58 protein-coding genes and 2 pseudogenes (1 of these 60 cut by a window edge) are annotated in these 56,656 nt (G+C 63.8%); 17 read left to right on the top strand and 43 right to left on the bottom strand.

Annotated elements, in window-relative coordinates; translation table 11 throughout:
• A protein-coding gene (locus EPN51_RS17985; RefSeq protein ID WP_293044989.1) for a hypothetical protein crosses the window boundary here: on the top strand, positions 1–616 show its 3' portion. It extends 131 nt beyond the left edge of the window; only the last 616 of its 747 coding nucleotides appear in the window; its start codon lies off the left edge, out of view; its stop codon occupies positions 614–616.
• A gap of 135 nt (positions 617–751) precedes the next feature.
• Complete coding sequence (locus EPN51_RS17980) at positions 752–1,768, top strand: NAD(P)H-binding protein (RefSeq protein ID WP_293044987.1); 1,017 nt, start codon at positions 752–754, stop codon at positions 1,766–1,768.
• 349 nt (positions 1,769–2,117) lie between these two features.
• Here EPN51_RS17980 and EPN51_RS17975 read toward each other — a convergent pair whose 3' ends face one another.
• From EPN51_RS17975 to EPN51_RS17925, 11 genes are all read right to left on the bottom strand, one after another.
• Entirely contained in the window at positions 2,118–3,302 is a 1,185-nt protein-coding gene (locus EPN51_RS17975; protein ID WP_293044985.1) for a DUF1214 domain-containing protein, read from the bottom strand.
• Between the two features lie 12 nt (positions 3,303–3,314).
• A complete protein-coding gene (locus EPN51_RS17970) occupies positions 3,315–4,475 on the bottom strand; it encodes a sulfotransferase (protein WP_293044983.1) in 1,161 nt (386 codons plus the stop codon).
• Positions 4,472–4,858: a DUF4286 family protein gene (locus EPN51_RS17965; protein WP_293044981.1), complete on the bottom strand. Its 387-nt coding sequence runs from the start codon at positions 4,856–4,858 to the stop codon at positions 4,472–4,474. Before EPN51_RS17965 ends, EPN51_RS17970 begins: the two co-directional genes overlap by 4 nt.
• A gap of 1 nt (position 4,859) precedes the next feature.
• On the bottom strand, positions 4,860–6,017 hold the full coding sequence (locus tag EPN51_RS17960; protein ID WP_293044979.1) for an LLM class flavin-dependent oxidoreductase: 1,158 nt from the start codon (positions 6,015–6,017) through the stop codon (positions 4,860–4,862).
• A gap of 45 nt (positions 6,018–6,062) precedes the next feature.
• Complete coding sequence (locus EPN51_RS17955; protein ID WP_293044977.1) at positions 6,063–6,689, bottom strand: TetR family transcriptional regulator; 627 nt, start codon at positions 6,687–6,689, stop codon at positions 6,063–6,065.
• A gap of 66 nt (positions 6,690–6,755) precedes the next feature.
• Entirely contained in the window at positions 6,756–8,438 is a 1,683-nt protein-coding gene (locus tag EPN51_RS17950) for a class I adenylate-forming enzyme family protein (RefSeq protein ID WP_293044975.1), read from the bottom strand.
• Between the two features lie 30 nt (positions 8,439–8,468).
• Positions 8,469–9,332: an SDR family oxidoreductase gene (locus EPN51_RS17945; RefSeq protein ID WP_293044973.1), complete on the bottom strand. Its 864-nt coding sequence runs from the start codon at positions 9,330–9,332 to the stop codon at positions 8,469–8,471.
• Positions 9,333–9,455: 123 nt separating this feature from the next.
• Positions 9,456–10,205: a hypothetical protein gene (locus EPN51_RS17940; RefSeq protein ID WP_293044972.1), complete on the bottom strand. Its 750-nt coding sequence runs from the start codon at positions 10,203–10,205 to the stop codon at positions 9,456–9,458.
• Positions 10,202–11,080, bottom strand: coding sequence for a PaaI family thioesterase (locus EPN51_RS17935; protein WP_293044970.1), 879 nt, complete (start codon positions 11,078–11,080; stop codon positions 10,202–10,204). The genes EPN51_RS17940 and EPN51_RS17935 overlap by 4 nt, the downstream gene beginning before the upstream one ends.
• Positions 11,081–11,116: 36 nt before the next feature.
• The gene (locus EPN51_RS17930; RefSeq protein ID WP_293044968.1) at positions 11,117–11,761 is read right to left on the bottom strand and encodes a TetR/AcrR family transcriptional regulator; all 645 of its coding nucleotides are present in this window, start codon (positions 11,759–11,761) and stop codon (positions 11,117–11,119) included.
• Positions 11,748–12,422 carry a hypothetical protein gene (locus tag EPN51_RS17925; RefSeq protein ID WP_293044966.1) on the bottom strand — a complete coding sequence of 225 codons (675 nt, stop codon included), beginning with the start codon at positions 12,420–12,422 and terminating at the stop codon, positions 11,748–11,750. The genes EPN51_RS17930 and EPN51_RS17925 overlap by 14 nt, the downstream gene beginning before the upstream one ends.
• Positions 12,423–12,581: 159 nt before the next feature.
• Here EPN51_RS17925 and EPN51_RS17920 point away from each other — a divergent pair, with 159 nt between their 5' ends.
• Together EPN51_RS17920 and EPN51_RS17915 are read left to right on the top strand one after the other, a co-directional pair.
• On the top strand, positions 12,582–13,868 hold the full coding sequence (locus tag EPN51_RS17920; RefSeq protein WP_293044964.1) for a cytochrome P450: 1,287 nt from the start codon (positions 12,582–12,584) through the stop codon (positions 13,866–13,868).
• Positions 13,869–13,931: 63 nt separating this feature from the next.
• Positions 13,932–14,495 carry a TetR/AcrR family transcriptional regulator gene (locus EPN51_RS17915; RefSeq protein ID WP_293044962.1) on the top strand — a complete coding sequence of 188 codons (564 nt, stop codon included), beginning with the start codon at positions 13,932–13,934 and terminating at the stop codon, positions 14,493–14,495.
• Here the strand turns inward: EPN51_RS17915 and EPN51_RS17910 are convergent.
• The 3 genes from EPN51_RS17910 to EPN51_RS17900 are packed head-to-tail and all read right to left on the bottom strand — an operon-like array spanning position 14,492 to position 17,598.
• Positions 14,492–15,148 (bottom strand): TetR/AcrR family transcriptional regulator, encoded by a 657-nt coding sequence (locus EPN51_RS17910; protein WP_293044960.1) that lies wholly within the window; start codon positions 15,146–15,148, stop codon positions 14,492–14,494. The genes EPN51_RS17915 and EPN51_RS17910 overlap by 4 nt on opposite strands.
• Positions 15,149–15,208: 60 nt before the next feature.
• Positions 15,209–15,949, bottom strand: coding sequence for a hypothetical protein (locus tag EPN51_RS17905; protein WP_293044958.1), 741 nt, complete (start codon positions 15,947–15,949; stop codon positions 15,209–15,211).
• Positions 15,950–15,987: 38 nt separating this feature from the next.
• Positions 15,988–17,598 carry an NAD(P)/FAD-dependent oxidoreductase gene (locus EPN51_RS17900; protein ID WP_293044956.1) on the bottom strand — a complete coding sequence of 537 codons (1,611 nt, stop codon included), beginning with the start codon at positions 17,596–17,598 and terminating at the stop codon, positions 15,988–15,990.
• Positions 17,599–17,766: 168 nt separating this feature from the next.
• Here EPN51_RS17900 and EPN51_RS17895 point away from each other — a divergent pair, with 168 nt between their 5' ends.
• Both EPN51_RS17895 and EPN51_RS17890 read left to right on the top strand, forming a co-directional pair.
• Complete coding sequence (locus EPN51_RS17895) at positions 17,767–18,510, top strand: hypothetical protein (RefSeq protein ID WP_293044954.1); 744 nt, start codon at positions 17,767–17,769, stop codon at positions 18,508–18,510.
• A gap of 27 nt (positions 18,511–18,537) precedes the next feature.
• Entirely contained in the window at positions 18,538–19,410 is an 873-nt protein-coding gene (locus EPN51_RS17890; RefSeq protein ID WP_293044952.1) for a hypothetical protein, read from the top strand.
• An 18-nt stretch (positions 19,411–19,428) separates the two neighbouring features.
• Here EPN51_RS17890 and EPN51_RS17885 read toward each other — a convergent pair whose 3' ends face one another.
• The 12 genes from EPN51_RS17885 to fabG form a co-directional block, all read right to left on the bottom strand.
• Positions 19,429–20,076, bottom strand: coding sequence for a TetR/AcrR family transcriptional regulator (locus EPN51_RS17885; protein ID WP_293045231.1), 648 nt, complete (start codon positions 20,074–20,076; stop codon positions 19,429–19,431).
• A gap of 235 nt (positions 20,077–20,311) precedes the next feature.
• Complete coding sequence (locus EPN51_RS17880; RefSeq protein ID WP_293044950.1) at positions 20,312–21,508, bottom strand: acetyl-CoA acetyltransferase; 1,197 nt, start codon at positions 21,506–21,508, stop codon at positions 20,312–20,314.
• The gene (locus EPN51_RS17875; RefSeq protein ID WP_293044948.1) at positions 21,501–22,859 is read right to left on the bottom strand and encodes an OB-fold domain-containing protein; all 1,359 of its coding nucleotides are present in this window, start codon (positions 22,857–22,859) and stop codon (positions 21,501–21,503) included. Before EPN51_RS17875 ends, EPN51_RS17880 begins: the two co-directional genes overlap by 8 nt.
• Entirely contained in the window at positions 22,859–24,067 is a 1,209-nt protein-coding gene (locus EPN51_RS17870) for an acetyl-CoA C-acetyltransferase (protein ID WP_293044946.1), read from the bottom strand. The genes EPN51_RS17875 and EPN51_RS17870 overlap by 1 nt, the downstream gene beginning before the upstream one ends.
• A complete protein-coding gene (locus tag EPN51_RS17865; RefSeq protein ID WP_293044944.1) occupies positions 24,064–24,318 on the bottom strand; it encodes a hypothetical protein in 255 nt (84 codons plus the stop codon). The genes EPN51_RS17870 and EPN51_RS17865 overlap by 4 nt, the downstream gene beginning before the upstream one ends.
• A gap of 6 nt (positions 24,319–24,324) precedes the next feature.
• On the bottom strand, positions 24,325–24,855 hold the full coding sequence (locus tag EPN51_RS17860; RefSeq protein ID WP_293044943.1) for an aromatic-ring-hydroxylating dioxygenase subunit beta: 531 nt from the start codon (positions 24,853–24,855) through the stop codon (positions 24,325–24,327).
• A complete protein-coding gene (locus EPN51_RS17855; RefSeq protein ID WP_293044941.1) occupies positions 24,852–26,123 on the bottom strand; it encodes an aromatic ring-hydroxylating dioxygenase subunit alpha in 1,272 nt (423 codons plus the stop codon). Before EPN51_RS17855 ends, EPN51_RS17860 begins: the two co-directional genes overlap by 4 nt.
• Positions 26,120–27,769, bottom strand: coding sequence for a class I adenylate-forming enzyme family protein (locus EPN51_RS17850; protein WP_293044939.1), 1,650 nt, complete (start codon positions 27,767–27,769; stop codon positions 26,120–26,122). The genes EPN51_RS17855 and EPN51_RS17850 overlap by 4 nt, the downstream gene beginning before the upstream one ends.
• Positions 27,766–28,551 (bottom strand): enoyl-CoA hydratase-related protein, encoded by a 786-nt coding sequence (locus tag EPN51_RS17845; RefSeq protein WP_293044938.1) that lies wholly within the window; start codon positions 28,549–28,551, stop codon positions 27,766–27,768. Before EPN51_RS17845 ends, EPN51_RS17850 begins: the two co-directional genes overlap by 4 nt.
• Entirely contained in the window at positions 28,548–29,351 is an 804-nt protein-coding gene (locus EPN51_RS17840) for an enoyl-CoA hydratase-related protein (protein WP_293044936.1), read from the bottom strand. The genes EPN51_RS17845 and EPN51_RS17840 overlap by 4 nt, the downstream gene beginning before the upstream one ends.
• Positions 29,351–30,118, bottom strand: coding sequence for an enoyl-CoA hydratase/isomerase family protein (locus EPN51_RS17835; RefSeq protein ID WP_293044934.1), 768 nt, complete (start codon positions 30,116–30,118; stop codon positions 29,351–29,353). The genes EPN51_RS17840 and EPN51_RS17835 overlap by 1 nt, the downstream gene beginning before the upstream one ends.
• Before the next feature lie 73 nt (positions 30,119–30,191).
• Positions 30,192–30,926, bottom strand: coding sequence for a 3-oxoacyl-ACP reductase FabG (gene fabG / locus EPN51_RS17830; RefSeq protein WP_293044932.1), 735 nt, complete (start codon positions 30,924–30,926; stop codon positions 30,192–30,194).
• Between the two features lie 99 nt (positions 30,927–31,025).
• Here fabG and EPN51_RS17825 point away from each other — a divergent pair, with 99 nt between their 5' ends.
• The gene (locus EPN51_RS17825) at positions 31,026–31,823 is read left to right on the top strand and encodes an SDR family oxidoreductase (RefSeq protein WP_293044930.1); all 798 of its coding nucleotides are present in this window, start codon (positions 31,026–31,028) and stop codon (positions 31,821–31,823) included.
• Positions 31,824–31,842: 19 nt separating this feature from the next.
• Here the strand turns inward: EPN51_RS17825 and EPN51_RS17820 are convergent, their stop codons facing one another.
• Both EPN51_RS17820 and EPN51_RS17815 read right to left on the bottom strand, forming a co-directional pair.
• On the bottom strand, positions 31,843–32,241 hold the full coding sequence (locus EPN51_RS17820) for a DUF732 domain-containing protein (RefSeq protein ID WP_293044928.1): 399 nt from the start codon (positions 32,239–32,241) through the stop codon (positions 31,843–31,845).
• 589 nt (positions 32,242–32,830) lie between these two features.
• Positions 32,831–33,628 (bottom strand): enoyl-CoA hydratase/isomerase family protein, encoded by a 798-nt coding sequence (locus EPN51_RS17815; RefSeq protein WP_293044926.1) that lies wholly within the window; start codon positions 33,626–33,628, stop codon positions 32,831–32,833.
• A 78-nt stretch (positions 33,629–33,706) separates the two neighbouring features.
• Here EPN51_RS17815 and EPN51_RS17810 point away from each other — a divergent pair, with 78 nt between their 5' ends.
• Positions 33,707–34,510, top strand: a complete 804-nt coding sequence (locus EPN51_RS17810; RefSeq protein WP_293044924.1) for an alpha/beta hydrolase — start codon at positions 33,707–33,709, stop codon at positions 34,508–34,510.
• On the opposite strand, the gene EPN51_RS17805 is transcribed toward EPN51_RS17810, so the two are convergent.
• The 3 genes from EPN51_RS17805 to EPN51_RS17795 are packed head-to-tail and all read right to left on the bottom strand — an operon-like array spanning position 34,500 to position 37,715.
• Complete coding sequence (locus EPN51_RS17805; protein ID WP_293044922.1) at positions 34,500–35,069, bottom strand: TetR/AcrR family transcriptional regulator; 570 nt, start codon at positions 35,067–35,069, stop codon at positions 34,500–34,502. The two genes, EPN51_RS17810 and EPN51_RS17805, sit on opposite strands and share 11 nt — an antisense overlap.
• Positions 35,070–35,081: 12 nt before the next feature.
• Positions 35,082–36,218: an acyl-CoA dehydrogenase family protein gene (locus tag EPN51_RS17800; protein ID WP_293044920.1), complete on the bottom strand. Its 1,137-nt coding sequence runs from the start codon at positions 36,216–36,218 to the stop codon at positions 35,082–35,084.
• Positions 36,219–37,715 carry a carotenoid oxygenase family protein gene (locus tag EPN51_RS17795; RefSeq protein ID WP_293044918.1) on the bottom strand — a complete coding sequence of 499 codons (1,497 nt, stop codon included), beginning with the start codon at positions 37,713–37,715 and terminating at the stop codon, positions 36,219–36,221.
• Between the two features lie 290 nt (positions 37,716–38,005).
• Between EPN51_RS17795 and EPN51_RS17790 the strand changes: the two genes are divergently transcribed.
• From EPN51_RS17790 to EPN51_RS17770, 5 genes are all read left to right on the top strand, one after another.
• A complete protein-coding gene (locus EPN51_RS17790; RefSeq protein ID WP_293044916.1) occupies positions 38,006–39,169 on the top strand; it encodes an acyl-CoA dehydrogenase family protein in 1,164 nt (387 codons plus the stop codon).
• A 144-nt stretch (positions 39,170–39,313) separates the two neighbouring features.
• The gene (locus tag EPN51_RS17785; protein ID WP_293044914.1) at positions 39,314–40,552 is read left to right on the top strand and encodes a cytochrome P450; all 1,239 of its coding nucleotides are present in this window, start codon (positions 39,314–39,316) and stop codon (positions 40,550–40,552) included.
• 22 nt (positions 40,553–40,574) lie between these two features.
• On the top strand, positions 40,575–40,769 hold the full coding sequence (locus tag EPN51_RS17780; protein WP_293044912.1) for a ferredoxin: 195 nt from the start codon (positions 40,575–40,577) through the stop codon (positions 40,767–40,769).
• Positions 40,736–42,337, top strand: a complete 1,602-nt coding sequence (locus tag EPN51_RS17775) for an aldehyde dehydrogenase family protein (RefSeq protein WP_366509455.1) — start codon at positions 40,736–40,738, stop codon at positions 42,335–42,337. The genes EPN51_RS17780 and EPN51_RS17775 overlap by 34 nt, the downstream gene beginning before the upstream one ends.
• An 81-nt stretch (positions 42,338–42,418) precedes the next feature.
• Entirely contained in the window at positions 42,419–43,561 is a 1,143-nt protein-coding gene (locus tag EPN51_RS17770; protein ID WP_293044908.1) for a CaiB/BaiF CoA-transferase family protein, read from the top strand.
• A gap of 257 nt (positions 43,562–43,818) precedes the next feature.
• Here the strand turns inward: EPN51_RS17770 and EPN51_RS17765 are convergent, their stop codons facing one another.
• The 4 genes from EPN51_RS17765 to EPN51_RS17750 all read right to left on the bottom strand — a co-directional run bounded on the left by EPN51_RS17765 (position 43,819) and on the right by EPN51_RS17750 (position 47,754).
• On the bottom strand, positions 43,819–45,825 hold the full coding sequence (locus EPN51_RS17765) for an NAD(P)/FAD-dependent oxidoreductase (RefSeq protein WP_293044907.1): 2,007 nt from the start codon (positions 45,823–45,825) through the stop codon (positions 43,819–43,821).
• A gap of 267 nt (positions 45,826–46,092) precedes the next feature.
• Positions 46,093–46,770, bottom strand: a complete 678-nt coding sequence (locus tag EPN51_RS17760) for a TetR/AcrR family transcriptional regulator (RefSeq protein ID WP_293044905.1) — start codon at positions 46,768–46,770, stop codon at positions 46,093–46,095.
• A gap of 82 nt (positions 46,771–46,852) precedes the next feature.
• Positions 46,853–47,128 carry a cytochrome C oxidase subunit IV family protein gene (locus EPN51_RS17755; protein ID WP_293044903.1) on the bottom strand — a complete coding sequence of 92 codons (276 nt, stop codon included), beginning with the start codon at positions 47,126–47,128 and terminating at the stop codon, positions 46,853–46,855.
• A 2-nt stretch (positions 47,129–47,130) separates the two neighbouring features.
• Positions 47,131–47,754, bottom strand: coding sequence for a cytochrome c oxidase subunit 3 (locus EPN51_RS17750; RefSeq protein WP_293044901.1), 624 nt, complete (start codon positions 47,752–47,754; stop codon positions 47,131–47,133).
• A gap of 247 nt (positions 47,755–48,001) precedes the next feature.
• Between EPN51_RS17750 and EPN51_RS17745 the strand changes: the two genes are divergently transcribed.
• On the top strand, positions 48,002–48,775 hold the full coding sequence (locus tag EPN51_RS17745) for an enoyl-CoA hydratase (protein WP_293044899.1): 774 nt from the start codon (positions 48,002–48,004) through the stop codon (positions 48,773–48,775).
• A gap of 7 nt (positions 48,776–48,782) precedes the next feature.
• Here EPN51_RS17745 and EPN51_RS17740 read toward each other — a convergent pair whose 3' ends face one another.
• From EPN51_RS17740 to EPN51_RS17725, 4 genes and pseudogenes are all read right to left on the bottom strand, one after another.
• Positions 48,783–48,920 (bottom strand): hypothetical protein, encoded by a 138-nt coding sequence (locus EPN51_RS17740; RefSeq protein WP_293044897.1) that lies wholly within the window; start codon positions 48,918–48,920, stop codon positions 48,783–48,785.
• Between the two features lie 69 nt (positions 48,921–48,989).
• The gene (locus EPN51_RS17735; protein WP_293044895.1) at positions 48,990–49,952 is read right to left on the bottom strand and encodes an aminoglycoside phosphotransferase family protein; all 963 of its coding nucleotides are present in this window, start codon (positions 49,950–49,952) and stop codon (positions 48,990–48,992) included.
• A gap of 238 nt (positions 49,953–50,190) precedes the next feature.
• Positions 50,191–50,973, bottom strand: a complete 783-nt coding sequence (locus tag EPN51_RS17730; protein WP_293044893.1) for a hypothetical protein — start codon at positions 50,971–50,973, stop codon at positions 50,191–50,193.
• Positions 50,974–51,604: 631 nt separating this feature from the next.
• Positions 51,605–51,715, bottom strand: a pseudogene (locus EPN51_RS17725) (CAP domain-containing protein); the annotation flags it as partial.
• A 291-nt stretch (positions 51,716–52,006) separates the two neighbouring features.
• On the opposite strand from EPN51_RS17725, the gene EPN51_RS17720 reads away from it, so the two are divergent.
• On the top strand, positions 52,007–52,900 hold the full coding sequence (locus EPN51_RS17720; protein ID WP_293045229.1) for an alpha/beta hydrolase family protein: 894 nt from the start codon (positions 52,007–52,009) through the stop codon (positions 52,898–52,900).
• A 48-nt stretch (positions 52,901–52,948) separates the two neighbouring features.
• On the opposite strand, the gene EPN51_RS17715 is transcribed toward EPN51_RS17720, so the two are convergent.
• Positions 52,949–53,410: a lipoprotein LpqH gene (locus EPN51_RS17715; protein ID WP_293044891.1), complete on the bottom strand. Its 462-nt coding sequence runs from the start codon at positions 53,408–53,410 to the stop codon at positions 52,949–52,951.
• A gap of 181 nt (positions 53,411–53,591) precedes the next feature.
• Between EPN51_RS17715 and EPN51_RS17710 the strand changes: the two genes are divergently transcribed.
• The gene (locus tag EPN51_RS17710; protein WP_293044889.1) at positions 53,592–54,107 is read left to right on the top strand and encodes a CAP domain-containing protein; all 516 of its coding nucleotides are present in this window, start codon (positions 53,592–53,594) and stop codon (positions 54,105–54,107) included.
• A gap of 116 nt (positions 54,108–54,223) precedes the next feature.
• On the top strand, positions 54,224–54,649 hold the full coding sequence (locus EPN51_RS17705) for a hypothetical protein (protein ID WP_293044887.1): 426 nt from the start codon (positions 54,224–54,226) through the stop codon (positions 54,647–54,649).
• Positions 54,650–54,651: 2 nt separating this feature from the next.
• Here the strand turns inward: EPN51_RS17705 and EPN51_RS17700 are convergent, their stop codons facing one another.
• From EPN51_RS17700 to EPN51_RS17690, 3 genes and pseudogenes are all read right to left on the bottom strand, one after another.
• Complete coding sequence (locus EPN51_RS17700) at positions 54,652–55,401, bottom strand: hypothetical protein (RefSeq protein ID WP_293044885.1); 750 nt, start codon at positions 55,399–55,401, stop codon at positions 54,652–54,654.
• A 112-nt stretch (positions 55,402–55,513) separates the two neighbouring features.
• Positions 55,514–56,161 carry an Mce protein gene (locus EPN51_RS17695; protein WP_293044883.1) on the bottom strand — a complete coding sequence of 216 codons (648 nt, stop codon included), beginning with the start codon at positions 56,159–56,161 and terminating at the stop codon, positions 55,514–55,516.
• Positions 56,125–56,656, bottom strand: a pseudogene (locus EPN51_RS17690) (MCE family protein); the annotation flags it as partial. The pseudogene EPN51_RS17690 and the gene EPN51_RS17695, both read right to left, overlap by 37 nt.

Genomic DNA, 56,656 nt, shown 5'->3' with positions numbered 1-56,656 from the left:
GTGGATCTCGATCCCGCTGCCGTGCACCTTCCTGTGGTTCGCCCATGACTTCGGCGTCGTGGCCCGCTTCGACACCTGGTTCCACGTGTACGACCACTGGTTTCTCAAGTTGTTCTGGATCGGCTTGCTCACCGCGCTCATCCTCGAAGTCATCTTCTTCGCGCAGGCGATCCGCGTCGGGCGGGCTGAATACCTACCGAACGGCAGCCAGGCCCAGTGGACCGCGTTGGTCATCGCCGGTGCCGTAGCGTTCGTGATTGTCTGGGAGTACGAGAAAGTCGTTTGGGACGATCCGCTCTACCAAGCGGCCCCCGCGATCACACTGTTCCTGCTTCCGCTGGCGACCACGGCCCTGCTGTTGCGCAGGCGATCCGCGGTGGCTCAGTCTCCGCTCATCTACGGCTGTTTTGCCGCAATGGTCGTGCTCTGGTGGGCGGTGACGGCCACCTACTACGGCGGCGGGTTTGCGAGCTGGCAATATCTCGCCACCGGCGTGGTGGCATTCGTCATGTTGGCCGGCGTGACCCTGGCCGTGGCGCGCATGCGGGCGAACGCACTCGACCAGCGCCACCCGCCATCACTAAGGGACTTTCAGTCCCTTGACGGATTTCGATGATCGTTATAGCGTCGGCCGCGTGCGCATCCGGCGTGGTACGTCTCGATCCCGAGACCGCTTAGCCGTCTCAATCAAGCGACACCGTCGCAATCGTCATGCTCGCCCCCGGTCGAGCGGCGCACCGGGCGCCGCCCCGTGACGCTTGTCGTATACGGCGCGACCGGTGCAACCGGACGCCGGGTCATCCAATTGGCTTCGGCCGCAGACATTCCCGTGATCGCCGCTGGGCGCGATGCGCAAGCACTTGCCAGGCTCGGTGTCGAATACCGCGTGGCCTCGCTGGCCCCCGCGGAATTGGAAGCGGCTTTCTCGGGCGCATCGGTCGTCGTCTCGTGCGCCGGTCCCTACACCCACTTCGGGCCGCCCGTGCTGGACGCGGCCATCCGCGCCGGCGCCAATTATGTCGACTGCACCGGTGAACCACGTTGGGTGCAGCGCATTGTCGATGAGTTCGAGAGCCGCGCCATCCGGGCGGGCCTCGCCGTCGTGCCGTCGCTGGGCCTGGGTGTGGCGACCGATATCGCCGCTACCGCGGCGGCGGAGCTGGTTGGTGGTCCCGACAGCGTGCGGCAACTGCATTGTGCGGTGAAGATCGTCGGGATGCGGCCGTCGCCGGCGACCATGCGGTCGACGATTGAGCTGGTCGCCGGTGGTGCGCCGATTGTCGACAGTGGATGCGTCCGTTGGGAATTGGCGGGGCGTCGCATGCACCGATTCGCCTCGGGGTGCGGAGCGCTGTTCGCGACGCCCGACGCGCTGGTCCTGGCGAGGGCGTATCCGCACGCACGCATCGAATGTCATGTCCAACCCGCCGCGATGGGTCCCGCGCTGGCCGCCGGCGCAATGGTGTGGCGGATTCCGGGCTCCCTGAAGGCCACTCGCGGATTGTTGTCGCGCCTCGGGCACTCCGGCGGTGACGCCGGGGGCGGACGCTCGCAGGTGACGGCGGAGGCCAAGGGCGCAGCTGGATCATGCACCGTCACCGGAGCGGTCGACGATGTCTACGACATCACCGGTCGGGGCGCGTTCGCGGTGGCGCGCGCGCTGATGTCCGGCCCCGGCGAGCGCACGGGGCTCCGCAACGCCGGGCAATTCCTCTCCTCGCCGCGGCAAGCCGCCGAAGACCTCGGTGTCCGACTTGAGTTCTGCTGACTCGATTCAGCGGTCTCCGAGCCTGTTGCTGATCTCGAGGAGACCATAGGTGGCCTCGCCATCACAGGCGTATTTGACCGCGACTTGCTTTGTTACCCAGTGCTTTTCGGACAGCATCCGGTTCGGATCCATCCCCGCGCAGAGCTGTGATGACGCGACGCAGGTGCAGTCGTACTCCTCGTCCAGGGTCTCCGCCTCGATGACGTGGTCGACGCCGGTCCGTGTTGGGGTCCAGGCCGAAACGACTTCGATGACAAGACATCGAGGTTCTCCTCGGCGTTGGGCGTCGTCGAATATGCGTTCGGGCCACCGGACTGATGTAAGGGATCAGCGGCGGGCGGTCGGCTCCTCACACCCGCCTACGCCATACTGATCTGGCGCGTCGCCGCAACGCATCTTGCCGCTCTTCGGGCGTGACCTTGGCCGCCGTCGCCGGCAACTCTGCCGCCAAAGCCGACAGCGGCACAGTCCGGATCCTCGGCAACGGCGTTGTGTCCGCTTTGTAGTAGCGCGCCGTGATCAGCCCGACGCTATGGCCCCCCGCGTCAAGCCAATTCGCATAACCGGGATCCTCGTGAGCGATCACAGCGCGAAATACGCCATCATCGTCGAGTACCGCCTGATGACCGTTGAGCGACGTTTGCCGCAGGTTCCAGTCCAGCGCTTCCCAGAAGTGCGAGGTGAGCTGGTATTGCCAATACCTGGCATTCGGCGGCGAGACCTCGATGATCACCGCCTCGTCCCTCTCACAGCGATAGATTCCCTTGCCGTACAACAGGTCTGCCCACGCGAAGTCGATCTCGACGAACTTCAACGAGTCCGGCGGCGCCCGAAAGTACTCATCGACGGCGAGCTTGCATGCCGCCGGTACGATTCGGACCCAGTCGATCAGCAGCTGCAGCCGCTCGGCGATATCGGCGGGCTGCAGCGTCGGCGGCGGGTACGTGACACCGTCACGCTCGATGACGAGCTCCGCGGGTTGTTCGGTGTCCCAATCGTAGTAATACTGGCGCACGATGATCGAGCCGGGGCCTTCGCAGGTCCGTACCCAGTTGCCCGGCTGTTCCGTCGTTGACAGCACAACCTCAAGGGTGCCGTCGTCTTCAACGTGGAAGTCGCTCTTGCGATCCACGAGCTTCCAGTCCGCTAGATGCGAGGTGTGTCCGGTGCGCGTTTCGACATCGAAAAGTCTCGCGGTTCCCCTCTTGCCGCGAATCCGATAAATGCCGTCGCCGTGCACAGCCGCCCAGTGGTAGCAACAATCGGTCGCTGGAATGCCGTACTGCATGTAGGGGCTGATGAATTTGACCAGCCAGGGGTAGTGGGCATCCCACCCCTCCATCGTCATCATGATTCCGGACTGCAGCAGCCGGGACAGGTACCGGATTCCTTCGGCCCGCAGCAGCGGTGTGTCGACCCTGTCGTTGCCGTGGACGTAGGCGGTCATATCGGCGATCGCCTCGCCCAGTGCTCTCCACAGGTCCGCTTCGGATACACGGGGATCGTCGGCGACTTCTCGGTCCATGATTGTCATGGGGCGGCCCTTCTAGTTCGGGGCGAGTTCGGGAAATTCGGCGAGGTAGGCTTCGAAACACTCCCCCACCAGATCGGCGGTGACGCCCCAGCGCGTCGGTTTGTACTCGTGTGCACCGAAATGCCCTTCCGGCCGGCGCGCGTTGTAGGCGTCGAACGCGGCGCGCGCTTCGTCGGTGATGGCCCGGCCCGCACGACGATAGATTTCGGCGACCACACCGTTGATGTCGTCGCGGATCTCTTTGAAGTCGACATCGTAGATGTCCAGATCCGGGATCGATGCCCGGGCCTCGAGGTTGCGCGACGTGTAGCCGCCCCAGAACCGCGCGAAGTCCGGGCCCAGCGCCGGTAGGTCCACGACGTCGCTGTTCATCCCGCGCGCCACCTCGATCAGCGAACAATAAGATCCGAGCACGGTGTAGACGTCGCGGTGGCATTGCACGAACGTGGCATCCGGGAAAAGGCCATGCAGCGCCGCTACCTGACCAATGTGCATGGGCGACTTGAGAACCCATGGTCGCCCACGCGCTCCGCCGTCCTGCCATTGCAGATACTGCAGCACCGTGCGCATGTAGGCGTATGCCGATTCTTGCCGGTCGGCGATCCACTTGCGGTGATTGGGTAGGTGCAGCCGGTGGGAGGCTACCGGTGCGTCAAACGTGAGCTCCATCAGCCACAGATCCTCGTCGGGCTCATGCGCTTCCATGGGATGGCGGGCCATGAATTCCGGGACCTGACGCAACATCGCCTCGAACTGTTCGCCGATCGCGGTACGGGTCTGCGGATCACCCGGCATCGGGGCGGGATTCAGCAGCCGCCACACCTCGAGCCGCTGCATCCCCGGATCGGCTGCGATCGTGCGTTGCAGCTTCGACGTACCGGTGCGCGGCAACCCAAGAATCACGATGGGGGCTACCAGCTCCTCGTCGAGAATCTCTGGATGCTCACGCAGGTCCCGGGTGAATCCGAGTCGGTTCACGAGTAGCCGCAGCACGTCCTGCACCTGACTAGCGACGCCAATCTCGTTGAGCTCCGCGGTGGTTCGCATGTCTGCCAGCAGAATGTCCAAGCTGTCGATGAACCCGGTGTCATCTCCCCAGTCGTCGAGACCGGTCGCTGCCGACGCGGCCGTCATCAACGGTTCCCGCTCCAGCGGGGGCAACGCGACGGTCACGATGTCGCGGTGCCCACGGTGCTGACCCGCTCTAGCCGTTCGGTCAGCGGTAGACACAGCGAGGCACCCAGCTTGCTCATGTCCAAGTTCGGTGAAATATCCGCCGTGCCATCGGCAAGCGCCCCACGCAGCACAGCAGCGAACTTCTCCAGATCCGCCTCGGTCTCACCTTCGATCTCGTAGATGGCCAAGTAGCCCTGCGGCGGACCGACAACGCCTGGCAACGTCTCGACTTCCTGTGCGATCTTGTACCGGGTGGCAGCGATGACACCCGGAATCGTCACCAGATCGTGGATGTGCTTATTCGAATACCACTCGTTGTAGGCGTCTTCGGTCTCCGCCGACGTCGGCTGGGTGAAGGCGAGCATGATCGCATGCGGCATTTCAGTTCTCCTCCGCTGATTGGTTGTTGGTGTGGGCCTTGAGGCCGGCCGCAACCTGCAGCAGCCGGGCGATCGATGAGGGGAATCCGTCCGCACCGGTGTGCAGCGGCATGACGTCGAGCAACCCGACGAATGTCGCGCCCGCCTCGATCCATGCGCGGCCGACCTTGACGGCTTCCTCCGGTGTGCCCCAGGTCGCTGACCTCGCACACATCTCGCGTGGCACGTTCGCAACGACGGCGTCCGCGGCCGCGGCCGTCATCGTGAACGGCATGTAGTCATTGGAGTAGTGCCAGCCTCGGGGAAAGACGCTCTGCAGCCCCTCATTTCGCCACTCGTCCTGGTTCATTCGCCCATAGCTGGCTGAGTACCACTTGATCTGCGGACTCTCTTGCGCGGCGGCGATCACTTCCGGGTCCTCGTGCAGGCCACATGGCAGCCATACCCCGAAGCCGAACTCGTCGGGGTCGCGACCGGCCGCTTCCACCCGATCGCGAATGGCGGATACGCGCGAAGCGAAGACATCCAGATTCGGCACCGCGTTCGGAAACGACGATTCGATGCCGTCTGCGTACTGCGCGCACAATTCGGTGAACTTGGGTCCGCCCCCGAGCCCCCAGATTTCCGGACGAGCGGGCCGGTACGTGCCGAGGTAGCCGTGGTCGAAGTTCCACCGTTTTCCGTTGTAGGAGAAGGGCTCGTCTGTATCGAGCAGCGTGCGGATCAGGATCAGGACGTCCTTCAGACGCGACAGCGCCTGGCCGGTCGGATGCCCGAACGGTGTCATGTGCCGGGCCTCGCCCAGGCCGATGGCGCAGGTGACGGTGCCCTGCGTCGCCGACGCGAGCGACAGCAGCGTCCGAGTCAACTCGGCCGGCCGCGAGCGCACAGCGTCGGTGGTCATCCGCACGCCGATGCGCGGACTGGCCGCGAGCGCGAACGCACACTCGATGAACGGGTCGTGTGTGGAATGCGCATCCGGGGCTTCCATGCCGGCTGGAATGCCGAAACCCTGTGGCGCCCAACCCGTCAACTCGTCCCATACCCAGAATTGGTCCACAACTGCGGATTGTTCGAGGGCGCCGACGAAGTCCTGGATTCCGGCCAATGGAGTGGCGCGATGGTTGGGATAGGCGACGGCGATGCGCGGAGAGCCCATGCCGATCGACATTAAGGGACTAACAGTCCTCTAGTCAAGGGACCGTTAGTCCTTTGCCAGCCTGGCTCCGTACAGGAACACCCGGGTCACATGATCGATCACCTCATGCCGGGAGGGCTTGTCACTACCGCTGGGGACCAACGGGTGATCGAAGACCACGATGGAAGCGATCGTGCCGAAAAGCAGCCGCATCGTCAGGCCGAGACCCGCCTGCGGCACCCAGCCGCGCCGATGGGCTTCGATGCTGGTCGTCCGCATTATCTCCGCGAAGAACCGGTCGAACTGCTCGTCCAGCCCGGCCAAAGTGGCCGAGTCGAGTTCATGCCCGACGACCGCGACGCCAACCAGTGCCTCCCGATGCGCCGTGCAGCTGTCATAGAACATTTCGACGATCGTGCGGGTGATCTCGAAATCCCCCCATTTCGGGTTCTTGATGTCGTATGCGACCGTGTAGTTCTCCAGAAACTCCATGAACGGTTGCAGTACAGCGGCGCCGAATAGATCTGCCTTGTCGGTGAAGTGGCGCCAGATCGCCGAGCGCGCGACACCGGCCTCGGCGGCGATATCGTCGGCCGTCGTCGAGGCATATCCCTTTGCGGTGAATACCCGGGCCGCGGCGTCCACCAGCAAGTGGCGGACCTCCGCGGTGGATCGCCGTGTTCGAGCAGCCATCCTGAAATGGTAGCCACGCCCGTCAACGGTCCCTACGAAGCCGTTACGCGCACCCACATCGTGTCGTCAGCACCCCGTCGAGGTGAGCTGCTCGACGAGCTTGTACTTCTGCACCTTTCCGGTGGGCGTCTTGGGTAGATCCTCCGCACGGTAGAACACCACCCGCTTGGGCACCTTGAAACGCGCCAGCTTTGCGCGGCAGACATCGAGCACATCGTCTTCGGTGAGCGTCGATTCCGGAACCGGAACCACGACGACACAACCGATCTCACCCCAGTGTTCGTCGACCAATCCGACCGCAAAGACCTGGCTGATTTCGTCGTGCGCCGTCAACAGATCCTCGATTTCCTTGGGCATCACCAGTTCACCGCCGCTCTTGTACAGCTCCTTCCGACGACCGGTCACCTCAAGGTAGCCATCGGCACGCACCCGGCCAAGGTCGCCCGAGTAAACCCAGCCGTCCCGCAGGGCCGCTTCGGTCTCCTCGGGGCGGTTCCAATATCCCAGCATCGACGTCGGTCCGTTGGAGAGCAACGCGCCCTCGGCGCCGGCCGGCAGGTCCGCCGCCGTCTCAGCATCTACCGCCTTATAGGCGACAAGTGCATCCGTTCCCGGAATCGACGCCGCACCAGCCATCTTCGGCTTCCCGGCGCTTTCGGAAGTCAAGATCAGTGGGTCCTCAGGGCGCGTCAGAGTCATGCACCCCCCACATTCGGTCATCCCGTAGCCGGTGACGATCTCACTGACCCCGAAATCTTCCTCGATGCGACGCCACAGCCAGGTCGGTGCCGGCGCCGATCCACACAGGATCGCACGCAAGGAGCCGAGGTCGTACTGCTTGCGGGCCGCGCTTTCGACCATGACTACGGCCATGGTGGGGACGCACAGCATGTCGTTGGCCCGGTGGCGCTCGATCCCGGCGAAATAATGTTCGGCGCTGAATATTGTCTGTGGGATGATGGCGCCGCCAACGAACATGACGGACAGCAGTCCCTCGATATAGCCGAACATGTGATAGCAGGGCAGCGAGAAGAGTATTCGCCTGCCGTCCTCGTAGGCCCGCGTGAGAGCCGACGCGTAAGCCGTCCGCAGCACCGCGTCGTGGGTGACCAGCACGCCCTTGGGCGAGCCGGTGGTGCCGGAGGTGTACAGCATGTCGCTGGCGTCCCGCGGATGAGCGCCCAAAGCGCAGCCGGCACCCGGGTTTTCGTCCCCTAAGGCGGCGAGGCCGGCCACCGTCATGCAGTCAGGCCGTGCCCGGCCATCGGTATCGAGCAGCACGACGGTCAACGGTGTGTCCGTCGTCGGAGCATCCCAGCCCGGCGCGATGCCATCGAGCATCGCTTGGTAGTCGAGGCCGCGAAAGCCAGTCATCATCACAACCACCCGGCATGCGGAGTCGCTTAGGACGTAACGTAATTCATCTTCTCGGTATAGGAAGTTGAGTGGGACGGCGACCGCCCCGACCCGTGCTATCGCGAACTTCACGGTGACGAACTGCGGATAATTCGCCATGATCATGCCGACGCGGTCTCCCGCGCAAACCCCCAGTGCGGCAAGGCCATCGGCTAGCCGTCGAGATTCGGCTGCCACATCAGCGTAGCTGAGCGCGACGTCGTCGGTCAGGATGAAGGGACGGCTGCCGTACCGGCCCGCACAGATGTCAAGCCAGTCGGCGAGCGTCTGCTCGCGCCACACGGGGAAGCGCTTGCGAAGGGCCTCTCTTCGTGCCCCGATATCCGTGGTCAACGGTTTAGCCGAACCATGTTGCGGGCGTTGCTATCCCACCGGATTTCTGCCGAGCTTCGCGTCCGACATGTCGCTGATCTCCGCCCAGCGCTTGGTGATCTCCTCGAGGCTCGGTGGTTTGCCGAAGGTGACACCGTTGTTCTGGAACTGCGCCACCCGCTGCACCAGCCCACCACCCACGACGAACACCGAGCCGGACTCCTGATTTTCCTCGGACAGCAGGTAGCCGACGGGCGGTGCGACGTGGTCCGGGTCCAGCGTGTCCAAGACCTCCTGGGGCGCGATATCCGCGGTCATGCGGGTGGCCGCCATCGGCGCAATCGCGTTCGCGGTAATCCCGTACTTGGCGCCTTCGATCGCCAGGGTGTTGACCAGGCCGACCAATCCCAGCTTGGCGGCCCCATAGTTGGCCTGACCGAAGTTGCCGTATATCCCGCTGGTCGAGGTCGCCATCACAACCCGCCCGAAACTCTGCTCACGGAAATGGGGCCACACCGCACGGGTGACGTGGTAGCCACCGTAGAGGTGGACGCTGATCACGGCATCCCAGTTGTCGTCGGTCATCTTGTGGAACGCCCCGTCACGCAAGATGCCCGCGTTGTTGACCACACCGTGCACAGCGCCAAAGTGCTCGATCGCGGTAGCCACGATCGCCTCGGCGCCTTCCCGGGTGGCCACGCTGGAGTAATCCGCCACCGCCCGGCCACCGTCATTGCGAATCTCCTCGACGACCGTGTCGGCCATGCTGGTGCCCGATCCAGAGCCGTCCCGGGCCCCGCCGAGGTCGTTGACCACGACGAGGGCGCCATTATCGGCGAGGAACCGAGCGTAGGACCGTCCCAATCCCCCACCGGCTCCGGTCACGATCACGACTTTGTCCTGCACTCCGGGCACTTGAAGTTCCTCCACTGGTATCTCGTCTACTACTGGCAGCCGAGTTTAATTTAGTTTCGAATTTTTGCTCGCGTCAAGGTGACGAGCGTCTAGGGCCTGTGGACCACCGGCCGGGTTGTCACGTCATTGGGCCGGTGCGGGCGAACCCGCATCGAATCGCGCCAAGCGGTTCAGCTGCTCCGCCTGCTGCCGCGTGAGCACCCGGTACATCGCCCATCCGGCGGCCACAATCCACGGACCCCAGGTGAATGTGGCGAGATACCAGGCGCCTACGCCGTTCCCCGAGAACGGGCCCGTTTTGAAGAAGAAAATGGGAAGTTGCCCGAACTCGCACAGCGCGACCACGAGGCTGAAATAGCCAAGCCAACCGGGAAGGGATTCCGCTCGCCCTTGGGTCCTGATGATGAGAACACCCGCCAGCGCCATCCCGAGGGCCAGCATCGGCCAGATGTGTTGCGAGCCAAGCCATGCCACATCGCTCATCGCGCGGGTGACGTCCGGACTCGTGTCGCCGGGCCGGAATGCGACGACCCCGAATATGGCCAGGTCGAAGGACAACAAGATGGGGCTGGCGGCCAGGCTGGCCACGGTGACGACGGTAACCGCCCGCGATCCACCCTCCAGCCGCCACAGCATGAGGCAGAACTGCACGGTCCATGCGAGCAGAAAGGCCATGCCGATGCTGCACAGCACCACGCCGATCAAGAAACCGGTGCGGTGTTCGACGTAGTAGGCCGCGGTTTGTCGGGCGCTCAGCGCAAACGAGGGCGGCTGCGGCCAGAAGAGCTCAAGGCCGGTAAAGGTGAAGATCACGAAGAGCAAAGAGCAGGCCGCAAAGAACCGCTGCCACAGGAAGTCTTCATGCGGTGTCATATCCATCCCCTCGTCGGCGAATCAAACAAGTCGCACTTGGTGGCTGGTAGGCGATTAACCGTGTCAGTGCGTGACCGTGCGGTAACCGTTGAGATCGTGCAGAGCGTGTCGTCGGCGGACCGGCCGAGCACTTCGACGACGGCGAACGACGAACCCACGTGGTGCGCCCGTGCGGTCAGGGTGACAGGACCATCTCCACGCGACGGACGGACAAAGGTCGTGTGCAGCCGGGCGGTGACGAGCCCGGGATTGCGTGCGCGGACCAATTGGGCTGCCGCGGCCTCGCTCAGGCATGCCCAGACCCCACCGTGCAGCAATCCGAAGATATTGGTCCACGAAGCCGAGGCCCCCAGGATGAGCAGGACCGAATCAGGTGGGCTCGGGAGGCGCTCGAACCGCAAATAGTCCTCGATGGTCGCCGCGATCGACACCTGCTGGCGCGGTGGCCGCACCACAGGCCGCACAGGGTCGCCCCGGGGCGGCAGGTGATGCACCCACGTCGAACCCGCCGCGACGACAGTCCCGTGCTCATCGGTTATCCGGCCCTGGGCGTAGCCGCCGCGGAGTTCGACCTGAATCGGGGCGGCGGTGGCCGCAAGCCGGCTTTGCCGGTCGAATGGCGCGAGGAAATCGATGCTGAGCTCCGACGTCGTGGACCACCACCCCTCCGGGCGGTGGCGTGCCAGGGCTTCTCCCAGCACATGGTCGAGCGCGGTCGCGAGTGCGCCCGGCCGCGGTGTGCCGTCGCGGTCCAGTGACCACGTGCCGACCGCAACATCACAGCGTCGCCCACCATCATGTGCCGTGCATCGAGAAAGCCCGAACCGAGCCTCGACCGATGCGCAATCGTCGACCTCACACGTAGGAACAGGCATTGGCGCGCAACTCCTTTCGCGTGAAAAGCGGGTTGCTCACCGAGCGGCCTTATCGGTTCTATTGGCGGCTAACAGGCGGCGCAACACCACCGTTGTCGCCACCAAGTCGTCCGGATCGTGCAGGGTCGCGCCCAGGCTGCCCAAACCCTGCATGATGCCGACGATCGTCAAGGCAACCCCGCGTACGCCGACATTCTCGGTCAGATCCGCCGGCGCCGTCCGAGCGATATCGGTGACAAACGCCGAAAACGACGCGAACGTATCGCTCATCGCCGCACGGATCTGTTCGTTACGGGCCACCTCGAGTTGGACGGTGACGGTCATCGGCGCCAGGGTCGGATCCGACCGGTGCAGCTCGCCGGATGCCCGCATCAGGGCATCCAGTCGATCATCGAACGATTCCGCGGTGGCGACTGCGGCGCGCAGGTGACCGATGAAGACGTCGTAAACCTCGGCGCCGACCGCGACGAACAATCCCAATTTGTTGCCGAAGTGATGGTAGAGCGCCGTCGGCGCCACCCCGGCGGCCATGACGATCTCCTGGGTTCCCGCGCCGGCGAAGCCCTCTTCGGCAAAGATCCGTCGACCGCTGTCCAGGAGGCGGCGCCGCGTCGCGTCCCCGGCCGGCCGGCGCCGTCGCCCGGCGACACGCACCACCGATTGAAGGTCAGGCTGCGGCATCGACACCAGCCTCCGATGTGCGCGGGGCGCGCTGGATCGCCGCCGTTATCGCCCAGAACATCACCGCGAACCACGCCACGAACACCACCACCGGGATCCAGAAACTCAGCATCCCGTTCCACGCCAAAGGTCCGTTTTTGAAGAACGGGATGAGGCAGGCCGGCACCAGCAGCAACGCGATCCATAGGTTTGCGTAGGCAACCCACCGCGGGAAGACCGGCGCGGTCGATCGATCGAGCAGAATCGCCACACCGATTGCGATGTACTGCAAGGTAAATGGCGCGACGGGCGAAAACGTCATGATGAAGCCGAGATCGTGTAGTTGCTGGGTGATCTCCGATGGCCGCGCCGGGCGAAACGCGACGACGGCCAGGACCAGAAAATTCAACGTGAAGAACACGGTCCCGAAGGTGCCCAGCGCTGTCTGGGCCGTCGACAGGACGCGCTCACCCGATTCGGTTCGACGCAGCAGCAATCCCACCGCCACCGTGAAAGGCACGTAGAGGGTTCCACCCCAGACACACATGACCATGCCGAGCCGCTTGGCGTTCGTGTGTTGAGACCACAGGTCCGCCACTTGCTGCGGCGAGAGATCCGGCGAGGGCGGCGGCAAGAACCCGGCCAGGACCATCCAGCCCAGCAGCACCAGAGCGATGCCCACGGGCCCACTCCATGCGAGAACCATCAATCTGCGATCGGATGTCGACACCGTCCGGCCCTTCCAGCTCCGATCTAGCCAATGTAGTGATTACTACTGTAGAAATTACTACAGTAAGGCGAAGCCGATCGCAAGATCCACGCCCATCAAGCAGGAGGCCCGATGACCGGCACCTTCGTCCGTCGCGCACACGACGACATCGACCTGTCCGCCGACCACCTGTGGAACGGCCCCTCCGACGAGCGAAACGCACTGTTGGCGCAGCTCCGCCGGGAACGGCCGGTGAGCTGGCAACGACCCATCCGCAGCCCGTTGATGAACCTGCTCGGTCAGGAGGAACCGCCCGGTTACTGGGCGGTGGTCCGGCACGAGGACATCGTCACCGTCAGCCGACATGCGGACGTCTTCTCCTCCGCGGCCGGCGGGGTGACATTCGAGGAACTACCGCCCGAGGTGTTGGAGGCGTCATCCTCGATCCTCACGATGGACGCGCCCCGACACGGGAAGATCCGCCGGATCGTGAGCTCAGTGTTCACCCCGCGCCGCCTGCGGTTGATCGGCAACCAGATCGCCAACCAGGCCCGGCTGATCGTCGACGACATCGTTGCGTGCCGAGACAACGTCGAATTCGTGGGCCACGTCGCCGCGCGCCTGCCCGTGTGGACCGTCTCGGAGATGGTCGGTATCCCCGAGGGGGCACGCGAGGGAGTGACCGCTCATGCCAACGCGGTGATCGGTTGGGACGACGAGGAGAACACAGCGGGCGCCGAACCGCTGACCGCAATGTTCACCGGGATCATGACCCTGCATCACAGCTGTCAGGAAATCATCGATGCCCGCCGACAAAAACCCGAAGATGACCTCATCACCGCGCTGATCCAGGCAGAGGTCGACGGTCACCGGCTGACCGACGCCGAAATCAAGGCGTTCTTCACGCTGCTGTGCATCGCCGGAAACGACACCACCAAACAAACCACCACGCACACCATTCGGGCACTGTCGACGCATCCGGACCAACGGGCATATCTGCTGGAGGATTTCGACTCGCGCATCGATACCGCGATCGAAGAATTCCTGCGCTGGGCGTCGCCGGTGATGACCTTCCGCCGCACCGCGCTGCGGCGGTTCGAACTTTCCGGCGTCAGTATCGAGCCCGGCGACAAAGTCGTCATGTTCTACAACTCCGCGAATCGCGACTCGTCGGTTTTCGCCGATCCCGGACGATTCGATCTGACCCGCAAGCCCAATCCGCACTTGGCGTTCGGCGGAGGTGGTCCGCATTTCTGTCTCGGCAGTCACGTGGCGAAGCTGCAGCTGAAAGCCATCGTGGGCGAACTGTATCGTCGTCTGCCCGACATCGAGACCGTCGGTGCGCCCGAATATCTCACCAGCACGTTCATCAACGGCATCAAGCGGCAACACGTTAGGTTCACTCCGGAGTCGGCGTGACGCTCGATCCCCAGTCATCCACCTGAAATCGCGCGCCGCTGACCACGAACTAAAGTCCCAACCATGGCGAGCGGCGTCTCCCGGGTGGCCTACTTCGAAACGGGCCTCGACGTGCTGTCCGACCTCGGTTATGGCGGGCTGAAACTCGCCGAGGTGTGCAATCGGTTGGGTGTCAGCACCGGCTCCTTTTACCACTTCTTCGACAACTGGCCGACCTACACGCGAGAGCTGGTCGAACACTGGCGACAGGCCAATACCGTCCGGCTGGTGGAGTGGATCCGCACCGAACCCGATCCGCGACGGCGCATCGACAGCATCATCGATATCGGCTTGAGCCTGCCGCATGGTGCTGAAGCCGCGATTCGCGCGTGGAGCGGCGCGGACTCCGATGTTCACGCTGTCCAGGTGGACGTCGATCACGAACGTCATCAGATCCTGCGTGAGTCCGCGGTGCAGATCTTGCATGACGAACGGCAGGCTCAACTGTTCGCCGATTGGGCGGTCTACTTACTCGTCGGCTACGAGCAGGCGACCTTGCCTCCCGACAAGGCGGCATTGGAGTGGATTGTCGGTCAGCTCCTCGATGCGCTCGACGCCGGACGGTTCGGCTCCGTCCCCCGGGGTTAGCAATTACGTTTTCGCGCTTCGTCTTCCGGCACTCGCAGGCCGCGGACGGTCAGTTGCGTGATGGCGTCGATCATGCGTTTGTAGGACACCTTCTTACCCAGGCCCATCCAGTCGCCATGGAGAGCGGTTGAAAGCACCATGGCGAACATGGCACGCACGGTGGGGCGCAGGTCGAAGTCAGAGAACTGGCGTTCCGCGGCCTCCGTAGCGACGACTTCTTCGAAAAGTACGAGCAATCGATCGAACGCGGCGTCGATCTGCGCCGAAGCTTCGGGGCTCAGCTCGTCATACTGATGTGCCGACATCAGGGCGAGCAGGAGTTCACGTTCGCCGTGCAGCACATTGAATAGCCCGGTGTACAGGGCTGCGCCTTCCTGCTCGGGGCTGAACCTTCCGTGTTCCCGAGACCGGTAGTCGCTGATGTAGTTGTCCATGAACTCGGTGAAAGGAGTGATCACAGCCTCGTGGAAGAGATTCGCCTTGGTGCCGAAGTGGCGGAAGATCATCACTTCGGTGAGTTGGGCGCGCTTGGCGATGTCGCGCGTCGAGGTGCCTTTGAATCCGTTTGCGGCGAACACTTCTCGCGCCGCACGCAAAATCAACGCGCGGCCCCGCCCGTGGACGCTTTTACGGGAGCGTTCGGTGATACTCACCGGTTTACGGTAATCCTCGTAGCGCGGCGCGGTAGCGATGACACGGGAAGCCGGAGTGTGTCAGACCGGGTCGAGCGCGCGCTCATAACGGAATCGGCGATGCAGCAGCCACGCATTCATGCATGTGCCAGCGACGAAGACCAGCGTTGGGATCCAAAACCCGATGATGCCGTTCCAGGAGAAGGGCCCGGTTTTGAAGAACACCGCCAATACCCCGCCGACGCCGGTGACGGCGACCCAGAGGTTGCAGTAGGCGGCCCACCGCGGCCAGGCCGGTCGCGGGCGGTGGTCGATGAACGCCGCGATGGCCATGCAGACATATTGCATCGAGTAAGTCGGGATGAAGATGGTCCAGCACAGCCACCCGTAGTCGTTGAATGCCCGGATGATCTCGGGGCTGATCTCGGGCCGGAAGCTTGCCAGTAGCCAGAAAAGGCAAATGATCTGGAATATCACGGTCAGCATCACGGCAGCGCCGTACTGGATGGACGCAAGCAGCGCGTTGGGCCCCTCGACCTTCTTCATCTCGGCTGACACGACGGCGAAAAACGGCAGTAGCAACGCCGAGGCGAACATGGCACCGATCAATCCGGTGCGGATCGCGCTGCGGTTGTTCGCGTAGAACTCGGCGATGTGGGCCGCGCTCCACGACTCGCCGGGCGGCGGGATGAACCCCGCGATGACGGCAAAGAAGATGCCGAAGGTGACCACGCAGACCGGCCATGCCCATATGCAGCCCAGGCGGATGCGGCGCAGGGACACGTCGTGCTGGCTCGAAATGTCGTCAATCGTGGCGGTCACGGCCGATTCCTTCCGATGGAAATCCTTGTCCTGCAGAGTCATCGGCCGCCCTTCGCCTGGTCTACCACACGGGTGCGTCGCAGAGTGCGCAATACCGCGCGGGCCGCCTGCTGACCGGGAATCCCGCAGATGCCGGCGCTCGGGTGGGTGCCAGCACCGGAGATGAATAGTCCGTCGACCGGGGTGCGGTACCCGGCGAATCCCGGCGCCGGGCGCAAGGGTCCGAATCGGGTCGCGACCGGGTCGACGTGATAGACGTTGCCGTCCGGGGAGCGGAAGTGCGCCGCAAGGTCTTCCGGGCTCTGCTGGCGGCGGCCGATTTGGAGGTCGGCCAGGCCGTCGATGTATTTGGCGGCGTGCACCAATACCTTGTCGGCGGTCGGGCCGGCGAGCTTTGCCCACGAGTGGGTCGGGCTGGCCGGCGTGATACCCGACCAGAACCAGAACGTGTCCTGGCCTTCGGGAGCCTGACTAGGGTCCATGCCCGTCGGCACGATGGCGAACCCCGGGACCGGGTCGGGTACCTCGCCTCTGGCGCAGGCGTGCCAGGCCTCGACGTGATCGTCGAAGGTAGTCAGGCAGAGCGCGGCCTTGCGCAGGTCGACGCCATCACGTCGATTACTTTGGTGGTTCGCGACGGCAACGCGCCCGCTCAGCGCCACGTCAATCTTGAACGACGATGCGTTGGTCGACGAAGTGGGAATGTGACGCACCCGGCGGGCGAGTCCGCCACTGAGCAACCCCTCGGGCAGCCAGCGCGACAGTGTCACCGTGACGTTGTTGGTGGTTATCACCCGGCCGGCGACGATCTGCTCCCCGCTATCCAGTACTACGCCGTCGACCCTGCCATCGCGCACCAACAACCCGTCGACCACCGCGCCGAACCGTAATCGCCCGCCCGCGGCAGTCAAGCAAGCCGCCAATGCGTCGGTGAGGGCGCCCGTCCCACCCCTGAACCGCCCCACACCCGACCGGTGAATCAACCCGAAGTAAATCAGCACCCAGGCGGTACCGTCGGCAAAGATCGGCGCGAAACACGGCACCGCGGCAAGCAACGCCTTGACTCGGTGATCACGGAATCGGCTGTCGATGAACTCAGCCTGCGAAGTCGTGAGAAACTGGGCGAGCGGGCCAAGTCGGCTCGGATGTCGAGCGGACTTCATTGCGCCACTGGCGATCCTACCCAGGTGCGGGCGCATCGGGTTGGAATTCATGTAAGGCACAACGACGTTCATCGCCGCGTCCAGTGCATTGGCCAACTCGAGATAGGCTCTGGCATCGGGAAGCGAGAATCGGCGGATCTCGTCGGCGGTGCGGACCGGGTCGCGATGAATGCACAGCGAACTGCCATCGGCGTCGAGGTAAGCGTACGGGGTCTGGATCTCCAGCTCCTGCAAACCGAAACGATCCAGCTCGAGGTCTTTCGCGATGGTCGTGGTGCGCCACAGTGACGAATCCATCGCGCCCTCGTTGATCAGATGATCGGGAGCCTGTGTTAGCACCGGTCGCGTGGAAGTCATCCCGCCGACCGCATCAGCCGCCTCCACCACGAGCACCTGCAAACCCGCCCGGGCGAGATAACAAGCGGCCGTGAGTCCGTTATGGCCGGCCCCCACGATCAGAACATCCGGGGCGGCGGCAAGGGTCATCACCTGAGGCCTTTCTCATGAATCTGCGCAAGAAGATTGCCAGCAACAGTCATATAGTGCTTACTATATGATGACCACTGTCCCTCAACCTGTCGACTGTGTCAACCAACTGCCCGAGAGCCATCAAAGATCCTGGCCCGCTTGCGAATCGAAGGGAATTTACGCGGCGTGAACCCACAAATGACGTTTCAGCGCATATGCGCGATTAGCGGCATCATCTGCCCGCTACTGTTCTTCGGCGCATTTGTCGCTGCCGGGTTCATACCTCCCCTGGCTCCGTCGTCCCCGCCCGCCGAGATCGCCGGCCACTACCGCAACCACGCCGCCGGCATCCGTCTCGGGGCGGCGATCATGCTGGTGTCCGGCGCGTTCTACGCCTCGTACACGGCGGTGATCTCCGCGCAGATGCAGCGCATCCGGGGCGTCCATCGCGCCGTGGTGAACACGCAGACCATCGCAGGAGCGTTCGGCTGCCTAACGTTTTTGGTCCCGGCGATGCTCTTCGCGGTCACCGCATTTCGGCCCGAGCGCCCGGACGAGTGGACGCTGTTGCTGAACGACATGAGCTGGATCTTTCTGGTCATGCCCTGGCCGCCGTTCATGATGCAGAACTTCGCCTTCGCGTTCGCCATCCTGAGCGACACCGGCTCGGCCCCGGTGTTCCCGCGCTGGCTCGCCTACGTCAACATCTGGGCGCCGGCCACTTTCACTCCTGGCGCGGTCCTGCAGTTCTTCAAGGACGGACCGTTTGCATGGAACGGCATCTTCGTCTTCTGGATCCCCGCCACCGTCTTCGTGATCCAGTTCCTCGTCAACGTGATCTGGCTGCTCAAGGCGATCAGTTCGGAGGCACACCAAACCACCTTGACTCCCGGCACTTTCAACACGGCATTGGCGTCAACCAATGGTTAGCCCTGAGCAGCGAACAAGGAGGTACCAATGAATCCGCCGTTGGACGCACCGATCGCGATGGCGGTCGATCCACTGTGGCAGTGGATTTTCGGGGCGCTGCACTTCGGGGTGGCGGGTTTGACCGTGTATCTGGCGCTGCGCAGCCCGCTTCGCTGCCGCGACTGGTGGGAGGTGCTGTTCCGCTCGGTGATCCTGTGCAGCGGTGCTTTGGGGGCGGTTGTCTTCGAGGGTGCGGTCGACCGGGCCGGAAAGCTTTGGTACGCCGAGTACGGGGCCTGGCCGCTGGTGCAGTTCTGGGGAACCCATGTTCCGCTGTGGGTCGCGCCGGTGTATCTGTGGTTTATCGGCGGCGGCTCGCTATTCATCATCCAGCGCATTCGAAACGGTTGTCGACCAAGGGATTTCCTATTCATCTTTGGCGGGATCGCGATCGCGGACCTGCTGCTGGAGGTCCCGATCATCAAGATCGCCAAACTTTATACCTATTACGGGGACAACCAGCCGTTCTTCAATCAGCACTGGTTCCCGCTGCCCCTGTGGTTCATCAGCACCAACCGCTTGTTCGACCTGATCCCAGCGCTGTTGATCCTGCTGCTCATGAGTTTTAAGACCAAGTGGGTGATCGCACTGATCCCGACCGTCATGTTCGGCTCGATGTATGTCTCATACGCATTCGTCACCTGGCCAACGGTGGCTGCGCTGCACTCCGGCGCCAGCCCGCTCGTCGCCGGCCTAGCCGCCACCTACACCATCGTTCTCGGTGTGGTGGCCACGTTCGGCGGCGCGCAGCTCGCCCCCCGTATGACGAACATCATGGCCCACCACGACGGACCGTCAGCCCGTCGTCGACAGTCCCGACAGCACGCCGTCGCGCCCGAGCTCACCGCAACAGCACCGTGATGCCGTGGCAGTACCCTTTCACGATCGGCGCCGCGCCGGCAGCGGCACTCGCTTGCGGCCGAATAGGTGCCGGCGGATACCCGGTTTGGCGGTACCGGTGCGCGGCGAGGCGGCCGTTGCGGTCGAGCTGCCGGGGGACGTCAGGCCCCTTCGGAGTATGAGTTGTGCCTTGGCCACGATGTCATCGACGGATCCGCGGCGAGGATCCCACCATTCGGCGACCCAGTTCAAAGCTCCGAGCGACAGCAACATTTCTAACGTGACATCCAATTCGGGATCTACCTCGCCGGCGGCAGCTGCATCGAAAAACAGACTCTGCCAGATCCGCCCGTACGCGGCCTCCTCCTTCTTTTGTCGCTTGCTGAGCTTCTCGGGAAGCTGGCCCGAGTTCCGGATCGCGGCGGTGCAGTAATCGGAGAGCTGCAGCTCGTTTCGGAGGTGCGCTTCGACGGCGGCCATGATCCGATCCATCGGCGCGGTGTCGGGCGGCAGCGCGTCCAGCGTCTGCTGCAGGTGCTGGCGCATGTAGCTGATCCCCCGGTACATGACTTCTTCGATGAGATCGTCGCGGGTCATGAAGTGGTCGTAGATCGCTGATGGCGGAATTTCGGCGGACTCGGCAACGTCGGTCAGCCTGGTTCCGGCGAAGCCTTTGATGCTGAGCACGTGGGCGGCGGCATCGAGGATCCGCATCCGGGTCCGTTCGGACTCCGTGTCGTTGTTTTCAACGTTTGCCTTGGCAAGAAACGGTACCTTGGACATGTGTGGATCATAGGCTTCATCAGCGCAGCGTTGAATGGTTTTTCCGAATCTGGAAACAGACTATAAGTAGCGGGTTGAGCATTAGCGAACACTTCGCTGCAGCGATGCCGCGGCAGGCCCGCGCGCGGCCGACACTGCCTTAGCGGCCGGGTCCTCGACCGACCACCGATACGAACGAAACGCAGGTACCCGGCCGTCCGCCCAGGTTGTGGGTGAGCGCGGTGTGCGGGTCGGGCAGCTGCCGCTGACCTGCTTCACCGCGAAATTGCAGCCAGGCTTCATACAGCATCCGCAGCCCACTGGCACCCACCGGGTGCCCGAACGACTTCAAACCGCCGTCGGGGTTGACCGGCAACCGTCCATCGGCGTCGAAATCCCCCGCCAGCACGTCCTTCCAGGACTGGCCGGGATCGGCGAAGCCGAGGTCCTCCATGAGCACGATCTCCGTCGGGGTGAAACAGTCGTGCACCTCGGCCAGCGAGAATGCGGTGCGCGGGTCGTCAATGCCGGCCTGTTGGTAGGCGTCACGGGCGGAGCGCACGACTTCGGGAAAGCTGGTGTAGTCGTAGTCCGGATCCATCGCGCCCAATCCCGAACCGGCGACCAGCGAGAGTGCTCGCACGTACATCGGGGTGTCGGTGTAACGCAACGCGTGCTCGGCCGGTACGACGATGGCGCATGCGGCACCGTCGGAGACTCCGGAGCAGTCGAACACACCGAGCCGACCGGCCACCTTCGGCGCGTTGTCGATGGTCTCCTTGGCCACCGGAGACCTGAACTGTGCCTTGGGGTTACGCGCCCCGTTGACGTGGTTTTTCCACGCCACGTGCGTCATCGCGTTGCGCATCTCTTCGGCATCCACCCCGTGCTTCGCGCAGTAGGCGGGGTCCAGCAAGGAGAACGCCGCGGGAGCGGTCATCGACAGTTCGGGTGCGGTGCCGTCGCCCGGTGGGTCCTGGCGCAATAGCCCCGAGAAGCCGGAGTCTTTCAGCTTTTCCACTCCGACCGCCATCGCCACGTCGTAGGCGCCGGCGGCGACGGCATAGCAGGCGTTACGGAACGCCTCGGACCCACTGGCACACATGTTCTCGACGCGGGTGACCGGCTTGTCCCCTATGCCCAACGGTCGGCTCAACGTCAGACCCGACATGCCCGAGCTGAGCGTCCCGAGCCAGTAGGCGTCGATGTCTTCGGAGTCCAGTTTGGGGACCGACGCCATGCATTCGGCGACCGCTTCCACCAGCAAGTCCTCGGTGGAGCTGTCCCAGCGCTCACCGAACCGCGAGCACCCCATCGCGACCACCGCTACCTTGCCGGCAATTCCCTTGCTAGCCATGGTCTCTCCCGTCCAGTCGGGCCTTCCAGAAGTAGTTGTGCACACCGCCCGCGGTGAACAAGCGGCGGAAGGTGAACGCCACGGGCGACCCGACGCCTATTCGCTCGGGTTCAGCATCGGCGACCTCGCAGGTGAACCGCCCACCGCCGGCCACATCGACGACGGCCTGCACCACGGGCGGTGACGGCGAGTACGCCAGGTGATCGACGGTGTACGTGGCAACCGACCCATGCAGGCCGGCTACGGGAATACCACTCATCGCATCGGTTGCGCCACAGCGCTTACAGACGCGCGCCGGGGGCAGGTGAATGAAACCGCATGCATCACAACGTGAACCGCATAGGCCAAATTTCCACGAGCTGGATCGTCGGGCAGCGGGTCCGGACGGCCGGTCGGGCTCTGGACGGCGCGGCGGCTCCAGTTCGACCAGCCCGCGCCACGACAGGTAAGTCAGGTAGTTGACCGGCAAGCCGCCGGCCCGTTGCACGCTGACCGGATGTGGTTGCCGCGCCCCGGGAAGCGCGTCGGTGGTCCGCAACAGCATCGCGTCACAACCGTCGACGGCCGACAGCATCAACACGGTTTCGCCGGCCCCGGCGGTGTCCAGCACACTGCACAGTGCCAACGCGGCATCGCAGGCACCCGAGAAGCCGATCGGCGACGTGACAACTGACTTCTCCCCCTTCACCAACGTCGCCGCGCGCTTGACGATCCCGCTGTTCGGGCAGGTGAGCACGACATGGTCGACTCCATGCAGCCCCGCGTCATCCAGCACCCGCTCGACGGCGGTGCGGATGAGGGTCGCGTAATGTTCGGCGCCGAACCGCTCCTCCCATTGCTCCCCGGTCACCGAAGTCGTTGCGCGCCAGCGGTCCAAGAATTCCGCCGTCAGCGACACCACCGTGACCACCTCGGCGATCGCGGGTCGGTCGGCTCCGAACACGAGGGCCGCCGCGCCGTCGCCGCCGAGTTTCTCGTCGGCCGATTTCGGCCGGCCGATGCGGACATCGGCGCTGACCGCGACCCCGCCGGTGCTCGCCGCCGCGAGGATGGCGGCAAAACCGCTGCGTCCCGATCCGCACAAGTCGACGGCGAGGGTGTCGAGCGGCAAACCAATCGCGGCGTGTATCGCGGTGGCGTTCGTTTTATCCGCGTAAGCCGGTGTGCTGCTGGCGAAATACAGCGCATTAGCGGAGCGGGACTGGGGTAGCTCGGCGATGGCCGCCACCGCCATCGTGGTGCTGTCCTCGTCGAATGCGGCGACGACCCGGTCGCCCCGGCGCACACCGATATCGGCGCCGGCGAGCCGGTACCGGGGCAGGTAACTGGCGTAGCCAACCAGCCCCTTCATCAACGGGCCCCACGGAAGATCGCGGCTATCCCCTGCCCGCCTCCGATGCACATGGTCTCCAGCGCCAGGCCCCCGCCCCGACGGCGCAGCTCGTGGAGCATCGTGGTCAGGATCCGAACGCCGGTCGCTCCGATGGGATGTCCCAACGAGATGCCCGAACCATTGACATTGAGCCTGTCCTCGACATCGCCGAGTTTGACACCGCAGCCGGCGAGCACCGCGAGGACCTGTACTGCAAACGCTTCGTTGATCTCAATCAGATCCATCTCGTCGAAGCCCAGCCCCGTTCGGCTGAAGAGTTTCTCGACCGCGCCGACGGGTCCGATGCCCATCCGCGACGGCTCACAGCCGACCGCGGCCCAGCCTTCGAGGAATCCAAGCGGCTCCAGATCGAGGTCGTCGAGCCGATCCTCCGCGACCACCAGGCATGCCGCAGCGGCGTCATTCTGCTGGCTGGAATTGCCCGCTGTCACCGTGCCGTTGCTCACCAAGGTACGCAGTCGACCCAGCGTTTCGGGCGTGGTGTCGGGGCGGATCCCTTCGTCGTCGGCGAATTCCAGCGGATCGCCCTTCCGCTGCGGCACCTGCACAACAACGATCTCGTCGTCGAAGCGGCCGGCGCGCTGCGCCGCGGCGGCGAGCTGATGGCTGCGCGCAGCAAAGCCATCGGCGGCCTCGCGGTCGATTCCGTAGTCAGTCGCCAGGTTTTCGGCGGTCTCGATCATGCCGCTGATCGGACCGAATCGCCAGATCGGCTGCGACAATTCGCGACCACGGTCGAGCCGGTCGTACAGCATTTGATTGCCGGAACGCGAGCCCCACCGCGCGGAAGTGGTGTAGTGCTCGATATTGCTCATCGACTCGACACCACCGGCCAGCACGACATCGGCGGCCCCGGTTTGCACCATCATCGCCGCAGTGACCACGGCCTGCAGCCCACCGCCGCAGCGCCGGTCGATCTGCAATCCGGGCACGCTGATCGGCAGGTTGGCGTGCAGCGCTGCCCAGCGGCCGATGCACGGCGCCTCCGAATTGGCGTAAGACTGCGCGAATACGATGTCCTCGATGGCTGCCGGCTCCACGGCGCTGCGCTCGACGACTGCAGCGATCACCTTGGCTGCGAGGTCTTCGGCGCGCAGTGGGCGCAACGTACCTCCGAACGTCCCGACGGCGGTTCGAATCGGGCTGACTATCGCGGCTCGCCTCACGAATCACCTCGCCAGCGTCCAGCGGAGGGATCGAGCAGAGCGGTCAGCCGCTCGTCTGACAACCAGATGATCGTCTCCAATTCAAGCGCGTCGAGGTAGCGGACACGGCCGGAGCGAAGATCCTCTAGCCGCAGCCGAGGTGAGTTGCCGGACGTGTCGAAATTCACCGAGACTTCGGCGAATTCATTGCTGATCACCGGACCGACCTGAGGCACATCCACAGACTCGCTATCACCAAATTCAATCGTCATGGCGGCTCAGATCAGAAAGCCCAGTGTCGGGATCGGCCGGCCGTTGTCCACCAGAACGACCTTCTTGTACGCCAGCCGCAATTCGCCGTCCTGGTGCCGCAGCCGGTAGGTCGTCCGGCCGCCCCACAGGTGGTTGCCGCGTGCGCGCGACTCGAGCACCAAAAAGTTGGCACCTACCTCAAGATCGACATCACCGTTGGAACTGGTTCGGCCACCAAGGAATTCGATGTTGGACAAAAGGCGCCGCAGGTTTGATGGCGGCGCCTGGGCGTGACGCTTGCCGGTACGCACCTGTTTGAGCCGGGTCGCGATCCGACTGCGGTTGTCGTAGATCACCGACATCGTCCGCAGCGGGTCATCGGTCGAGGCCACCGGGACCCAATAGAGCGCGTCATCGGTCCACAACGCCTCCCAGGCATCGTAGTCGGACTCGTCCGCATAGCGCGCCTCGCGGTAAAGGAACTGCTCGACCTCCCGAGGGTCGAAGCCATCGGGCACCGGCCCCAGGGCGGCGGGACTGTCCAACGCGGTGGTCATGACTGTGCCTCCATCAGGGTCTTGTACTGCGACCAGAAACTGCGCATGCCGGTCTCATCGGTGGCACCGCCAATGGTGAAACCGTTTTCGTCGATGCGCTCCCTGTTGAGACCGCGACGTATGTCCAGCCACTCGGGCGTCAGCACCTCGAGCCCGGCCTGGTTGCGCTCGTACATCTCGGTGTCGTCAGCGAGCAACATGCCGGCCGGTCCCACGGAGCCCATGCACTGCGACACCATCCGCTTGTTCAACTCCGGCGCGCCCGCCAGCTGAACGGCCGTGGAGAACTGGAGGCACTCACCGGCTGCGACCGGCTGGATGTTGAAGACCTGGATCTCGGCGATGAACAGGTTCGGAAAGATCATCACATGGGGGCCGCCCTCGATCATGATTCGCTCGGCGTCATCCCCGTACCGTTTGCGCATCGCCGCGACATAGTCGGGCACCCGGTCCGGCGTGGTGCCGAACCAGCGCATCGGCTCGGCGAACTTGCGGAACTCGGGCCGCAGGTCGTTTTCGCTATGACCGCCGCCTAAGTTCCGCGTCACCGCGGTGGAGGAATCACTGTACAGCGCACCAATGGGACTACCGGTGACACCGAAGATCGAGCCGTGCACGAACTGCGGATGATATCCGTCGGTCTCGTTCTCCGCCAACAACTTCCAGTTCGAGCGAGTCTGATGCTGTAGCCAGCCGGCGGTGAGCTCGACTTTGCCTTCCGGCGACAACCTGGCCAGCCGGTCGATCTCACCCGCAGCCGCACCGAGATGCTCTGCGAGGCTGGGCCCGTCCGTCGCGAAGCTGCCGAATACGAACCCGTGGTAGCTGTCCACTCGAGGCACCCGCCCCAGCGGCAGATCCAACTCGCGCTGCCCGTAGCCCTTGAAGAATGGGAACCCGACCAGTTCACCGGTGTTGCGAAACGTCCACCCATGGTATGGGCAGCGGAAGGTCGACGAATTACCACCGGCATCGGCGCAGACCTGATTACCGCGGTGCGAACAACGGTTGAGCAGCAGATGCAACTCTCCGTCGCGGTCGCGGGTCATGATCACGTCCTGCAGCCCGAGGCGCTTACGCACGTAGTCGTTCGGCTGCGAGACTTCGGTTTCATGGCCGACGAAAACCCAACTGCGGTACCAGATCCTGCGCAGTTCTTCGGCGAAGATAGCCGGATCGGTGTAGAGCGACCCGTGCACCTTGTCGCGCTTGATCAACCGGTCATAGCGGCCGCCGGTGGCGGCGGTCGGCTCGATGAGTGAGGTCACTGATCGGGCTCCTCTCTAAACAGTTCGCGCACGGTTCCCTGCGCGATCAAATCGGGTAGTGCGAACTTGCGCACTTTCCCGGTCGGCGTTTTGGGCAGATCGCCGGCGAGGAACCAGCGCTGCGGAACCTTATGCGGCGTCAAGCGTCTTCTCGCGTGGGCACGCAGTTGGTCCACCGCATCTGTAGGCAGCTGATCTCGCCCGACCACGACGGCGGCCACGATCTCGCCCAGCCGGTCGTCGGGCAGGCCGAGCACACAGGCCTCCGCGACCTTTTCGTGCTCGGCAAGACACGCCTCTACTTCGGCGGGGGCGATGTTCTCGCCTCCGCGGATGATCAGCTCTTTGAGCCGACCCGTGTGGGTCAGGTATCCACGTTCGTCCATCACGCCGAGATCTCCAGTGTGCACGAACCCGTCAACGTCTACGGTGGCCGCGGTGGCAGCAGGGTCGTGCAGGTAACCGATCATCTGCTGATAGCCACGCGCGCAGATCTCCCCCGGACGGCCTACCGGCACGACTGCGCCGGTGGCCGGGTCCACGATCTTGCAATCAACCTGGGGAAGCGGCCGGCCTATCGTGCCGAGCTGATCGTCCCGGTTGTCGTCGGGCCGGGTCGCGGTGAGCACCGGCGAAAGTTCGGTCTGGCCGAACACGTTGACCACTGTCGCCCCGAACGTGCGCTCGGTGGCCTTGATGAGCTCGGCGCAGACCGTGGATGCACCGCCCAGACAGGTTGATAGCCGTGGCGCTTGCTGTGTGGAGTCGCGCTGCGCCGCAACGAGCGCCGTCAGCATGGCGGGCACGAAGAACAGGACCGTCGCGTGCTCGCGGCGTATGGCATCGAGCGCCGCGGTCGGCTCAAATCGGTTCAGCAACACCTCCGTGCCACCGATCCACAGCGGGCCCAGGGTGCCGACCACGCAGGCCGCCGTGTGGAACATCGGCAGCGGGTTCACGGTCACCGCGCCCGCGGGGATCCCGGCGGTCTCCAGGGTCAGTTTGGCGACGTTGACCAGGGAACGGTGGCGCAACAGCACCCCTTTGGGTGTGCCGGTGGTTCCCGACGTGTACTGAAGCATCACCGGCTGCTCGGGGTCGGTGGGCGCGCGCGCGATCACGTCGGCATCGATATCGTCGCTTCGCCATTCGGCACGTGACGACAGGCTGATGGTGCGCACACCGAGCGACTGCGTATCGATCTCGCCGACGGCGGCGGCGGTGTCGTAGTCGCGGCTATGGTCGGCGTGGATCAGCACCCTGGACTGCGAATGCTGCAGCGCATATGCCAGTTCGGCGGGACGCAGCGCCGGATTCAAGGCGACGAGGGCGACACCGGCAAGGGCCGCGCCGTACTGAATCGTCGGCCACTCCACCACACTCGGCGCCCACAGCGCTACGTAGTCACCGGGCGTGGTGAAACGCGCCAGGGCGGTGGCGACGCGGCACGCCTCGTCGAAGAGCTCGCGGTAGGTCAACCGCACCTCCGCGCCGTCGTCGTGGGCGGCGCCCACCAAGGCCGTGACGTCGCCATGGGTGCGCGCCCGTTCCGCCAGTAATGCACCGACGGTGTACTCCTCCAGCCGGGTGCTCGTATCGGCAGCGAGGTACGAAATATCAAGACGCGCGCGCAGTTTAGCGGTCATGTCGGCGCAGCTCCGAACTGCGGACGGCGCTTCTCGCGGAACGCCGCGATTCCCTCAGCGAAGTCGTCGCTATCGAAGAGCTGGGCCTGGTGTTCGGCCTCGATCTCGAGGAGATCGAACGGACTGAGTGCGGATCCGGCGGCCAGCAGCGATTTGATGACCCCGTAGGCCCGCGTCGGGCCGGCCGCCAGCCGCTCGGCGTCTGCCAGCGCGGCCGGCAATGCCGTACCGGGGTCCGCGAGCGCATCGACGAGTCCGATGGCTAAGGCCGTGGCCGCATCGATTGGAGTCGGCATCATCAACATCTGGCGCGCGCGGGCGATGCCGACCCTCGCCGGCAATGACGCGAAAGTGCCCATGTCGCCGGCCAGTCCGACGTTGGTGAATGTGGTTGCAAAACGTGCATCGCTCGCGGCGACGACGCGATCGCACGCGGCGGCCAGCGCGGCGCCCGCGCCGTAGGCGCTACCCTCTACCGCGGCGAGAACGGGCTTGCCCGCGTTCCAGATGGCACGAATCACCCGTTGCGCCAACTGCGTCCGTTCCATGGCGCGCTCGGGCGACATCCGTTCCATCGAAGTGATGTCCCCGCCCGAGCAGAACGCCGGGCCCGCGCCGGTAAGCACTATCGCCCGGATCGAGTCGTCGGCGCCGCCACTCTCGATCGCAGCGGCAAGCTCGAGACGTACCGGGATGTCGATCGCGTTGCGCACGTCGGGCCGGTTCAGCGTGACAATCCGCACCGCGCCGCGATCCTCGACAAGGACGGCAGGGGTGCTCATTGCCCGGTGAAGTTCGGTCGGCGCCGTTCGATGACGGCCCGCAGGCCCTCGAGCGCGTCAGCGGTTCCGGACAACTCGGAGACGGTTCGCGCCTCTTCGGCCAATCGTTGTTCGACCGATGCCCCCAACCCGCTCCACACCAGACGCTTGGTAGCCGACAACGCCCGAGCCGGCATCGCGGCCAATTCGGTGGCGATTTGCTCTGCGCGACTGAATAATTCGGCATCGTCGACAACCTCGGTCACCAACCCGATCTGTAGCGCTTCCGGCGCGCCAAGCGTCGGATTGGTCAGCAGTATCCGCAATGCCTGACGCAGACCGACCAATTGGGCCAGCGTGACCGAGGAGCCGCCGTCGGGTGCCATGCCGACGCGAACCGCCCCTGAAAAGAACTTCGCCGACTGTGCCGCGACGACGATGTCGGACGCACACACCAATCCCAACCCCCCGCCACCGGCGGCAAAGCCCTGCACCGCGGTCACCACCGGCGCGCGGAGTTGGATCAATGCCGCGGTGGCCAACTGCAACCACGCGGTGGCCTCCCGTAAGTAGTCCGGGAGGTCCGCCCCCTTCGACTCGAAGGTATGGATATCGCCGCCCGCGCAGAAATTTCGGCCTTCACCGGTCAATAACACCACCCGCACGGCGGGATCCGCGTGGCACGCCAGTGCCGCTTCGTGTAGCGCCTTGAGAAACTCGACGTTCATCCCGTTGGATGCTTCGGGTCGGTTCAAACGCAGCCGGGCGATGCCGTCGGCGACGTCGAGCGCGACGGGCGCGCTGGTTTCCGCAATACTCATCAGCTCTCTCCTCGTTGCCGAAAAGCGGTCGCACCATTCTGTCCGGCGCCACCGCAGATGTGGTCGACCACGCAGTCGATTTCGCGCTCCAGTCCAGCGGCTAACGGGGCCTCGAGGCTGGTATATACGAGTCGCTTGATGGAAATCACGGCTTCACGCCGCCGCCCGGCCAGATTCGTGACGAATTCGCGCACGCTGCTGGAGAACTCGGCTTGCGGAAAGCTCCGATACGCCAGGCCGCGATGCGCGGCGTCCACGCCGGAGAGCCGGTCGCCGGATAGCAGCAGACCCAGGGCCTCCTGTCGACCGACCAAGCGGCTCAACCGCTGGGTGCTGCCGCCGCCCGGGATCATCCCGAATTTGATGTGGTTGTCGGCGATCTTGGCGTCATCGCTCACCAATACGATGTCGCTGGCCTGCATCAGCTCGAAGCCGCCGGCCATGGCAACACCCTCGACCGCGGCCACCACCGGAACCTCGATGCGCGCGATGGCGTCGCAGGCGCGGCGAAACGCCACGAACAGTGGTCGTAGCGCATCGGGGCCGTCCGACCGCAGGCTCTCGACTTCGTTGAAATCGCCTCCGGCACAGAAGTTTCCACCGGCACCCGCAACGACGACAACGTTGACCCCGGGGTCGCCGCCCACCTCGAGGATGGCCCGTTCCAGTTCAACGCCCAGCTGCACGGTAAGGGCGTTCATCTGCTCGGGTCGATTGAGCGTGATCGTTCCCACGCCATCGGCCACGTCGCGCAGCACGAGCGTCATTCGCGCCACTCTCCCCCGCAAGCGGGAGGTGCCCCCACCTCATCGCTACGCTCTGCATCGTCGCCGGCGCGCGTCATATGTTTCGTCCCCCGCCGACCTCGATGACCGCGCCGGTCACGTAGCTGGACAAGTCCGACGCCAGGAAGACGACGGCGCCCGCAACCTCCGCGGGTTCTCCGGCCCGCTTCATCGGGATGGCGGCCTCACGCTCGGCAAAAACCTCCGTGGGCATCGCCGCAGTCATCGCGGTGCGGATCAAACCGGGCTGAATCGCGTTCACCCGGACGTTGTGGTGCGCGACTTCCTTCGCGGCGGCTTTGGTCAGCCCGACGATGCCCGCCTTTGCCGCGCTGTAGTTGGTCTGCCCCGGATTGCCCGACTTGCCCGACAATGAGGAGATATTGATGATGCTGCCCGACTTCTGTTCCCGCATAACCGCTGACGCCTCGCGCACACCCAACCATGTGCCCCGCAGGTGCACGGAGATTACTGCGTCGAAGTCGGCAACCGCCATCTTCTTCAGCGACGCATCACGCGTGATGCCGGCATTGTTGACGAACACGTCGAGACGGCCGAAATGGCGCACGGCTTCGGCGACGAGGTTGCCCACCTGTTCCTCGGAAGTCACGTCACACGTAAGTCCGATACCGCCGATTTCGGCGGCCGCCTTGTCGACGAGATCGGCATCGATGTCAGCGACCACCACGCTGGCGCCGTGCCCGGTGAGTGATCGGGCGATCTCGAGTCCGATGCCCTGACCTGCGCCGGTGACGACCGCGACACGCTGGTCAAGCAACGACTCAGCCATGAACCAATCCTTCTCGTCCGACCCGTGAAGATTATTTCTAATCCACGTTAAACTAGCATAGCGGCGGTCACAACAACCGCACACGACAGGGAGCAGAGCATGGACCTTGGACTGGCTGGCGCACGAGTAGTGATTACCGGAGGCGCGTCCAACATCGGGCGCGGCATCGTCCACGTGTTCGCGGCGGAAGGTGCCCGCATCGTGATCAGCGACATCGACAAACCGCAAGCGGAAAGGGTTCGCGGCGAGGCCCAGGCCAAGGGCGCGGCAAGCGTGGAACTCGCAATCGCCGACCTGACGACCGCCGACGGAGCCGACGCCGCGATCGGCACCGCCCTGGCGAACTGGGGCGGCATCGACGTTCTGGTGAACAACGCGGGCTGGAGCGTGCCCGGGTTCATCGCCACCGATACCGATCGCGACAAGTGGCAGCGCACCATCGAAATCAATCTCTTCAGCGCCGTCGGCGCCACCCAGGCGGCGATCGGCCCGATGAAAGAGGCGGGCGGCGGCGCCATCGCGTTCATCGCGAGCGACGCCGCGTTCGGACAGATCCGTCAAGGCGTCTACGGCGCATCGAAAGCCGCGGTAGTCGCCCTGGCCCGCACTCTTGCGCGCGAACACGGCCGGCACGGAATCAGGTCCAATGTCATCTGCCCCGGCCTGGTGATCCCCGAGAGCCCGGAAGCCGTCGGTGAGTCGAGTCTGTGGTCCGTCGGCCAGGACAACGTGTTCAACCAGGACCAAATCGACTACATGGTGAAGGGGACCCCGCTGCGCCGCCTGACCACCGCCGAGGACATCGGCCGGGCCACCGCATGGTTCTGTTCGCCGACGGCGGCCCGCCAAGTGACCGGGCAACTCATCTCGGTCAGCGGCGGCTACACGATGCCATGAGCAGGCCGCAACCGATCGCTTATTCGGGCGCGGGATTCCCGAAGTATTCCTGACCGGGCGGCGGGCGATAACCCTGCGCCGAGTTCCGTAGCTGGTAGATCTGGGCGGGACACAGGAGGTCAACCGCGTACCCCACCAGGTAATTGGCCGCGAACTCGTCGTTGGGCGTCACGTCGTTCTTCACGTCACCCATCACCTGGCCGTAGCTCTGACCCCCGGTGACCTTGTCGCAGATCCCGTATCCATAGCCGATCGCGTCGTTGTTCGGAAAGTCGTAATGCCGCCGCACCGCCACGTTGTACATGTACTCCACCTCGGGCGCGGGCTTGGCGTGTGCCGGAGGCGCCAGCGTCTCCGCCGCTCCACCCATGGCGATGACGCCCGCTATCAAGGCAACCGCTGATGTGCGATGGTGCATGGCTGACATCCTTCGTGTATTCCTCGGTGTACAGCGCCGATTGAGGCGGGTCTAGATTCAAGGAGACCAACAAATTTCCGAGGCATTGTCAAGACCCGTTTGGTTTACGATCGTTTACTCCCCTACTGGCAGTCCGCCCGTCCGGGAACGTGACAGTCGGGAATAACCCAGTCACTCAACGGATCGCCCGGATTGACCCGTTGTGAGTCGGCGGGCAGTTGAGGGAATTTCCCGGGTTCGAGGACACGGGTGTCCACGAATATCGTGGGCATCATGCCGGACAGGCGAGAGAGTAGGCCTCCTTGCCGCGCGCAGATGGTTCCGATGGGCTTGGACGGATCCGGCATCGCTTGGGAGCCCGGCCAAACCAAACTACAGAGATTTTGTGAACTCAAGATATGAAAAGGAGGGTCATCAGCATTGGCCGGGGCAGCGGCCGCGCACCCGGCACCCAGGACGCCCAATCCGACCGCGACAACCGAAATTCCCCGCAACACTCGACCTCCTAAAGGCTCTCCAAACCCATCCGTCGTATCCAATAGCGGTGGTGCAGTATGCGGTTGCGGTATGCGCAGTCTTCATGTGAGCGTCACCGACCGACGAAGTTGGCGGGGCGGCCTTCCTTGAACGCAGCGATGCCCTCGAGCAAGTCGTCGCTCGTCAGGGTGCGCTCTTCGAGTTCGAAGGCCAGCGGGACAACTTCTGCGGCCCGAAGCGAAGTCACTTGGTTCAGTGCACGTTTGGTGCCCTGGACGGCTAACGGTGCCAGAGCCGCAATGCGCTTGGCGATGTCGCGGGCACACGGTAATACCTCGTCGGGCTCATCGACGAGGTCAGTGACGATTCCAAGCTGGTAGGCGGTTGTCGCGTCGAGTTCGTCGCCGGTGAGCAGGTGGCGCCGGGCTCGTAGCATGCCGGCCGCTTGCGGCCACACCAGACAGCCACCGTCTCCTGCCACGAGACCGACCTTCACGTGAGTGTCGGCCAGTTTCGCGGTCCGTGCTGCGACGACGACATCGCACATCAATGCCACCGTTGCACCTAGCCCAATCGCCGGGCCCTGCACCGCCGCAACGATCGGCTGGGGCAGGGCGATGAAAGAGCGCAGGAGCCTCATACCCGCTTCTACGGTTTCGCGCCGCGCATCGGCATCATCGTGGGCGGCCTGCATCAAGGCAAAGTCGCCACCAGCGGAGAACGCCTTTCCGGTAGAGCCCAGCACGATCGCGCGGACCTCATCGTCTTTGGCGAGTTGTTCGAGCACGGTTGCCAACTCGATCTGCAACTGGTTGTCGAAGCGGTTTAAAAGTTTGGGACGAACCAGTGATATCTCGGCGACACCCTCGGCGCGGGTACTTATGGATAGCGTTAGGAGAGTGGTGCTCATGTGGCCTTCCCCCTATTATTAAGATTTACAAGCTCATAAATCTACGCGTAATCTACATGATCGAAGGTGAGACCTGAAGTGGCATTTGTCGAAGTCGATGATGGCGTGCGGATCCACGTGCAGGACCTCGGCGATGGACCCGCTGTGGTCCTGATCTCCGGGTTCGGTCTCGACCACGAATTATGGGATCGCCAGGCGCGGGTGCTCACCGAGCACGGCCTGCGCGTCTTGTGCGTAGACCAACGCGGACACGGGTTCTCCGATAACCCGTTACAGGGCTACGACGTTGACCGCCTCGCGGCCGATCTCGTCACCGCACTCCAGCGGCTGGAGATCGACAGCGCCACGGTGGTTGGCCACTCATTCGGCGGACAGGTGGCCTTTCGCGCCGCCGCAACAGCGACCGAATTGATCACCGGGCTGGTGCTGGTCGGGTCGAATGGTGTTCGCGCGAGCCGCAGCGAAGGCTTTCCCTTCGGCGGGCCGCCTGGGCCGCTGCTGGAGGGGATGGTGGCCGACGAGCACGCTGACCGGGTGGGAGCCCGATACCGCACGATCGGGTCGGCGTTCGCCCACGAGCCCAATCCCAGAACGGTCGATTGGCTGGTCCGCTGTTCCCTTCGGATGCCGTCATGGGCTGCGGTGGCATGCTATCGCTCACTGCTGACGACCGATCTGCTCGCCGACATCCCACGCGTCACCCAGCCGGTGCTCCAGATCATCGGCGTTGTCGATCCCGTGCATTCGGCCAAGGGGGCCCGCTGGTTACAGCAACAACTACCCGACGCCACACTGATTGAAATCCCAGATTGCGGGCACTACCCGATGCTCGAGGCTCCGGACGCATTCGAAACGGCACTGCTCAAATTCGTCACCGCTTAGCGGCGGGCTCCAGCTCCAAAGCCCCAACCGACATCAACGCCATCTTGGCCAACAATTCCTCGGCCTGCTTGGCGCTGCGCCCACCTGGCGGGCGCATCGCTTCGGACAGCAACAACAGTTGGACACCCCGGGTGGCGGTGATGATCTCGTCGGTCGACCGGTCGGGGTAGCAACGCTTCAGGCAATCGATCCATCGTTGATTGATACGCCGGTGCCGGCGGTCGTGTTCCCGGCGATAGCGCTCGGCAAGTGAGCGCTGCTCACGCAGCCAGATCGACACCAATCTCTCGTGGGTCTTCGCCAACCCGACAAACGCGCGGACCAGCTTGTTCAGCTCAGCGTCGGCGTCTTCGTCGGGCTCGCCGAGACGCACCAAAATCGTGTCGAGGGTCTTGTCGAACAAGGCCGCCAAGATCGCATCTTTGCTGGGAAAGTGGCGATAGATGGCCGACCCTGTGGTGCCGGCGACTTTGCCGATCTCGTCCACGCCGACACCGTCGAAACTGCGCTCGAAGAACAGCTTCTCGGCAGCGGCCAGGATCTTTTCGTCGCGCGTCACGTTAGGAGCCTCTCATAAACCGAGGCTTTGTCCGATGATCACCTTCATGATTTCGCTGGACCCGCCGTAAATCCGGCTCACCCGGCCGTCGAGATAGGCGTTGCCCAACCGGGAATTTCCTCGCAGCGCCATCGAGGGGGGCGCGAGCGCCAGGCATCGGTCGACCACCCTGCCCTGCAACTCGGTGCAGTACAGCTTGGCGATCGCCGCGTCGCCGCCGCTGAGCCGCCCCTCGACGTGACGCGCCAACGCCTGGTCAATGAGCGACTGGCCGGCCGCCACCTCGGCAGCGCACTGCGCCAGCGTGAACTTGATTTCCTGGCCCGCCTCGCTGTGTTGGTGATCCTCGACTGCCCAAGAAAGCGCCGCGGCGGCTGCGGCCTGCGAATTCACCGCGATTGACAAGCGTTCCTGCGCGAGGTTCGACGTCAGGTAGGTGAACCCTTCGTTCTCCACGCCAAGGAGGTTTTCGGCGGGGACCTTCATGTCGGTGAACGAGATCTCGGCCAGGTCCTGCGCGCGAAGGCCCAGTTTGTCCAGCTTGCGACCGCGCGCAAAGCCGGGTGTCTCGGTGTCCACCAGCAGCAGGCTGATACCACGGCGACCCGCATCCGGGTCGGTCTTGACCGCAAGGATCACCAAATCAGCGGCCGCGCCGTTGGAGATGAACGTCTTGGCACCGTTCACCACATAGTGGTCCCCGCAGCGACGAGCCCGCGTCGACATCGCCTTGAGGTCCGAACCGGCCCCCGGCTCTGACAACCCCAGCGCGACCACAACGTCGCCCGACACCATCCGGGGCAGCCAGGCCGCCCGCTGTTCCGGGGAACCGTGGTGCAGCAGATACGGCAGGCAGATGTCGGTCTGCACGCGCAAACCACCGATGGCCAGGCCCACAGCCTGGATCTCCTCGGTGACGACAACGCTGTGCCGGTAGTCCGAACCGGGTAGCCCGCCGAACTGCTCGGGCACCCCGATCCCAAGGATGCCGACGTCGGCCGCGGCTCGCCAAAACTTGCGTGACGGTTTGCCGTCGGCCAGCCATGCCGAATACTCCGGTACCACGTGGTCACTGAGGAACCCGCGCACAGCGTCACGGAACTGCTCTTGCTGCCGGGTGAAAACCGACCGGGTCGGCGAGTTACCCACTTACCGGAAGTCCATCCAGTGGCCGTGCGGCGTCCAGCCGAACGCGAACGGCAACTCGATAGTGCAGATCGGCCCCTTGGTGATGTCATCGGTGTCGAAAATCAGGTACTCGCCCCGCTTTTCGGCATACCACGAGACCGGGACGATGACGTAACCGTCGCCCTCCGCCGAGCCTTTGTGCCGCGGCGCGAAGGTTGCCTCCAGCACCGCGGCCGGCTCTCCGGCACGGATCTGGTACACCTGCTCGGAGAGGGTCTCCATGTTGGTCGCGACCAGGCTGTTCATCGACATACCGTTGCGCTTGACGACTCCCCCGACCTGGAAGCCCCATCGGTAGCCCTTGCCGTGGAACCGCTCATCGACTTTCGGCAGCTCGCTGGGGCGGTCCGACAGCTGCTCGCTGGTCGTGGCGCCGGTGGCCAGGTCAACCGTCCACCGGCCCAGCCGGCTTGCGGCGATCGAGAAGAACAACGCGACGTCGTCTCCCTCGGCAAAATCCTGCTCGAACGGGAAGGGCGGCCGGTTGAAGATCGGCGCGTCCAGGAGGAGCTTGCCGTCGCGGACATTGGCCTGCATGGTGTGCATGACGTATTGGGCCGGTAATTCGGTGGTGATCCAGCGGATATCGGCCTCCATGTCGTCGCGCGGGATCAACGCCAGCACGATCGGCAGCTCGGTCTCCCAGCCCCAGATACCCAAACCTTTGGCGATGCGCTCCTTGCTGACGGTGAAGGGCTGGAACGGCATCACGATCCATTCCGGTGTCAGCCAGACGTCGTGGGCCACAGTGTTATACGGCGCATCCCAGAGTTCACGAGAGTCGACGCGCCCGTCAGGGTGCACGGTGTGCAACGTCACGTACGGCGCGACGTCGCGGTAGACCCAGCCGTAGAGCACACCGGTGTCGTGATCCCATTTCGGGTGTGCGCCAAGCGCGCCGCTGTCGCCGAACGCCACCGGCTCATGCAGGCCCGGCGACAGCTCGGTTGACCAGTCCACGATGCCCTTGGTTTCCAGGGTGATCGGGTCAATGGCGATCGGCGGGCAGCCGATCTCGCCGGCGGTCACCATCTGGCCGGCGAACGGGAAGATGTTGATGTTGTTCGCGCCCTGCGGGGTGTGGCGGTTGTAGGCGTCCCGCTCGACGTCGCCGTAGGCGAAGTCACGCCAGTCGTGGAACCCGCCGTCGCTCCAGGCGAACATTCCGCGGCGGTGCTTTTCCTCCAGGAGATATTTGGGGGTGCGGATCCATCGGTTGCGAAAGTCCGCGCGCCCGTCCTGGAATGTGATCGCCTGGACCATGCCGTCCATGCTCAACAGGGGGTTGGTGCCCTGCTTCGTCGGACGCTTCCAGGTCGGCCCCACCCGGTAGTAACCACCGGCAAGGTCTTTGGGGATCTCCCCCTGACTGACGATGCATTCTTCGACGGTCGCCTCGAATCGCATCGGCGCGAACGGGCCCCTGAGCGCCGTCTCTTGCGGCAGCGGATATCCCATGACACTCCTTCATCAGTCTGGCGCTGACACGAGCTTATCAGCGCGGCTCAAAATATCGTAAACGATCGTTATCCTTTTCGGCTACCTGGGGCCACCGACCCGCCGACGGCACAGTTGCACGGGGTGGCGGCCGCTAGCCCCTCCGCTCGGTAGCAATGCCTGTTCATAGCGATGTTGACCGGCCAGAAGCCCCCACCTAGTATTCGGGATGAATCGACTCACGATCGCTACGAACCTTGTCGGATATCAGGCCAGACGTAAGCGAGCGGACGTTCTACGGAGGAGCTGAGATGGACGCGGTAGGACTCACCGAGGAGCAACGGGACTTCGCCCTTGCCGTCCACGAGTTCTGTCGCAAGGAATGCGGAACCCGTGAACAACGCGATGCGTTGACCGACAACGGCGCAGAACAACACCACGCGGGCCTGTATCAGAAGCTGGCGGAGGTCGGCTATCTCGGGGTGTCGATTCCCGAGGAGTACGGAGGCAGTGGCGGCGGCCTCACCGAGCAAGTGATCCTGTTCGAGCAACTGTGGCGCGGTCTCGCGCCGGTCCACGGCGCCGGAAGCTCCCACACCGTGGCCGGCATCTACAAGCGATTTGCCACCGAAGAGCAGAAGAAGGCCGCCCTGGGCTCGATCTGCTCGGGCAGCGTGATGTCGATCAGCATCTCCGAACCCGGTGCGGGCTCGGATGCCGCGGCCGTCAGCTGCAAAGCCGAAAAGACCGAGGGCGGCTGGCGCATACGCGGACAGAAAACGTGGTGCTCCGACGCACAATTCGCGTCCACGATCCTGGTGGTCGTGCGTACCTCGCGCGGCACAAAGCCGCACGACGGCATGACGCTGCTGGAAGTGCCCGCCGATTCCGAAGGGCTACAAATCCGTCCCATCTCGACCATGGGCGGCAGCGAGGTGAACGACCTGTTCTTCACCGATGTCTTCGTCCCCGAATCAGCCGTGGTCGGAACCGAGGGCAACGCCTGGAAACAGATAATGGCAGGACTGAACGGCGAGCGACTGGTCTGCGCGGCCCAGGGCCTTGGCATGGCACAACGCGCCTTCGAAGACCTGCTCACCTACGTCGCCGAGCGCGAACAGTTCGGCGCACGGATCGGTTCCTTCCAGGCACTCCGGCATCGCATCGCAGACCTGGCCATCGAGATCGAAGCCGCACGCGCACTCACCTACGCAACCGTGCATCACATCGAGCATCAGATCGGCACGCCCGAGGAGTGGGTTCGGGCAACGTCGATGTCGAAGGTCAAGGTTACCGAGACCGCTAAAAAGGTTGCGCTGGAAGGTGTTCAAATGATGGGCGGCTACGGTTACAGCACCGAATTCGACATGGAAAGACACCTGCGGCTAAGCATCGCGCCCACGATCTACGCGGGGACCAACGAGATTCAGCGTGACATCATCTCATCCACATTCGGCCTACGCCCGGCCCGCTGAGGAATGACAGGTGTGACGGCTTGACACCGGACAAACCCGACAACGATAATTGAGATAACGTGACTCATAATTTCTGGAAATCGTCGGCACGCGGACTGCGCGGGTCGTGAGTTTCCCAGCCTGCATCCCTGTGAGGAGACAGAAATGACGACGGCTACCCCCAAACTCAGCATTCTGGACGCGGACACCTACGCCAACGGCGACCCCACCACATTCGGGCTGCCGCTGGAGCAATTCACCTGGTTGCGGGACAACGAACCGTGTTACCTGCACGAATTCAACGACCCGATGCTCATTGATCGAGCGTGGGTCGTGAGCCGTAACGCCGACATCTGGACCGTCGACAGAAGCCCGGAGCTGTACGCGGCCGATCGCGGCGGCGTGAACATGTGGAAGGTCACCCCGCTGGACCCCCAGGCAGGCGGCAAGCCGGCGATGTTGACCATGGACGGCGCCAAACACCGCAGCCATCGCAACGTCATGGCCGGCGCGTTCACCCCGAAGGTGGCCAAAAACCTCGAAGCCAAGTTCCGCGGCTACGCCGCGAACATCGTCGACGCCGCGCTGGAGAAGGGCACCTTCAACTTTGTCACCGACATCGGCCACACCATGCCGATGGAGGCGCTGGGCGACGTGCTCGGCGTTCCCCGGGCCGACCGCGCGAAGTTCTTCGACTGGGTCGACACCTTCGCCGCACCGTTCGACACCCGGATCACCCCGTCCTTCGAGTACGTCATGACCTCCATCATCAACATTTTGAACTACGGGCTTGAACTGGCCGAGATCAAGCGCAACGACCTCGGCGACGATGTGATGAGTTACATGGTCCGGGCCGGCCTGGAGGTCGTGTCCGAGGATGAGTTGATGGGCAACACCGCCCTACTGGCCAGCGGGGCGGCCGAGAGCACCCGGTCCGCGCTCTCGCACGGGATGCACGAGCTGATGCGCAATCCCGAACAGATGGCCTACCTACGCGAACACGCCTCCGACATTCCCGACGTCGCGATTCAGGAGATCGTCCGGATCGCAACGCCGTTCACCCACCTGGTGCGGACCGTCACCCGCGACCACGAGCTGCACGGCAAGGAGCTGAAGGAGGGCGACACCATCCTGATGCATTTTGCGGCGGGGAATTTCGATGAACGGGCTTTCGATGAGCCCAACGTCTTCGACCTCACCCGGGAAAAGAATCCACACGTCAGCTTCGGCCGCGGACCCCACCAGTGCATCGGCAAGCACGTCGTGTCGCTGGAGATCAAAATCCTCCTCGAAGAGCTGCTGCGACGCACTAAGGACATCAAGCCCGCCGGTGACATCGTTTACGTCCGGGATGCATATTCGCGTGGCGTGTATGAGCTTCCGGTCACCATCACACCCGCATAGGCATACCCGAAAGGAGTGGCACATGAAGGTCATCCGTAATGCGCGCACATGTGAACTCCACGGTGAGTGCGAGCTGGCGGCGCCGGAGGTGTTCGAAATCCGTGAAGACGACGAATATGTCACAGTGCTCAACCCCGAGCCGGGCGAGGAGCTGCGGCAAAAGGTCGAGAACGCGGCGCGCAATTGCCCGACCGGGTCGATTCGTATCGAGGACTGACATTGACTACTGCGCGTAAAACCACATCGAGCCAGAAAAACAAGGCCTCCCAAGCCTCAGTTGTCGAGGTGCGCAACCCGGCTGACGGTTCGGTCGTCGGAGTGGTTCCGGACATACCGGCCGACCGGGTGTCGCAGCTGGCAGGCGAGCTCCGATCGGCCCAGCCGGCCTGGGAGGCGCTGGGACCCGATGGCCGCGCCGTTCACCTGCGGCGGTGGCTGGACTGGATCGTCGACAACCAGGACCGCATTCTCGGCCTGGTGCATCGCGAGGCCGGAAAGTCTTGGGGCGACGCGCAGATCGAACTGCTGGTGTGCATGGAGGTCATCAACTACTACACCAAGCACGGAGCGGAGTTCCTGGCCGACGAGACCCGTCGCCCGCACGGGCCCGCGTCGGCGACCAAGGGACTTCGAATCCGTTACCGCCCTTACGGACTCGTCGGCGTCATCACTCCGTGGAACTATCCGCTCGGGATGCCGATGCTCGACGTGCCGCAGGCCTTGATGGCCGGGGCGGCAGTACTCACCAAGCCGTCGGAGGAAACGCCGCTGGGCTGGGCCGAATTGGTGCGTGGCTGGAACGAGATCGGCGCGCCGCCCGTGCTCGGCTGCGTGACGGGCCGGGGCGACACCGGGCGGGCGCTGGTGGACGTCGTCGACATGGTGCAGTTCACCGGATCCACCAAAACCGGTCGCCAGGTCGGTATTCGCTGCGCGGAACGGCTGATCCCGGTCAGTCTCGAACTGGGCGGCAAGGACGCGATGGTCGTGCTGTCGGATGCGCCGCTGGAGCGGACCGTCCGAGGCGCGATCTGGGGCGGACTGTTCAACTCGGGCCAGTCGTGTGTCGCCGTCGAACGGATCTACGTCGAGGATTCGATCTACGACGAGTTCACGTCGCGCCTTGTCGAAGAGGTCAACAAGCTCCGCCAGGGCCATGATGCCCAGGGCAGCTTTTCCACCGACATCGGTGCGCTGGCCAATGAAGCCCAAATGGCGATCGTCGAGCGCCATGTCAGCGATGCGGTGGCTCGCGGGGCGCGTGTCCTGACCGGCGGGAAGCGGGCCGAGCGTGGCCTGTTCTATCCGCCGACCGTGCTGGTGGACGTCGACCACACGATGGCGTGCATGTACGAGGAGACCTTCGGGCCGTTGCTGCCGATCATGAAGGTCTCGAGCGAAGACGAAGCGATCGCCCTGGCCAACGACACCAATTATGGTTTGGGCGCTAGCGTTTGGACCGCGAACAAGGAGCGCGGCGAGCGCGTCGGCAGGCGAATCGAAGCCGGCGGCGTCAACGTCAACAACGCGATGATCCATGTGTTCCAATTCCCGCTGCCGATGGGCGGCTGGAAGGAATCCGGCCTAGGCCACCGGATGGGCGGGGCCGACGGTATCCGAAAGTACTGTCGCACACAGGCGGTGGTAACAGAGAAGGTTCACCTGCCCACCGAGACGCATTGGTACCCCTACTCGGCACGCAAAGCCCGGATCGTCAGCGCGGTGCTGCGGCTCGTGGAATTGCACGACTGGCGTCGCCGGCTGGGTCGTCGCCCCAAGAGATGACGACGACCGGCAAACCTAATCCAGTCGATCAGAACACGACCACATGAGCAGAGCAAACCCGACGACCGCAGCGGCGATGCGGTGAACTCGCCGGTAGACGAGGCCCGCGATCAAAGGGCCACCCGCGGCCCTCTGCACGGGCTCAAGGTTGTCGAACTCGCCGGGATCGGGCCGGGGCCCTACGCGGCGATGCTATTGGCCGACCTGGGCGCTGATGTCGTCCGCGTCGAGCGCCCAGGCCCTCCCGCCAGCGCGGTGCCGCCCGAGCAGGACGTGTTGCGGCGTAACCGCCGATCGATCATCGTCGATCTGCGCGACCAAGCGGGCGTGCGCACAGTCTTGTCGATGGCCGCGAAGGCCGATGTGTTGCTGGAAGGTTTCCGGCCGGGGGTCACCGAACGCCTCGGTTTGGGGCCCGATGACTGCTGGAACGTGAACCCACGCCTGGTGTACGGGCGCATGACCGGCTGGGGTCAGTCCGGCCCCTTGGCGTCGACCGCCGGCCACGACATCAGCTACATCGCCGTGACCGGAGCACTGGCGTCGATCGGGCGCACCGGCGAGGCACCGGTGCCGCCGGTGAACTTGGTGGGTGACTTCGGTGGTGGGTCAACGTTTCTCGTGATCGGCGTGCTGGCCGCGGTATGGGAGGCCGAGAAATCGGGCCGCGGTCAGATCGTCGACGCGGCGATCGTGGACGGCGCCAGCTCGCTGACCGCGCTTTTGCACGGACTCATGGCCGCCGGGCAGTGGGTGGATCGCAAAGGGTCCAATTTTCTCGACGGCGGTGTGCCCTGGTATGACAGCTACCGCACCGCCGACGACAAGTGGATGGCCGTTGGAGCCCTGGAGCAGAAGTTTTATGCCCAATTCAGCGACCTGCTGGGGCTTTCGGACGAAGTCGCCGCCCAGCGCGACGATCCCTCGATGTGGCCGCGCCTGCGGGAGGCAATCGCGCAAGCATTCGCAACACGTACCCGCGACGAATGGACGGCGATCTTCGACGGTACCGATGCCTGCGTGGCACCGGTCTTGTCGCTCACCGAGGCGGCCGGCTCCGCACACCTCGCCGCGCGCGGCACTTTCATCGAAGTCGGTGGTGTGACACAACCAGCGCCGGCTCCCAGGTTCAGTAGAACGATCCCTCACCACCCGACAGCGCCGCCGCGACCAGGAGCTAACGCGGCGGATGTGTTGCGCGACTGGGGATTAGCCGACGGCTAGATCAGACCTCAGGCCGACGACCGATGTAAGGGCGCGGCGGCCCGAGTGAGTGCTCGGCCACAAAGTTCAGGATCATCTCCTTGGAGACCGGCCCCATGGCGAGCATGCGCACCAGCGGGAAATAGGGCGCCGGCCGATGCTCGTAGGTGACGCCAGTGCCTCGCGAATCGCCTGCTGCTCAAGGCCGGTCGTGAACGTGGTGCCCGCCTCGGCAGCCATCCAACCTCATGGTCGTCACCGATGCGTCACAAGCCGGCCTATACAGATATCCCCGCGGCCTCCGCCGAGGCTGGCACCTCGTAATAGTCGCCCGGGTCGAAGTCGTGAAGCCGCTCCCAGTAATCGATGTACTTCCAGGGACTGCTCACCACGATGCGTCCAGCGTCATTGCGGTAATAGGTCGTCATACCGTGGTGTGACCAGATGCAGCGCGCCAAGGCGTCATCAAGCTCTGCGTTGTACCGGTCGAACATCTCGCGATTGACCTCGACCGCGGCCACTTCGTTGACCACCAGGTGGCGAATCGCCTGCATGATGTATCGAACCTGGAATTCGGTGGCGTGGATCGCACTTCCGCCATGGCCGGCATTGGTGTTCGGGCCGTTGACGATGAAGAAGTTCGGAAAGTCCGGAACCGTCACGCCCAGGTATGCGCGGGCATCGTCCACTCCCCATTGCTCGCGCAGCGTCCTGCCGGATTTTCCGATGATCTCCATGGGCCACAGGAACTGAAGGACCTTGAATCCGGTGGCCAGCACGATCACGTCGGAGAGCACTTCAACCCCTGACCGGGCCACTACGTTCTCGCCGGTCACGTGATCGACCGCGTCGGTGATCAATGTGACGTCGTCGCGACACATCGTCTGAAACCAACGGTTATCGATCAACGGCCGCTTACCGTAGGGCGGATACTCCGGCAGGCAGGCGTCCACCAAGTCCGTCCGGTCGCCCAGTTGCCCCGTGATGTATTTGGTGAGAAAGACCCGGTGGCGATCGTTGGCCTCGTTGACCGCGCGCTCCGGATGCGGCCAGTCCGGATCAATCTGCAGCGCGGGGTGCAGCCGGTCGCTGAAGTTCCAGAACGACCGCAGCCGGTACCACTGAATGTAGAAGGGCACTTCCTTCATCAGGAACCGGACGGTTTCCTTGACCGCGCGGTGGTAGTTCGGGTGAGGCAACGCCCATTGCTTCGATCGTTGAAACACGGTCACATGACTCGCCGTATCGGCGATCGACGGCACCACTTGCATTGCGCTGGCGCCGGTCCCGATCACAGCAACGCGTTTGTCTGTGAGATCCACGGAGGTGTCCCACGCCGCGGTGTGCATGACCGGACCCGGGAACTCGTCGAGGCCCGGAATCGCCGGAATCGATGGCCGGTTCACCATGCCTACCGCGCTCACCAAGACATTGGCGGTAATCGACTCCGTCTCACCGTTGGCGTTCTTGGTCTCGACCTGCCATGTGGCAGTGGCACTTTCGTACCGTGCGCACACCACCTCGGTCTCGAACCGGATACGCCGCTTGACGTCGAAATCGGAAGCGACCCGCTGGATGTAGTCCTCGACCTGATCGCGCTTGGCGAAATAGTTGGTGATTTCCGGGTTCGGCGCAAACGAGAACGCGTAGAGATGACCGGGCGTGTCCACACCGCATCCGGGATAGACGTTCTCCAGCCAGGTGCCGCCCAGATCGGCATCCTTTTCCAGCACGATGAAGTTGATCCCGGCGGAGGCGAGTTTCAATGCCATGCAAACCCCGGACAAGCCCGCTCCGATGATGACGACCTGAAAGTCCGCGGGGATCGAATCAGCGGGCACCTCGACGTCGCGCGAAATGAAACCCATTTCTTCCGAGAGCAGTTCGCCATATTCGACCGGTACGTCTTCCACCATCGCGCAGCTGAGCATGCGCGTCACCTCATCAGGTTCAGGAGTGACGGGCCGAAGCCGACCTTCATAAAACGCGGTGACCGCTTCTAGCGCCGACGCCCGCACTTCGGCCTGAAGCTCCGGCGAAAGACCGCCGGAGTCATTGTCGTCCAACGGCTTTCCCCGCAAGGGCCGGTAGGGCTCACCGGTCCACTTGTTGTCGCCGGTAAGATGCTGCAAGACGAGTAACAACGTCGGCAAGTTGGCATCTTCAAGCGCTACCTGCAGCCTCTCGGACCAATCCGGGATCCTGTGCCAGGGCGCCGGCGCGGCAGTGGTCATAAACGTTTCTCCGCCTTCGGCCTTTGAGTCACCACACGCCGCACCGGACAACGAACTTTCTTGGCGCCGTGTCGCAACTCTTTTTTGAACTGTCGCGTCTCAATATACGGCAGCTCGCGCGGCCCGCGCAACATGTCCCGACGAATAATTACGCGAGCGTTCGTTCGCCCACAGGATCCATCATGGCTGATCAACACCCATTGAAGAGCCAGATCAAGTTAGCTGACTCATTCGCAATGGAGAACACTGTGACCACACGCACTGGTCGCCGCGCGTACCGTCGCTCGCACCCAGGCCCGACGGTCAGCCCGTAGCTAGTTAGCGGGTCGCATTGCGCCCGCGCCGCCGCGGTGTGGCGGGCTTGTGCTCCCCATTCCCCGAGGGCACATATCCCAACCGCAGCAGCCGAATGGCGTTGTCGGCGATCTGCTCCGCGGTGACCTTTTCCTTGGGCCGGTACCACCGCGACACCCACAGGATCATCCCGAGGATCAGGCGCGTAGTGATGACTTCATCGCCCTTTTCGATGTAGCCGGCCTCCATGTTCGCAGTGACCACGGACAGCCACAGCTTTTCGAATTGTCGACTCCACCTATGCCAACGCTGGACGACATCGTTCGGCAGGTCACCACCGTCGAAAAAAACGGGCATGTAACTGCGCATTTGCACTGCCGCTTGCGACTGCAGCCGAACCATCTCTTTCAGGCGCTCAGCGGGATCGTCGATGTCGCGGATAGCCGCTTCGACTTGTTCGGTGATCTCCCGCGTGCTGCGCTCGAAAAGTATGCCCAGGAGGTCTTGCTTGGTCGGAACCGTGCGATACAGGGTCGCGCGGGACACCGACAACTTCTCGGCGGTGTCGACAATGGAAACGGCCTCGTAGCCACCCTCGTGGAACAGTTCCGCAACCGCGTCGGCGACAGCGTCCCGATCAATGGTCAGGCGCGGCCGACCACGAGGACGGCCGTTAGTCTTGGCCTTCTCATTTCGCGACACGGGCCTCCCTTGTAGTCGTAGCCAGTTTAGAGGCTACATGTCGCACAATGGGGCTAATCGAACCGACACCTGGATATTATTTTTACGCGAACACAAACATCGCGCTCAGAAGGCAGAGCAGCCCGACGCAATAGCCCTCGAAGATACCGCGCAACACACGCGGCGCCATTTTCAACTCCATGAAGTACAGACCGACCAGACGGATCTTGAAAATGGAGACGGCGAAAATTACCAGGCTGGCCGGCAGATGATGTCCTGAGCCAAATCCATGGTCGGTGCCCAACGCCCACGACACAACAGTCAGCGCGCACAGCAGAAACCAGATCAGGGACGCGTTTGTCCTTACCACCGAGCTCATACTCACCTCACCAGGAAGATCAAGGGGAAGATGACGATCCACAGCAGATCGACCATGTGCCAGAAACACGCACCGCCCTCGAAGAAGGCCATATGCGTTCTGGTCGGCTCCGGTTTGCGGGCCAATGTGGACAGGACGGTCAGTACGATCAACCCGATGATCACGTGCGCCAGGTGTAACCCGGTGAGCACGAAGTAGTACATGAAGAATTCGTTGGTGCTGGGGGTGATTCCGGCCGTGACCATCTCGTGGTACTCAAAGGCCTTGATGGCAACAAAACACGTCCCCACCGCCGCACCGGCCAGGGTCAAAGGCCGGGCGAAGCGGCGTAGTTCGGGACGACGCAAAGCGCGTGTCGCAAAAACCACAAGAATCGAACTTGTGAGCAAAACGAGGGTGTTCGTCGCACCAAGCGCTCGGTGGAGTGCACCCTGCGACTCAGCAAACAGCTCCTGCCGGGCACCCCGCTCGTGCAGGTACACCGTGAACAGGACGGTGAACACCATCATGTCGCCGAACAACAGCACCCAGATGCCGGGCTCGCCAGGCACGTGACGCTTGGAAGTGGGCAATGCATTAATTTCGGCATCGCCGGCGGCGCGCGCCGACCCGATCACATCAGTCATCTACAGCCCATCCTCTGCCACCTGTATCAACTCCTATATCTTTGAGATAAATCGTCTCAATATACTACGGGCGCGTCGGGTGGTTCGTCAACGAAAATCAGTGTCATTAACGAACGCTCACACCAGATTGATTTTGCGACGGCACATCTCGTAACGTGAACGTGCGCCGCGGCGCTGTCCGTACTCGCGGCATCGGGCGTCACGACGGAGCCGAGTCGCAACTGCGCTCTGTGGGCACGAAGCCGCGATGACATTTTTCGAAAGGGGCCAGGTGGATCACGTCCTGCTTGAAGTCGATAACGGTGTCGCCCTGATTACCGTAAACGACCCCGACCGGCGCAACGCGGTCACCGACGAGATGTCTGCTGGATTGTGTCTGGCTATCAGCGACGCCCAGACCAACCCCGACGTGCATGCCGTGGTCGTCACCGGCGCGGGCAAAGCATTCTGCGCCGGTGCCGATCTCAGCGCCCTTGGCTCGGCCGCCGAAGACGGCCTGCGCCGCCTCTACGACGGATTTCTCGCCGTCGCCGATTGCACGGTGCCGACCGTCGCCGCCGTCAACGGACCGGCTGTCGGCGCCGGGCTCAACCTGGCGCTGGCATGCGACGTGCGGATCGCGGGACCGGCAGCGCTGTTCGATGCCCGGTTCCAAAAGCTCGGCATCCACCCCGGTGGAGGAATGACGTGGATGCTACAGCGCGCCGTGGGACCGCAATTGGCGCGCGCCGCGCTGTTGTTCGGAATGCGCTTCGACGCCGAAGCCGCCGTAACGCACGGCCTTGCCCTTCAGATCGCCGACGACCCTGTGGCGGCGGCTCGAGACTTGGCGGCGGGCCCGGCATCCGCGCCGCGAGACGTCGTGATCGCGACAAAGGCCACCATGCGGGCGACCGGCAGCCCCGGCAACTTCGACACCGAACTGCACGCGGCTGCGGTCCGCGCCGAGTTGGGGCCGCAGGCCACGTCGATCCAGTCACCGGCCTTCGCGGAGCGGTTGGCCGCCGCGCGGCGCAAGTAGTCGGTTACTACCCGGCGACCGGCACATCACTGCCGGTATGCAACCGGCTGCGGAAATCGGGCATGGCCTGCAGGACCTCCGGCCGCTCTTCGGGTTCGAAGATCACCGGCGCCAGGGCGCTCGGCGCGATGTAGCCGGCGCCCACGTCGACCCAGCGCCGCGACTGCGCGGCAACCTCTTCCGGTGTCCACGTCTGGACATGGTCGTACCCATTCTAATATCGGTGGCCCGCCGCGATCGCGCCCAAGGCGTCCAAATCCTGTGCCGCCTGGCATGTTCGACGCACACTCTCGAGAGTGACGTCCTTCGGCTGCATTTCGGGTTGTGGCGAGTAGCGTCCGATGGTGACCAGCCACATGAACATCGCGTGGAACATCTGTTGCCGATATGTCAGGAATGATTCCACGGCGGTTGGGACTTGACAGCCGGCTTCTGCCAGCCGCTCGTAATAGCGGGCCACTAAATCTCGCTCCCAAGCGCGACGGTTTTCGACGGTCAGATGCGTCGACAGCGCGTAGGCGATATCGCGGGCACCTTCCCCGCGCACCACACATTGCCAGTCATACAGGCCCATCCGGTCGTCGCCGCTCACATACCAGTTGCCGGGATGAACATCGCCGTGCAGCAACGTCTGCGGGCCCGCGGTGTTGATTTGCAGCGATCGCATCAGAGCGGCCGGCACTTCCCTGCTCCGGCGATAGAGCTCGGTTGGTATCACCTCTCGAGCACGCTGGAAACCCACCTGGATCCGGCGGGGCGCGTTGATGGTGACGTTCAACCGAGCCATCCACTCATACGAGTCGAGCATCCAGTGGCCGAAGCGCTTGCGCAGCGGCGTATTCCAAAATTGGGCGTGCAGCGCCGCGAGGAAGTCGATCACCTCCTCGGCTTGTGTGCGATCGAGCCGGCGGGTGAGGATTGTGCCGAAATGCGCTCCCCGGGTGTGTGATACATCATCGAGGATCACCAGCCAGCGGTTGGTGACGGGATCGTATGTCGAGTATCGAGTGGCCGGAGCCTCGATCAACAGTTCAGGACGGATTTGGGCATAGAACGCGGACTCGATCGCGCCCAGCCCTACCGCAGCCGACACCAACCGCATCATGAATCCGGGACCGGACTTCGTGAAAAGCCGTCCATTGAGCCCCGCTGCGCAGCCGACGTCGTTGAACTGCACCCGCAACGTCCGACGTGACGACGTGCCATCGCTGCGTGGACCGAGTTCGTGGTGTACGACTCTGGCATCAGGGATTTCCCGGCAAAGCGCAAGCGTCAACCATTCATCGGTGAGATTCTCGGGGGTCGGCGGGATCTCGCGCAATAGAACCGGCCGCCGATTAGTGACTCGCTCTTTGGCGACGTGGTAAGCAACCCGGCTGGTTAACGCAGCCCGCGCCAGGCGAGCTCCCATGCCGCTAGCGCGGAACCCCGGCGAGCAGCCGGTCGACGTCGGCCCGCAGCCGGACGAGCTCGTCATCGTCAGCGGGGCCGGTTCTGGTCGCGACGAGCGTGTCCGAATCCATCGTGTCGACGGCCTTGGAGAGATAGATCGGGTTGATCACCGCCCACGTTGCGAAGACCGCCAGTGGGATGTACCACGCGACAATCCCGTTCCACGCCAAGATGCCGCTATGGAAGAAGACGTTGAATGTGCCCGGGGTGAACATCAGCGCTACCCAGAGGTTGTAATAGCCAAGCCACCGCGGAAAGATGGGCCGGTCGCGCCGGTCAGTCAGGACCGCGATGCCAAAACAGGCAACGCCGAGCACCGCGGTGGACGTCAAGCCCACGAACGGTATCCACGCCATGTCGTTGAGCAGTTGAATCAGCTCCGGGGCGCGGTCGACGCGGAAGGTGGCGACCTGCCAGAAGAAGATGAGGTAGATGAACTCCAGCGCGAAGAGGGTGGTCATGCCGAACTCGATCATGGCCAACGCGGGAAATCTTCCCTCGATGCGGCGCATGTGGATCGCCATGGAGACCCCATACGGCACCAGGAGCGCCGCTGAGGCCATACAGACGATCATTCCCCAGCGGATTGTGGTTCTGTGGTCAAGGATGAATTGCGCCGTCTCGGCGGCGTTTTGGGCGGGAGAGCGGGTTGGGATGAACCCGGCGATCGGGATGAATCCGATCGCCATGGTGATCAGCAGCAGCGTGCCGCTCCACGCACAGAGCTTGTGAACAGTTCGATTCATCCTTACCCTTACCTCCACATCACAGATGATGAACGGTCGTTCCCAAACACGGGGTCGCGCCCTGATCCGCGCGAACGCCTGCACCATCGACCGATACGCGTCCTCGCGTGACGTTTGATCGATCGGTGGCGCATGCGGTGTGTGCAAGACGATGCGGGGCGGTACGCCGTCCTAGGCGGTGGCCGCTCCCCCGCCTCATCCGGGGTGCCCGCGATCGCGAAGGCACCCGCGTCTTCGGCAAGCGCGACGAACTCCGGGTAGCGCTCATAGGGCTGGTTGAGCGTCGGCAACGACACACCGATGCGCCCTTGGGCGGATGGCGCCATGGTCACGCTCCTGGGATCGACCCCTTCAGCGGCAGATCAGTACCGTTCACGAACGATCGTTCGCATCTACACCATAACCATTCGGCGGGGAAATCCCTACCCTCTGCGTTGGCGAATGGCGACTCTCGGCCGGCGCTGGAACGTTGGGCAGGGTTCGCGGCGATCGAAGGCCAGGGCGCGGAGCGGGCAAGATCAAGTGAGCATTTACCGTGAGCCGCCGGACACCGTCTGCGATGTCGGCCCCGCAGCCAGTGCGATTTTGCGGTAGTCGCGGCGGCCGATGGCCGACACGGCTTGAATGCGCGTCAGTTGGATCCGTAATACGGCGGTGGATAGTTGCCCCTGAGGAGCCACGCGAACGCTGCGAAACCGTATTCCAACTCGTCACTCGCGTCGTAGTCGGGGTATTGATCCATGTGGCGACCTTCCGTCCTACTTGACGATCTACTTCAACATGGTCTCAAACCAATACCTTGAAGTCTATGTCGCTGATCGTATTGAGCGAAAGACCGTTCGCGCAACCGGCCGACGTGTCGGGGTGCAGACGGCAATACCCCCGCCGCCCTACCCCATCGCAGGTTGCCGCCGTTGGACGAGCTGCTCGATCTTGCCGTGTGCCCCCATAGAGTGGTTCACTGTTCGATAATTAAATGTTCGATAAATTTTGTGGCGATCAGGCGAACGAGGTTGACGTGAAAGGTCTGTCGATGCGGCTGCGGGTTGTTTTCGGTGCCGTGCTTGCCGTCCTGTTGTGGGGCGCGACCGCGACGGCCGGTTGCGTGGGTACTGCAAAGGCAGCGCCCAACTTCGAGTCCCTGATGGTGCCATCGGGTGCGATGGGCCGCGACATTCCGGTGGCCTTCATGGGCGGTGGACCGCACGCCGTGTATCTGCTCGACGCATTCAATGCCGCCCCGGATGTCAGCAACTGGGTGACGGCGGGCAACGCGATGAACACACTTGCGGGCAAGGGCATCTCGGTGGTCGCACCCGCCGGCGGGGCCTACAGCATGTACACCAATTGGGACCAGGACGGCAGCAAGCAGTGGGACACGTTCCTGTCGGACGAACTCCCGAATTGGTTGGCGGCCAACAAGGGGTTGGCGCCGGGCGGACACGGTGTCGTCGGAGCCGCGCAAGGCGGTTACGCCGCCGCGGCGCTCGCTACCTTCCACCCCGATCGGTTTCGCTACGCCGGATCGCTGTCGGGGGTCCTCGCCCCGCAACGGACCGGGGTTAACGGTGCTATCACCAATGTTTTGAAAAATGAAGGTGGCGTCGACCCCGTGAACATGTGGGGGGCTCCCCAGTTTGGCCGGTGGCAATGGCATTCCCCGGAGACGCACGTGGTGCTCCTGGTGGACCAGAACACCCGGCTGTGGGTGTACAGCCCGGCGGCCGGGAGCCCGAGCGATGGCGGCGCAGTGGGCGCGTTCCCCGATATTTGGCAGAGCACCTCCCGCGATTTCTATGCCGCCTACCGTGCCGCCGGCGGCCACAACGGCCACTTCGACCTGGGGGCCGGCGGGGGTAACGACTGGGGCACGTGGAGCTCGCAGCTTGGCGCGATGTCGGGAGATCTGATCGCGAATATCAGGTAGCCGACGCCAAGCGTTGGCGATCTACGTGAAGCGATGCTGCGTCAGCAGTCAGCACGACAACTTGATGCTGAACGGTGCGGTCGTCGGCGAGGGTGAACCAGGCCCGTAACCGCGTGCAACACCCGTGATTTGGTAGGTGGCGCCGCTCAGGCCAACGGTGGCACCCTCGCCGCCCAGGCCCCGGTTGTAGTCACCGGAAAAGCCATTCAGGTTACGGATCCGGACATATTCAACGGTGAGTTTGCCGGCATTCGACACCATCATGGTCGTTCCCGCTGCACCATCGCCGGTCGTGATCGTCGTGAAAGCCTGCTCCGCCGGCGCGCAATGCACCGCATGGGTGACGGGGAGATCCGAGCCGTCGATGGTGATTTTCGCGGTGCCCGAAGGCAGCACTGGGTTCGTGGCCGCCTGACCCGACGCGCAGGCCGCGCTACCGCCGATCGTCAATGCCGCCACCACAACGAAGGCGCCCCTCTTCTTCACGGCAATCCCCTCATTCGTCTTCATCGTGTCATCAGTGTATCGCCACCAAGGCACCCAAATGCAAGATTTTTAGGACGAAGAAGTTCAGAAATTAACGCGGCGGACGATCTTTACCGAATCCAGATTAAAAATCCGCTGTTCGCCAGTCTTAAAAGCGATCTCATCTCGTGGATTTGCCGCACCAACTGTGAAAAGATCCCAAGTTATGACAGTCAGCCGCATGGCCCAGCGCGCGACGACGCTCCCAGCTTGGGCTACGTTTAGTGCCGCTATAGTTGCGGCGATCACCGTCACCACCGCACCACCTGCACACGCGGACTACAACCGGCTCAACAACGGTGTCGCCCAGAGCGTCTACGGCGTCAAACATCAGGCCGGATGCACGACCGACCTGAAGATGAATCCGGCGCTCAATCAGGCCGCGCAATGGCAGGCCGACGACGTGCTCAACGACCGAAACCTCGACGGCGATATCGGGTCCAACGGGTCGACGGCGCAGGACCGCGCCCAAGCCGCGGGATACCGGGGCACAGTGGCCGAGACAGTGGCCATCGCGCCGGCGTTGTCGCCCAACGGTCTTGAAATTCTTAATAATTGGTACAACCGCCCCGACTACTACGCAATCATGTCCAACTGCGCCAACACCCAAATCGGCGTGCGGACATCGACCAATGGCCTGGACCGCACCGTGACGGTGGCGGTCTACGGCCAACCGGGCTAGGTCGAGTACCCGATCTTCGACCTCGGTCAAGGCCCAGCCGCAATGGTCACTTTTCGTGAGATATGCGCGGCCACAAAGGATCGTAATTTCCGTTTGCCGTGCGCTACGCTAACCGGATGAAACGATCGTTCGGCGCTTTGTCGGCCCTGCTGGCGATTTGCCCTATCGGGTTGTCGGTCGCAGGCCCGGCGGCCGCGTCGCCGTCGGGTGGTAACGGCCAATGCTCATTCGTACTCGACGGGCCCAAAGTAGTTGACGTTTCGGGCGTTAAGTACGTGACCGCGTCCCTGGACACCGGAGCGTGCACGCTGAACGCCCATACCGAAACCACCGTGTGCCTATCCGCCGAAGGGGACGACTCGGCCGGGCAGTGCGCATCGGGATACACCCCCACCGTGGCGCAGGTGTTCTACCCCTATCGGCCGGGGGTGACGTACGTCGTCAAGGGCCACGGATGCGCTGACGTGATGCAGGGTACCGCGAGCCCCGCCACGCCTTCGACGGTCTGTCAGGACATCGCGCCGACACGGGTCACCCTGTAGGCCTAGACGGGATCGAAGCCGGAAATCAGCCAGCGGCCGGCGACCTTGTCCAACGTCACCCGCACGCTGGACACGGTGTCGCTGGGCGGGTCCTTGTCGACAGCCGCGGTCTGGTTGACGAAGAGCAGGGTCACCGCGTGGTCGGGGCTAGCCGACACCGAGGCCGCGGCGGGTACGGCCGCGGTCGTCGAGATGTGCCCCCGCTTGGCGCCGGGGATCACCACGTCGTTGATCAGTTGCGAGTAGGAATCCTTGAACTTGCCGGTCAACCGGGCTTTGGCCGTCTCCAGATCCTTCTCCACGGTGTCGGACTTGTAGGACAGCAGGGCGATCGTGGAATCCTTTGCGGCCGCCACCGATTCGATGCGGGCCAGCTGTGACGCGCGCGTGGAAGAGTCCACCCACTTCAAATAGGCCGCACCCCCCGCGAGCGACAGCGCCAGACCCGGCAGCACTCCATAAGCGACCACCCGTGACCAGTTGATCCGCCGTTCGGACTCAGCCGGTTCGGATCCCTCCGTCTCATCGCCCTCGCCCGTATCCTCGTCGATCGCGGATTCGGTGTTGTCGTCGCCATCCTGGTCGACCGCCGCGGCGTCCGAAGACTCTTTCTGGTCTTCAACCTGTTCATCGACGGCGTCACGGGACCGGCGTCGGAGACGCGAAAGACCTCCGCGCCCTTGGCTCTTTCCAGCCGCGCCGGAATCGGTGTCCGTAACCCCGGTTGCGTCATCCTCGACCGAGTCGGTCATCTCGGACTCCGTGGCGTCCTGCTCGATCACAGTGTTGGTTCGCGCCCGCACAGCAACACATCCCCCTCTGGTTCATCTGATTCCGCTTCCACATCAATGGAATTAGGCATGGTCATTGCACGAACGAGACGTTCGAGACCTTGACCTGGCCGGCGGATTTCTCCATGGAGATTCGCATCCGCCATTCGCGCGGCGGCTGCTCGGTTGCGCCAAGGTTGGAACTCTTGATGGACACGGCGACAAGCACTTGCGCCTTATCGTCCGAGTCGGATTCCAGGCCCGCATCGGTGATGGTTCCCACCGACTTGGACTGCGCCTTCTTGACCACATCGATGAACGGCTGTTTGCGCTGCGAGAACTGTTCGTAGAACTTGCCCGTCGCCGAGTCCAGCAGCCGCTGAACGTCCGAATCGGCGTGCTGCCAGTCGATTGTGGTCAGGTTCAGCGCACACTGGCGTCCTACCTGAAGAAACAGCTGGCGTTGCGACTGAGCCTGATGCGATTGGTAGGCGCGGAATCCCAGCCATCCCATGGCCGTTCCCAGGGCGACGACTACGGCCAGTCCGACCAACATCGCCGCCCGCAGGTGGGAGGACCGCTTCGCCGGCGCCGCATCGTGGGATTCGGCGTCCGCTTCGTCACCGACTGCGGCGTCGTAATCCTCCGCGTCGTCGACGTCCTGTTCCGCAGCCTCGGGTTCGGCGTCCGTTGTCGCTTCCTCGGTTATTGCAGCGTCGGCGGGGTCAGCATCTGCTGCCATGTGTGCTCCTTACCGGGACCGTTGGACAGGGTGGGCCGCTTGAACCTCTGCCCGTCCGGACCAACGTACTCCCCTGTCGCCGAGTCGTATTGGGATCCCGCGATCGGTGGCGCCGCCGGTGGCGGTGCCTCCGCCGGCAAGGCCGGCGGACCCCCGGGGAAGCCCGCGGGAATCGGCTCGCCCGGGTCGAACTGGGGAACACCCTGCCCGGTCAGCGTCGCGTTGGGGTCGCCCCGCCAGCTGTATCCGTCGTTGAGCGGGATATAGGGCTCGTCGCTTTCGCACTGTTTGACCGTCGCGGCTCGCTTACCCGGGCGCGTCACACACGGATAGTTCCGGGCACCACGCACGGCATTGAAATTCGAATCCTGCGGGATCCGGCAATACACCAACCCCGGCGGGCGCGGCGGAGTGTCCTCGAAGACCGCCGAGCGCTGCTGCTGAACCGGGAAGAACCCGGTGGTGCACGGCGGCGGCCAGTTCAGGTTCAGGTTG

The organism is Mycobacterium sp., assembly GCF_004298145.1.
GTDB lineage: Bacteria > Actinomycetota > Actinomycetes > Mycobacteriales > Mycobacteriaceae > Mycobacterium.
This window is presented reverse-complemented; position numbering and strand designations above follow the sequence as displayed.

Excerpts from the sequence above, each read along its gene's own strand:
- EPN51_RS17975 (WP_293044985.1), bottom strand. The coding sequence starts at position 3,302 with ATGACAATCATGGACCGAGAAGTCGCCGACGATCCCCGTGTATCCGAA.
- EPN51_RS17965 (WP_293044981.1), bottom strand. The coding sequence starts at position 4,858 with ATGCCGCATGCGATCATGCTCGCCTTCACCCAGCCGACGTCGGCGGAG.
- EPN51_RS17960 (WP_293044979.1), bottom strand. The coding sequence starts at position 6,017 with ATGGGCTCTCCGCGCATCGCCGTCGCCTATCCCAACCATCGCGCCACT.
- EPN51_RS17955 (WP_293044977.1), bottom strand. The coding sequence starts at position 6,689 with ATGGCTGCTCGAACACGGCGATCCACCGCGGAGGTCCGCCACTTGCTG.
- EPN51_RS17940 (WP_293044972.1), bottom strand. The coding sequence starts at position 10,205 with ATGACACCGCATGAAGACTTCCTGTGGCAGCGGTTCTTTGCGGCCTGC.
- EPN51_RS17935 (WP_293044970.1), bottom strand. The coding sequence starts at position 11,080 with ATGCCTGTTCCTACGTGTGAGGTCGACGATTGCGCATCGGTCGAGGCT.
- EPN51_RS17930 (WP_293044968.1), bottom strand. The coding sequence starts at position 11,761 with ATGCCGCAGCCTGACCTTCAATCGGTGGTGCGTGTCGCCGGGCGACGG.
- EPN51_RS17920 (WP_293044964.1), top strand. The coding sequence starts at position 12,582 with ATGACCGGCACCTTCGTCCGTCGCGCACACGACGACATCGACCTGTCC.
- EPN51_RS17915 (WP_293044962.1), top strand. The coding sequence starts at position 13,932 with ATGGCGAGCGGCGTCTCCCGGGTGGCCTACTTCGAAACGGGCCTCGAC.
- EPN51_RS17900 (WP_293044956.1), bottom strand. The coding sequence starts at position 17,598 with ATGACCCTTGCCGCCGCCCCGGATGTTCTGATCGTGGGGGCCGGCCAT.
- EPN51_RS17890 (WP_293044952.1), top strand. The coding sequence starts at position 18,538 with ATGAATCCGCCGTTGGACGCACCGATCGCGATGGCGGTCGATCCACTG.
- EPN51_RS17880 (WP_293044950.1), bottom strand. The coding sequence starts at position 21,508 with ATGGCTAGCAAGGGAATTGCCGGCAAGGTAGCGGTGGTCGCGATGGGG.
- EPN51_RS17875 (WP_293044948.1), bottom strand. The coding sequence starts at position 22,859 with ATGAAGGGGCTGGTTGGCTACGCCAGTTACCTGCCCCGGTACCGGCTC.
- EPN51_RS17865 (WP_293044944.1), bottom strand. The coding sequence starts at position 24,318 with ATGACGATTGAATTTGGTGATAGCGAGTCTGTGGATGTGCCTCAGGTC.
- EPN51_RS17860 (WP_293044943.1), bottom strand. The coding sequence starts at position 24,855 with ATGACCACCGCGTTGGACAGTCCCGCCGCCCTGGGGCCGGTGCCCGAT.
- EPN51_RS17850 (WP_293044939.1), bottom strand. The coding sequence starts at position 27,769 with ATGACCGCTAAACTGCGCGCGCGTCTTGATATTTCGTACCTCGCTGCC.
- EPN51_RS17845 (WP_293044938.1), bottom strand. The coding sequence starts at position 28,551 with ATGAGCACCCCTGCCGTCCTTGTCGAGGATCGCGGCGCGGTGCGGATT.
- EPN51_RS17840 (WP_293044936.1), bottom strand. The coding sequence starts at position 29,351 with ATGAGTATTGCGGAAACCAGCGCGCCCGTCGCGCTCGACGTCGCCGAC.
- EPN51_RS17835 (WP_293044934.1), bottom strand. The coding sequence starts at position 30,118 with ATGACGCTCGTGCTGCGCGACGTGGCCGATGGCGTGGGAACGATCACG.
- fabG (WP_293044932.1), bottom strand. The coding sequence starts at position 30,926 with ATGGCTGAGTCGTTGCTTGACCAGCGTGTCGCGGTCGTCACCGGCGCA.
- EPN51_RS17825 (WP_293044930.1), top strand. The coding sequence starts at position 31,026 with ATGGACCTTGGACTGGCTGGCGCACGAGTAGTGATTACCGGAGGCGCG.
- EPN51_RS17820 (WP_293044928.1), bottom strand. The coding sequence starts at position 32,241 with ATGCACCATCGCACATCAGCGGTTGCCTTGATAGCGGGCGTCATCGCC.
- EPN51_RS17815 (WP_293044926.1), bottom strand. The coding sequence starts at position 33,628 with ATGAGCACCACTCTCCTAACGCTATCCATAAGTACCCGCGCCGAGGGT.
- EPN51_RS17795 (WP_293044918.1), bottom strand. The coding sequence starts at position 37,715 with ATGGGATATCCGCTGCCGCAAGAGACGGCGCTCAGGGGCCCGTTCGCG.
- EPN51_RS17790 (WP_293044916.1), top strand. The coding sequence starts at position 38,006 with ATGGACGCGGTAGGACTCACCGAGGAGCAACGGGACTTCGCCCTTGCC.
- EPN51_RS17785 (WP_293044914.1), top strand. The coding sequence starts at position 39,314 with ATGACGACGGCTACCCCCAAACTCAGCATTCTGGACGCGGACACCTAC.
- EPN51_RS17780 (WP_293044912.1), top strand. The coding sequence starts at position 40,575 with ATGAAGGTCATCCGTAATGCGCGCACATGTGAACTCCACGGTGAGTGC.
- EPN51_RS17755 (WP_293044903.1), bottom strand. The coding sequence starts at position 47,128 with ATGAGCTCGGTGGTAAGGACAAACGCGTCCCTGATCTGGTTTCTGCTG.
- EPN51_RS17750 (WP_293044901.1), bottom strand. The coding sequence starts at position 47,754 with ATGACTGATGTGATCGGGTCGGCGCGCGCCGCCGGCGATGCCGAAATT.
- EPN51_RS17745 (WP_293044899.1), top strand. The coding sequence starts at position 48,002 with ATGACATTTTTCGAAAGGGGCCAGGTGGATCACGTCCTGCTTGAAGTC.
- EPN51_RS17730 (WP_293044893.1), bottom strand. The coding sequence starts at position 50,973 with ATGAATCGAACTGTTCACAAGCTCTGTGCGTGGAGCGGCACGCTGCTG.
- EPN51_RS17720 (WP_293045229.1), top strand. The coding sequence starts at position 52,007 with ATGCGGCTGCGGGTTGTTTTCGGTGCCGTGCTTGCCGTCCTGTTGTGG.
- EPN51_RS17715 (WP_293044891.1), bottom strand. The coding sequence starts at position 53,410 with ATGAAGACGAATGAGGGGATTGCCGTGAAGAAGAGGGGCGCCTTCGTT.
- EPN51_RS17710 (WP_293044889.1), top strand. The coding sequence starts at position 53,592 with ATGACAGTCAGCCGCATGGCCCAGCGCGCGACGACGCTCCCAGCTTGG.
- EPN51_RS17705 (WP_293044887.1), top strand. The coding sequence starts at position 54,224 with ATGAAACGATCGTTCGGCGCTTTGTCGGCCCTGCTGGCGATTTGCCCT.
- EPN51_RS17700 (WP_293044885.1), bottom strand. The coding sequence starts at position 55,401 with ATGACCGACTCGGTCGAGGATGACGCAACCGGGGTTACGGACACCGAT.
- EPN51_RS17695 (WP_293044883.1), bottom strand. The coding sequence starts at position 56,161 with ATGGCAGCAGATGCTGACCCCGCCGACGCTGCAATAACCGAGGAAGCG.